The sequence below is a fragment of the Acinetobacter sp. YH12052 genome (assembly GCF_013419835.1).
GTDB classification, from domain to species: domain Bacteria; phylum Pseudomonadota; class Gammaproteobacteria; order Pseudomonadales; family Moraxellaceae; genus Acinetobacter; species Acinetobacter amyesii.
In genome coordinates, this window is sequence record NZ_VOZI01000005.1 from 115,344 (window position 1) to 173,014 (window position 57,671).

At 39.3% G+C, this 57,671-nt stretch carries 54 protein-coding genes, 1 tRNA gene and 3 pseudogenes (2 of these 58 cut by a window edge); 18 read left to right on the forward strand and 40 right to left on the reverse strand.

Annotated elements, in window-relative coordinates; translation table 11 throughout:
• The 4 genes from FTU06_RS05105 to FTU06_RS05120 all read right to left on the reverse strand — a co-directional run.
• Nucleotides 1-815, reverse strand: the 5' portion of a protein-coding gene (locus tag FTU06_RS05105; RefSeq protein WP_180145341.1) for a DNA cytosine methyltransferase. The gene continues 394 nt to the left of window position 1, outside the view; 815 of the gene's 1,209 nt are visible here — the first part of the coding sequence; it begins with the start codon at nucleotides 813-815; its stop codon lies off the left edge, out of view.
• Between the two features lie 32 nt (nucleotides 816-847).
• Nucleotides 848-1,087 carry a transcription factor gene (locus tag FTU06_RS16785; protein ID WP_180023086.1) on the reverse strand — a complete coding sequence of 80 codons (240 nt, stop codon included), beginning with the start codon at nucleotides 1,085-1,087 and terminating at the stop codon, nucleotides 848-850.
• Between the two features lie 101 nt (nucleotides 1,088-1,188).
• Nucleotides 1,189-1,680, reverse strand: a complete 492-nt coding sequence (locus FTU06_RS05115; protein ID WP_180145344.1) for a hypothetical protein — start codon at nucleotides 1,678-1,680, stop codon at nucleotides 1,189-1,191.
• Nucleotides 1,681-1,692: 12 nt separating this feature from the next.
• On the reverse strand, nucleotides 1,693-1,935 hold the full coding sequence (locus FTU06_RS05120) for a tellurium resistance protein TerC (RefSeq protein ID WP_180145347.1): 243 nt from the start codon (nucleotides 1,933-1,935) through the stop codon (nucleotides 1,693-1,695).
• 209 nt (nucleotides 1,936-2,144) lie between these two features.
• Between FTU06_RS05120 and FTU06_RS05125 the strand changes: the two genes are divergently transcribed.
• Complete coding sequence (locus tag FTU06_RS05125; protein ID WP_180145349.1) at nucleotides 2,145-2,489, forward strand: hypothetical protein; 345 nt, start codon at nucleotides 2,145-2,147, stop codon at nucleotides 2,487-2,489.
• Between the two features lie 561 nt (nucleotides 2,490-3,050).
• Here FTU06_RS05125 and FTU06_RS05130 read toward each other — a convergent pair.
• From FTU06_RS05130 to FTU06_RS05140, 3 genes are all read right to left on the reverse strand, one after another.
• Nucleotides 3,051-3,476 carry a hypothetical protein gene (locus FTU06_RS05130; RefSeq protein ID WP_168379835.1) on the reverse strand — a complete coding sequence of 142 codons (426 nt, stop codon included), beginning with the start codon at nucleotides 3,474-3,476 and terminating at the stop codon, nucleotides 3,051-3,053.
• A gap of 84 nt (nucleotides 3,477-3,560) precedes the next feature.
• Nucleotides 3,561-3,854, reverse strand: a complete 294-nt coding sequence (locus FTU06_RS05135) for a type II toxin-antitoxin system RelE/ParE family toxin (protein WP_074947749.1) — start codon at nucleotides 3,852-3,854, stop codon at nucleotides 3,561-3,563.
• Nucleotides 3,844-4,089: a type II toxin-antitoxin system RelB/DinJ family antitoxin gene (locus FTU06_RS05140; RefSeq protein ID WP_111885987.1), complete on the reverse strand. Its 246-nt coding sequence runs from the start codon at nucleotides 4,087-4,089 to the stop codon at nucleotides 3,844-3,846. Before FTU06_RS05140 ends, FTU06_RS05135 begins: the two co-directional genes overlap by 11 nt.
• A gap of 209 nt (nucleotides 4,090-4,298) precedes the next feature.
• On the opposite strand from FTU06_RS05140, the gene FTU06_RS05145 reads away from it, so the two are divergent.
• Entirely contained in the window at nucleotides 4,299-4,949 is a 651-nt protein-coding gene (locus FTU06_RS05145; protein WP_180145351.1) for a hypothetical protein, read from the forward strand.
• A 232-nt stretch (nucleotides 4,950-5,181) separates the two neighbouring features.
• Here the strand turns inward: FTU06_RS05145 and FTU06_RS05150 are convergent, their stop codons facing one another.
• From FTU06_RS05150 to FTU06_RS05165, 4 genes are all read right to left on the reverse strand, one after another.
• Entirely contained in the window at nucleotides 5,182-5,325 is a 144-nt protein-coding gene (locus tag FTU06_RS05150; RefSeq protein WP_180145355.1) for a hypothetical protein, read from the reverse strand.
• 12 nt (nucleotides 5,326-5,337) lie between these two features.
• Nucleotides 5,338-5,913, reverse strand: coding sequence for a plasmid replication DNA-binding protein (locus FTU06_RS05155; protein WP_180145358.1), 576 nt, complete (start codon nucleotides 5,911-5,913; stop codon nucleotides 5,338-5,340).
• On the reverse strand, nucleotides 5,906-6,859 hold the full coding sequence (repM, locus tag FTU06_RS05160) for a replication initiation protein RepM (protein ID WP_164543278.1): 954 nt from the start codon (nucleotides 6,857-6,859) through the stop codon (nucleotides 5,906-5,908). The genes FTU06_RS05155 and repM overlap by 8 nt, the downstream gene beginning before the upstream one ends.
• Nucleotides 6,860-7,429: 570 nt before the next feature.
• On the reverse strand, nucleotides 7,430-7,744 hold the full coding sequence (locus FTU06_RS05165) for a hypothetical protein (RefSeq protein WP_180090338.1): 315 nt from the start codon (nucleotides 7,742-7,744) through the stop codon (nucleotides 7,430-7,432).
• A 675-nt stretch (nucleotides 7,745-8,419) separates the two neighbouring features.
• Here FTU06_RS05165 and FTU06_RS05170 point away from each other — a divergent pair.
• The 4 genes and pseudogenes from FTU06_RS05170 to FTU06_RS05185 form a co-directional block, all read left to right on the forward strand.
• On the forward strand, nucleotides 8,420-8,896 hold the full coding sequence (locus tag FTU06_RS05170) for a hypothetical protein (protein WP_218954046.1): 477 nt from the start codon (nucleotides 8,420-8,422) through the stop codon (nucleotides 8,894-8,896).
• Between the two features lie 109 nt (nucleotides 8,897-9,005).
• Nucleotides 9,006-9,203, forward strand: a pseudogene (locus tag FTU06_RS05175) (SMI1/KNR4 family protein); the annotation flags it as partial.
• A 70-nt stretch (nucleotides 9,204-9,273) separates the two neighbouring features.
• Nucleotides 9,274-10,349, forward strand: a protein-coding gene (locus tag FTU06_RS05180; protein ID WP_087514472.1) for an IS3-like element ISAba20 family transposase whose coding sequence is annotated in 2 segments (ribosomal slippage) — nucleotides 9,274-9,526 and nucleotides 9,526-10,349 — 1,077 coding nt in all. Because the reading frame shifts where the segments join, the coding sequence is not laid out codon by codon here.
• 53 nt (nucleotides 10,350-10,402) lie between these two features.
• Nucleotides 10,403-11,866, forward strand: a pseudogene (locus FTU06_RS05185) (FMN-binding glutamate synthase family protein); the annotation flags it as partial.
• Nucleotides 11,867-12,316: 450 nt separating this feature from the next.
• Here FTU06_RS05185 and FTU06_RS05190 read toward each other — a convergent pair.
• Genes FTU06_RS05190 through FTU06_RS05205 form a run of 4 tightly spaced genes read right to left on the reverse strand, consistent with a single transcriptional unit; the run spans nucleotide 12,317 to nucleotide 16,081 of the window.
• Nucleotides 12,317-13,360 carry an alpha/beta hydrolase gene (locus FTU06_RS05190; RefSeq protein ID WP_180007903.1) on the reverse strand — a complete coding sequence of 348 codons (1,044 nt, stop codon included), beginning with the start codon at nucleotides 13,358-13,360 and terminating at the stop codon, nucleotides 12,317-12,319.
• On the reverse strand, nucleotides 13,360-14,499 hold the full coding sequence (locus FTU06_RS05195; protein WP_180007902.1) for a YdcF family protein: 1,140 nt from the start codon (nucleotides 14,497-14,499) through the stop codon (nucleotides 13,360-13,362). Before FTU06_RS05195 ends, FTU06_RS05190 begins: the two co-directional genes overlap by 1 nt.
• A gap of 22 nt (nucleotides 14,500-14,521) precedes the next feature.
• On the reverse strand, nucleotides 14,522-15,556 hold the full coding sequence (murB, locus tag FTU06_RS05200) for a UDP-N-acetylmuramate dehydrogenase (RefSeq protein WP_180022008.1): 1,035 nt from the start codon (nucleotides 15,554-15,556) through the stop codon (nucleotides 14,522-14,524).
• 9 nt (nucleotides 15,557-15,565) lie between these two features.
• Nucleotides 15,566-16,081, reverse strand: a complete 516-nt coding sequence (locus FTU06_RS05205) for a low molecular weight protein-tyrosine-phosphatase (protein ID WP_111884272.1) — start codon at nucleotides 16,079-16,081, stop codon at nucleotides 15,566-15,568.
• A 118-nt stretch (nucleotides 16,082-16,199) separates the two neighbouring features.
• Here FTU06_RS05205 and FTU06_RS05210 point away from each other — a divergent pair, with 118 nt between their 5' ends.
• Both FTU06_RS05210 and FTU06_RS05215 read left to right on the forward strand, forming a co-directional pair.
• Nucleotides 16,200-17,360, forward strand: a complete 1,161-nt coding sequence (locus tag FTU06_RS05210; RefSeq protein WP_180109233.1) for an iron-containing alcohol dehydrogenase — start codon at nucleotides 16,200-16,202, stop codon at nucleotides 17,358-17,360.
• Between the two features lie 36 nt (nucleotides 17,361-17,396).
• Entirely contained in the window at nucleotides 17,397-17,828 is a 432-nt protein-coding gene (locus FTU06_RS05215; protein ID WP_180007898.1) for a thioesterase family protein, read from the forward strand.
• Between the two features lie 21 nt (nucleotides 17,829-17,849).
• On the opposite strand, the gene dnaX is transcribed toward FTU06_RS05215, so the two are convergent.
• The 5 genes from dnaX to FTU06_RS05240 all read right to left on the reverse strand — a co-directional run bounded on the left by dnaX (nucleotide 17,850) and on the right by FTU06_RS05240 (nucleotide 24,515).
• The gene (gene dnaX / locus FTU06_RS05220) at nucleotides 17,850-20,069 is read right to left on the reverse strand and encodes a DNA polymerase III subunit gamma/tau (protein WP_180145363.1); all 2,220 of its coding nucleotides are present in this window, start codon (nucleotides 20,067-20,069) and stop codon (nucleotides 17,850-17,852) included.
• A 134-nt stretch (nucleotides 20,070-20,203) separates the two neighbouring features.
• Complete coding sequence (locus FTU06_RS05225; RefSeq protein ID WP_180007896.1) at nucleotides 20,204-20,653, reverse strand: copper resistance protein NlpE N-terminal domain-containing protein; 450 nt, start codon at nucleotides 20,651-20,653, stop codon at nucleotides 20,204-20,206.
• 84 nt (nucleotides 20,654-20,737) lie between these two features.
• A complete protein-coding gene (locus tag FTU06_RS05230) occupies nucleotides 20,738-22,024 on the reverse strand; it encodes a serine hydrolase (protein WP_180145366.1) in 1,287 nt (428 codons plus the stop codon).
• A 75-nt stretch (nucleotides 22,025-22,099) separates the two neighbouring features.
• On the reverse strand, nucleotides 22,100-22,954 hold the full coding sequence (locus FTU06_RS05235; protein ID WP_078188603.1) for a MaoC/PaaZ C-terminal domain-containing protein: 855 nt from the start codon (nucleotides 22,952-22,954) through the stop codon (nucleotides 22,100-22,102).
• A gap of 169 nt (nucleotides 22,955-23,123) precedes the next feature.
• Nucleotides 23,124-24,515: a 3-oxoacyl-ACP reductase gene (locus FTU06_RS05240; RefSeq protein ID WP_180133128.1), complete on the reverse strand. Its 1,392-nt coding sequence runs from the start codon at nucleotides 24,513-24,515 to the stop codon at nucleotides 23,124-23,126.
• Between the two features lie 241 nt (nucleotides 24,516-24,756).
• Between FTU06_RS05240 and FTU06_RS05245 the strand changes: the two genes are divergently transcribed.
• Nucleotides 24,757-26,277 (forward strand): acetyl-CoA C-acetyltransferase, encoded by a 1,521-nt coding sequence (locus FTU06_RS05245; protein ID WP_180145369.1) that lies wholly within the window; start codon nucleotides 24,757-24,759, stop codon nucleotides 26,275-26,277.
• Nucleotides 26,278-26,344: 67 nt separating this feature from the next.
• On the opposite strand, the gene FTU06_RS05250 is transcribed toward FTU06_RS05245, so the two are convergent.
• Complete coding sequence (locus FTU06_RS05250) at nucleotides 26,345-27,448, reverse strand: OmpW family protein (RefSeq protein WP_168377759.1); 1,104 nt, start codon at nucleotides 27,446-27,448, stop codon at nucleotides 26,345-26,347.
• Nucleotides 27,449-27,652: 204 nt separating this feature from the next.
• The gene (gene aceI, locus FTU06_RS05255; RefSeq protein ID WP_168377760.1) at nucleotides 27,653-28,078 is read right to left on the reverse strand and encodes a chlorhexidine efflux PACE transporter AceI; all 426 of its coding nucleotides are present in this window, start codon (nucleotides 28,076-28,078) and stop codon (nucleotides 27,653-27,655) included.
• Between the two features lie 118 nt (nucleotides 28,079-28,196).
• Between aceI and FTU06_RS05260 the strand changes: the two genes are divergently transcribed.
• The 4 genes from FTU06_RS05260 to FTU06_RS05275 all read left to right on the forward strand — a co-directional run bounded on the left by FTU06_RS05260 (nucleotide 28,197) and on the right by FTU06_RS05275 (nucleotide 32,314).
• Nucleotides 28,197-29,087, forward strand: coding sequence for a LysR family transcriptional regulator (locus tag FTU06_RS05260; protein ID WP_180116750.1), 891 nt, complete (start codon nucleotides 28,197-28,199; stop codon nucleotides 29,085-29,087).
• A gap of 89 nt (nucleotides 29,088-29,176) precedes the next feature.
• Nucleotides 29,177-30,166 (forward strand): transaldolase, encoded by a 990-nt coding sequence (gene tal, locus FTU06_RS05265; RefSeq protein ID WP_180145372.1) that lies wholly within the window; start codon nucleotides 29,177-29,179, stop codon nucleotides 30,164-30,166.
• 73 nt (nucleotides 30,167-30,239) lie between these two features.
• On the forward strand, nucleotides 30,240-30,890 hold the full coding sequence (gene leuE / locus FTU06_RS05270; RefSeq protein ID WP_180145376.1) for a leucine efflux protein LeuE: 651 nt from the start codon (nucleotides 30,240-30,242) through the stop codon (nucleotides 30,888-30,890).
• Nucleotides 30,891-31,144: 254 nt separating this feature from the next.
• Nucleotides 31,145-32,314 carry a benzoate/H(+) symporter BenE family transporter gene (locus FTU06_RS05275; RefSeq protein ID WP_180145378.1) on the forward strand — a complete coding sequence of 390 codons (1,170 nt, stop codon included), beginning with the start codon at nucleotides 31,145-31,147 and terminating at the stop codon, nucleotides 32,312-32,314.
• A gap of 330 nt (nucleotides 32,315-32,644) precedes the next feature.
• Here the strand turns inward: FTU06_RS05275 and FTU06_RS05280 are convergent, their stop codons facing one another.
• From FTU06_RS05280 to FTU06_RS05290, 3 genes are all read right to left on the reverse strand, one after another.
• Nucleotides 32,645-33,205: a TetR/AcrR family transcriptional regulator gene (locus tag FTU06_RS05280; protein WP_180060072.1), complete on the reverse strand. Its 561-nt coding sequence runs from the start codon at nucleotides 33,203-33,205 to the stop codon at nucleotides 32,645-32,647.
• A gap of 1 nt (nucleotide 33,206) precedes the next feature.
• Complete coding sequence (locus FTU06_RS05285) at nucleotides 33,207-33,551, reverse strand: SMR family transporter (RefSeq protein ID WP_180041147.1); 345 nt, start codon at nucleotides 33,549-33,551, stop codon at nucleotides 33,207-33,209.
• 81 nt (nucleotides 33,552-33,632) lie between these two features.
• Nucleotides 33,633-34,640, reverse strand: coding sequence for an alpha/beta hydrolase (locus FTU06_RS05290; RefSeq protein WP_180145380.1), 1,008 nt, complete (start codon nucleotides 34,638-34,640; stop codon nucleotides 33,633-33,635).
• A gap of 311 nt (nucleotides 34,641-34,951) precedes the next feature.
• Here FTU06_RS05290 and FTU06_RS05295 point away from each other — a divergent pair, with 311 nt between their 5' ends.
• Nucleotides 34,952-35,395, forward strand: a complete 444-nt coding sequence (locus FTU06_RS05295; RefSeq protein WP_078191806.1) for a universal stress protein — start codon at nucleotides 34,952-34,954, stop codon at nucleotides 35,393-35,395.
• Between the two features lie 141 nt (nucleotides 35,396-35,536).
• Entirely contained in the window at nucleotides 35,537-35,983 is a 447-nt protein-coding gene (locus FTU06_RS05300) for a universal stress protein (protein WP_078188616.1), read from the forward strand.
• A 49-nt stretch (nucleotides 35,984-36,032) separates the two neighbouring features.
• Here FTU06_RS05300 and FTU06_RS05305 read toward each other — a convergent pair whose 3' ends face one another.
• The 5 genes from FTU06_RS05305 to FTU06_RS05325 form a co-directional block, all read right to left on the reverse strand.
• Nucleotides 36,033-37,061, reverse strand: coding sequence for a DUF1311 domain-containing protein (locus FTU06_RS05305; protein ID WP_168377766.1), 1,029 nt, complete (start codon nucleotides 37,059-37,061; stop codon nucleotides 36,033-36,035).
• A 121-nt stretch (nucleotides 37,062-37,182) separates the two neighbouring features.
• A complete protein-coding gene (locus FTU06_RS05310; RefSeq protein WP_180145383.1) occupies nucleotides 37,183-38,658 on the reverse strand; it encodes an OmpA family protein in 1,476 nt (491 codons plus the stop codon).
• 210 nt (nucleotides 38,659-38,868) lie between these two features.
• Nucleotides 38,869-40,104, reverse strand: coding sequence for a dihydroorotase (locus FTU06_RS05315; protein WP_180145385.1), 1,236 nt, complete (start codon nucleotides 40,102-40,104; stop codon nucleotides 38,869-38,871).
• 9 nt (nucleotides 40,105-40,113) lie between these two features.
• Nucleotides 40,114-41,130, reverse strand: coding sequence for an aspartate carbamoyltransferase catalytic subunit (locus tag FTU06_RS05320; protein ID WP_078188620.1), 1,017 nt, complete (start codon nucleotides 41,128-41,130; stop codon nucleotides 40,114-40,116).
• A 369-nt stretch (nucleotides 41,131-41,499) separates the two neighbouring features.
• On the reverse strand, nucleotides 41,500-41,856 hold the full coding sequence (locus FTU06_RS05325) for a hypothetical protein (RefSeq protein WP_168377769.1): 357 nt from the start codon (nucleotides 41,854-41,856) through the stop codon (nucleotides 41,500-41,502).
• Nucleotides 41,857-42,077: 221 nt separating this feature from the next.
• On the opposite strand from FTU06_RS05325, the gene rlmKL reads away from it, so the two are divergent.
• Entirely contained in the window at nucleotides 42,078-44,282 is a 2,205-nt protein-coding gene (gene rlmKL / locus FTU06_RS05330) for a bifunctional 23S rRNA (guanine(2069)-N(7))-methyltransferase RlmK/23S rRNA (guanine(2445)-N(2))-methyltransferase RlmL (protein WP_078188622.1), read from the forward strand.
• 41 nt (nucleotides 44,283-44,323) lie between these two features.
• Here the strand turns inward: rlmKL and FTU06_RS05335 are convergent, their stop codons facing one another.
• The 8 genes from FTU06_RS05335 to crp form a co-directional block, all read right to left on the reverse strand.
• Nucleotides 44,324-44,791, reverse strand: coding sequence for a hypothetical protein (locus tag FTU06_RS05335; RefSeq protein WP_180145388.1), 468 nt, complete (start codon nucleotides 44,789-44,791; stop codon nucleotides 44,324-44,326).
• A 189-nt stretch (nucleotides 44,792-44,980) separates the two neighbouring features.
• On the reverse strand, nucleotides 44,981-46,282 hold the full coding sequence (locus FTU06_RS05340; RefSeq protein ID WP_180145391.1) for a DUF945 family protein: 1,302 nt from the start codon (nucleotides 46,280-46,282) through the stop codon (nucleotides 44,981-44,983).
• Between the two features lie 128 nt (nucleotides 46,283-46,410).
• A complete protein-coding gene (locus tag FTU06_RS05345; RefSeq protein ID WP_180145394.1) occupies nucleotides 46,411-47,577 on the reverse strand; it encodes a GNAT family N-acetyltransferase in 1,167 nt (388 codons plus the stop codon).
• Nucleotide 47,578: 1 nt separating this feature from the next.
• Nucleotides 47,579-49,129: a GH3 auxin-responsive promoter family protein gene (locus FTU06_RS05350; RefSeq protein WP_180145396.1), complete on the reverse strand. Its 1,551-nt coding sequence runs from the start codon at nucleotides 49,127-49,129 to the stop codon at nucleotides 47,579-47,581.
• Nucleotides 49,129-49,965 (reverse strand): hypothetical protein, encoded by an 837-nt coding sequence (locus FTU06_RS05355; protein WP_306669391.1) that lies wholly within the window; start codon nucleotides 49,963-49,965, stop codon nucleotides 49,129-49,131. The genes FTU06_RS05350 and FTU06_RS05355 overlap by 1 nt, the downstream gene beginning before the upstream one ends.
• A 225-nt stretch (nucleotides 49,966-50,190) precedes the next feature.
• The gene (gene clpB / locus FTU06_RS05360; RefSeq protein ID WP_180021988.1) at nucleotides 50,191-52,770 is read right to left on the reverse strand and encodes an ATP-dependent chaperone ClpB; all 2,580 of its coding nucleotides are present in this window, start codon (nucleotides 52,768-52,770) and stop codon (nucleotides 50,191-50,193) included.
• A gap of 347 nt (nucleotides 52,771-53,117) precedes the next feature.
• A complete protein-coding gene (locus tag FTU06_RS05365; RefSeq protein ID WP_180116760.1) occupies nucleotides 53,118-54,167 on the reverse strand; it encodes an NADP(H)-dependent aldo-keto reductase in 1,050 nt (349 codons plus the stop codon).
• A gap of 202 nt (nucleotides 54,168-54,369) precedes the next feature.
• Nucleotides 54,370-55,080: a cAMP-activated global transcriptional regulator CRP gene (crp, locus tag FTU06_RS05370; protein WP_180004890.1), complete on the reverse strand. Its 711-nt coding sequence runs from the start codon at nucleotides 55,078-55,080 to the stop codon at nucleotides 54,370-54,372.
• A 148-nt stretch (nucleotides 55,081-55,228) separates the two neighbouring features.
• On the opposite strand from crp, the gene FTU06_RS05375 reads away from it, so the two are divergent.
• Together FTU06_RS05375 and FTU06_RS05380 are read left to right on the forward strand one after the other, a co-directional pair.
• On the forward strand, nucleotides 55,229-55,657 hold the full coding sequence (locus tag FTU06_RS05375; protein WP_180116761.1) for an OsmC family protein: 429 nt from the start codon (nucleotides 55,229-55,231) through the stop codon (nucleotides 55,655-55,657).
• Between the two features lie 124 nt (nucleotides 55,658-55,781).
• Nucleotides 55,782-55,982 (forward strand): annotated as a pseudogene (locus FTU06_RS05380) (IS5/IS1182 family transposase); the annotation flags it as partial.
• Between the two features lie 86 nt (nucleotides 55,983-56,068).
• Here the strand turns inward: FTU06_RS05380 and FTU06_RS05385 are convergent.
• Both FTU06_RS05385 and FTU06_RS05390 read right to left on the reverse strand, forming a co-directional pair.
• Nucleotides 56,069-56,145 (reverse strand) — tRNA-Val (locus FTU06_RS05385).
• A gap of 32 nt (nucleotides 56,146-56,177) precedes the next feature.
• On the reverse strand, nucleotides 56,178-57,671 hold the 3' portion of the coding sequence (locus FTU06_RS05390) for a DUF3488 and transglutaminase-like domain-containing protein (RefSeq protein WP_180145399.1). The gene runs 519 nt beyond the window's last position; 1,494 of the gene's 2,013 nt are visible here — the last part of the coding sequence; the start codon falls outside the window, past its right edge; its stop codon occupies nucleotides 56,178-56,180.

Sequence of the window (57,671 nt, forward strand, 5' to 3'; positions counted from 1 at the left end):
TCTGGTAGATGTGCTAAAATTTGATTTAACGTGGCATAAGGCTTTAATCCATCCTCTAAGCCATGTGTCTTCGGTGGATATGGATACACCTCTGATTTGTCTTGTAACATCATTAAGCTTTCTAATACTTGTTGGTTAGCATGACGTTTAGAAATACCAATAAAAATAACTCGCTCTCTATTTTGAGCGACGCCATAATCCTTAGCATTTAAGACTTTAGCATCTAAGACAACATATCCATCATCAATATTACGGAAATCATTTTGGATAATTTCTTTTACATCTCCTAAGGTAACTAGACCTTTAACATTTTCAGCAATAAAGACTTTAGGTTTGGTCATCTCAACCACTTTTTTTAACCACAGATATAATTGACCACGTGTTGCTTCGGTCGGTTCATTGTAAACGACTCCATTATGATCTTTATGTGATTCAAACCCTTTTCTTTTACCTGCAAAGCTAAAGTCCTGACATGGAAATCCACCAGTCACAACATCAATATCATTAGGAAATGAAAATTCTTTGTTCTCAATATTATTGACAACATCGACAATACTTTCTAAGTGAAAAATATTTTCAGGCTCATTTACTCTAGTTTTGAAGAAATTACACCACGCTAGTTTCGCAAATGGCAAAATATCATTGGCAAAAACAGTTTCAAATCCTGTTTTCTTTAAGTGGACATAGTTTTCATCATGGTCTAAAACATGTGAGGCATATATATCACTATTTATGGAAGATTTATGAGCGAGAAATCCTCCCTCTAAACCTAGATCCATACCACCACAACCAGAAAACAAAGATAAAACTTTCAAAATAGACTCTTCTGTAAAAATATTAATAAAATTTAAAGTTTAGATACATCTAAACCAGCAGCTTTTAATCGCTCAGTTATGTTGCGCATTTTGCTAAATTCAGAGCCATACCCAATAGGAAGTTTTGTTTCTTCACAAAACTCTTTAGATGTAATTGTTTTTAGTTGATCTGCGTACTTAATCATTTGAATATGTAATTCCGCAGTTTGCTGATTACGAGGTGCGTTATTTACAGCACTAACTATTGAATTGAAAATTTCATCATGTGTCACAGATAGCTCCTTGATTATATAACTTATATAAAAAATATAATTTATATAAGTTATATAATCAAGCCTATCATTTGTTTTTTTAATTTTTATGCCTGTAGGAATTACTCAGTATCAGTATAGGAAACCACTAAATCCATAAGTTCTTCTGATGGCGTACTGCAAAACTCACGTATTCTTTCAGCCACCGTTTGAGCACTTGTAAACTCTTCATCAGCATAATTATTGAAGTCAAAAAGGACCTCAGCCATACCTATTGGAAGATCTAATCCTGCTTGTAAAGCATCATAAGAATCGATATCTGAGTCACCTTGCCATTTCACAATAGCCATAGTGTATGGCGTACTTAATGGGTTATTCAGATGCTCTTGTGTGATTGCTAAGGTGTCCATATAGAATCCTGCATACTCCCACTTTGGCAAAGTCACCGCCCATCCAATAGCACAAGCAACTGTCTTACAGTCAGTGAGAAGTTGTTCATCACTCACGAAGCCAACTGAGTCCTTAGACGGTCTTCTCCAAGTACGAATATCAAATCTATTGGGATCAAGTTTTTCTAAAAAATCAGCTAATTCTAAAAGTAGATCTGTGCGCATAATTTATTACCTTTAATTATTCTCAATGGGGTTGTTTGCATGTCTTCTTTTGACTTCATTGATGATTTCTTCCGGAGACAGGTCTGCTTTCTTTAAATGAGCTATCAGAGTCACTGTAATTGCTAAGTTCAGGGGAATAATGCCAGTACTTTTATAATTAGTAATGGAATTGGGATTCATACCAAGTAGCGTTGCAAGATCTTTAATTGATAAGCCCATTTCTAGCAATGTAATTTGAAGCTCTATGTAAGTCATACAGTGACTCCTACCCTTATTATTAGCAATATAACACACAAATAATGTGTTAACACATTATTTATGTGTTTGTTTTTAGGATTAAAAGAGAATTTCGTATAACCGCCATTATGTTAAATAGGAATAATTATTAAATTACGATTTTAATTACTAAGATAAAACAAATGCTAAAATTAAGTAGATGAAATAAATAAAAAATCGGGTATTCAATGAAAAACCTTCTACTTCTACTTCTACTTATATTATTAACTTCTAACGTTTATGCCAATTCATTAACCAAAGAAGAATTTAAGAAAGCCATGAGTTTCTTCAACAGTGAAATTATTCAAGCTTTAGATGAATCACAAAACTTTCATAGGCAAGGGCAAACCTACCTAATGAATATGAAATCTTGTGAAGTATTACAACTACATAAAGCAAAAATTAAAGTTGCAGAGGAAAACATACAGCACTATAAAACTGATTACGCATTTCAAAAAGAATTAAGTCAAGATAAAAGCTATATATCTGCTATGGGCAGTGCGTTAAAACAGGTCGGTTTAAATTGTGATTAACATAATACCCGTTATACGAAAGGCCCTATTTACGGGCCTTTTAATCATCTGATTAACATAAAATCTCTTATACGAAATCCAGATTCAAGACATAAAAAAGCCCGACATCCTGTCGGGCTTTTTCATATCGGGTTGCTAATCTTACTGATCTCGTGCTGCCCATTCCTTGCGCTATTTTCTTATTCTTGTTTTCTGGAAACATCCAGTTCCCTTATGTATTCATCATAGGGCTAATGCCTTTGATTACCAATCCGCAAAAACCTTAAATCTGCGTAAGTTTTAGCTTACAAAGTTGGCCTATTTTATCCCAAGAGTTGTCCGCAGAAATTGGGGATTATTTCTGAACTGTGACCCTTGAGAAATCAGGAAAAAATGCAAAAACGAATGTTTTTTGATCAATTTTATTGGCTAAAAGTTACAGTTTTGCTTAAAAAGAAACCGACTTGTTTCCAAGTCGGTTTTTTATGGTTTTTCAGGAGGATGGAAAATTTTTAACTATATGAAAAACAATGATATTTTAAAAAGCATTTCGTATAACCTCTATTATGTTAAATGAATCTTTTAATAAGGACTAAATTTATAGCCAAAATGATTTAGACATACCTTAATTCCATTAAGTGAATAGTCCATACATCCGTTATGAATACACTTATTTTCTGAAAAGCCTTCATGAGCTAAAACAACTAAGAATTGTTTAATACTGTTTATTCGGTTTTGGCTTAATACTTGGCTCATATCTGGAATTTTAATTCCAAAAATTGGGCCTGTTGGTGTTTCTGGATAACATTCAAAATACCAAGCTTGCTGACACTCGGTACAAACATAATAAAACTCACCATAATCAAATTCTGGTTTAGCTTCCTCACATGGAGGATCTTCAATGAAGTAGTGAGGAAACTTATACTTCATATTGTAGTTATGACTGAAAACATCTGAAAAACTAGTAGGACATACAAAAAAATTATCTACAGATTGGCATTCACACATATTTTTTTGTTCTTTAAAGTTTATCTAAAATTAACATAATACACGTTATGCGAAGTCAAAAATGGGAGCTCTAAGCTCCCATTTTTAGTCTTTAATGCGCTTTTTCGCTTCGTCATAAACTATGCTGTCAGCTCGTTTCCCAACCGTAATGAGCAAGATAACTACCTGATCATCTTTAACTTGATAAACTAGTCGGACTCCAGCCTTTAATAATTTAATTTTGTAGCAACCTGCAAGATCACCTCTAAGCATATTCTTTGGAATATGCGGCTGCTCTATGACCTTGGCAAGTTTTTTCTTAAATTGATCTCTAATAGCACTAGGAAGCTTTTCCCATTCAGCTGTGAAGTCCTTATGACGTAAAAGCTTATAAGTCATCTAAAGTAATTTCCTCAAACATTTCTTTAGGATCATTAATACGTTTACGAACAATCGCTAATAGCTCGGTATCCTCTTCTGAGAGTAAGGCTTTTTGTACAGGGAGTTTCCCAGTCGCTGCAATGTATTCAAGGACATTTGTAAAAAACTCAGTAGGTGCAATACCTTGTTCTCTTAGAACTGAATAAGATTTTTCTTTAAGGGCTTCATCGACCCTGAAGTTAACAGTAGCCATTATTTTTCCCATTTATTGAATGCATAGGAATATTGTAATGCAAGTTGCATTACATGGCTAGTTCGTATAATCGCCATTATGTTAAATGGGGTTATTAAAGTGATTTTTAAATTTTCAACTCACTTTTAGTTGGTATTTGATATTTCAATTAATTTTTATCTTAAATATAAGTGTATAATTTAGATGATATTATTCTACTAAATTCAATTATGAATCCAACAACTGACTCAATTATTGTTTGTATCGGACTATTATTCTTTTTCATTTATTACATTATTTGGATGTCATATGTTAAGAAGCTAAAACAATTAGATCCTATTGTTGAAAAATGTCGTAATAAGTCTGAGTTTTTTAGAAATGAATGTGATGTTCTTAAAAAAAAGCTCAAGGCTAAAATTGTTACAGAGTTGGTACTAAAGGACTTATTTTTAGATTCAACTAGCGTATTTGGAATTTTAAAAGGTATTTATAAGTATAAAACGAATGATGCGATACAAGAATTAGATGATTTAAGTGTAATTTTAAGCTATCCCGTTCATTTTGTTGAGACAGCTAAAGAAATGAATGGTGTAACCATTGTAGTATTTATTATGTGTGTTGTTGGAGCTATCTCCTTTGACTCTTATATTTTTCTTTTAGTTTCAGGTGTTTGGCTTATCGCTTCTGCTGTATTGGAAGGAGAAAAGAAGGAGAAAATGATCTATTTCAAAGATTCTAATTTGTTCATAAAACTTGAAATATGCGAATATGGGGATAGAAGACTTTATTATTTCAGTGAGAATGAACCTGTCTTGGTCGCTGAGGTAATTGTGAAATATGGATCTGAATTTTATTCTAATAGCTTTGAAAAAAATTTATAGCTAAATATTTTTTGATACCCTCTTATATTTCTAATCTTATGATTAATCAGGTTTTCTAAAATTAACATAATACACCTTATACGAAATGCTTTATAATTGTCTTTATTAATCAATGGTATATATCATTTTGATTGGCCCGTATCCTCCAGATCGGGCTTTTTTATGCATTTTTCACGTTCCACGCCTACTATTTAATCAATGTTTCACACTTTTAATTAGCCCAATTGAATAATCAGGATGCCTGGTCTTTTCCTTTTTGGCGTTCATCCAGCTCTTTTTTCATCTCCTTTTTATCTTGGTACGATGCGATCAGCATGATCGGGATCAACAGCGGGGCCACAATAATGCCTAGGGCAATGTCTTTCAGTTTCGGCATGATCTTTCTCCCTTAGTCATTATCAAAAACAGCATTCAGTACACGGCCAAATAAGCCACGTTTTTTGTGTTGTGGCACTGCCACATTTTGCAACGTGGCATGCTGTAGCGTTTGGGTGTGGTATGCCGTAGTTTCTTGCTGTGGCACTGCCACATTTTCTGCAACATTTAATTCATTATTCTTTTTATTATCATTGTCTTGTTGTGTTGTCGCATGCTGTGGCATGTCGGTGTCGCATGCCGTAGCATCTTGTTGTGGTGCTGCTGTGGCAGGTGCAACACTTTTTAGTTCAATGAGTGTTTGCATACGGTCAATTTGTTGCATTAACCGTTCTTCACGTTCTTGGTATTTTTTGACTTCATTTTCTAAATGGGCAATAAGTTTTTTTGTAGATTCATCACCTTCTTGCTTAGATGATTCAATTTTTTGAGGTGTTTGCTCAGGTTCTCCAAAGCATCGAATGACCTCTGCTAGATCGAATTGTCCATCATTGGAGCGTGATAAACGTCCATTACGTACAGCTCTGTAAATGGTTGATCTATCCACATGAAATTTTTTAGATACTTCACTTAGTGATAACTTAGCCATTTACGGTGTCCTTTTTATTTGATGGCATATATCCCACTTTTTTTAGGTATGGGTATAGTTCTTTTATTCGGTCAGGGTCTTGCAGCATCTCAGCAATACGAATAGCAAATTGCGGATAGCTTTCAGTTCCCTGGGAATAACGACCCATTTCAGGAAGTTCAGAAAGTTTATTGGCAAACATATGGCGTTGTGCATCAGTCATCTTTGTAAAGAAATCTAAAGTATTAGGATCTCTATCTACTAGAGGTGGAGAGTCCTTTTTTTTCTGTTTAAAGTTAAACGAAAAACCAGATATTGAGCGACCCCGTTTATGCTGCTCATACTTTACACAAATATCTGTATGTTCATTTATCTGCTTAATTGAAAGTTCTAGCACACGTTCTTTTAAGTGAGCCATCCGTAAATATTCATTATCAAGAACACCTAATTTTTTTCTGAACTCTTGTAGCTCGATAATTGGTGTTTTACCAGCACTTCGCCATTGAATTAGAAGCTCATATAAACGAATAGCATAAGCACTACTAAGGCTACTGACTTGTTGTAGTTCATATTTCGTAAATTGCTCTTCTAACCTGGTGATGAATGGAACGACAGCTGGAGCAAATATTAGGTCTACAGTCGCTTCATTGTCGTTATAAGCAATCTGAGAAACCCAGCGACTCATAACATTTCTGATATTCCCATTAGCCTTTTTTTCTTGATAACTAAACTGACGTGCAAAAAGATCTTTACAAGCATCTTTTAGAGCTTGATAGGCTGTATTGCGGTGTACGCCAAATTGATTGATATAACTATCAGCATGAACTTCTAATGGATCATTCGCATTAATACCTCTACCACTTTCACGTGCTTCAACAATGGCTAATAGTATTAAACGTTGTTCTACTAAATCTAAGTTATAGCTAGCATTTATTAAGGCATTATCTTTTACAACTAAATCTCTCATAGCCACTAATTTTTTATTGTGTATAAGTACACGTTAATATTATTTGTGGACTTATGCAAGGTAAACGTAGTCATATTGCAAGGTAAACGTGGACATATTGCAAGGTAAACGTGGACATATTGCAAGGTAAACGTGGACATATATCCTTTGAAAGTGTTGTAAATAAAGGCTTTCAGCATGTCTAAAAGCATTTAAAAACTTTAAAAATAATTAAAAGCCCAGGTAAGGAAAAATTGCCCTTGGTTTTCGCTACGCTCAAACTCTATTGAATCTCGCTTTCGCTCGATTCGTCGGGGCAATTTTTGGTTGATCTCGTTGTGACTTCAATAAAAAGCAAAAGCACGATGAATTCGCTTCGCTCATAAAGCTTTTTTACTCGCTACGCTCGATCTAGGCTCAATTTTCTGCATGTGATTTACGCTTATTTAGGCTTCACAGCCTAAAAAGCTGTTTTTCAGAGAGTCTAAGCGCGAATTTCAGCGATTTCACTCGTAGACACTCGTTCTGTATCTTTCTTTATTAATCGAGCTGTCATCGCATTTAAAGGCGTTTTAAAGAGCATATGGTTTTTTAAATAAAATCTTTTCCTGCTGTATGCGGATCATAAGAAAAAGAAGGGGTTTGATTCATCAACTTTTGTTGATCTTTTTCTTTATGAGTTTCATTTTTTGGAGCTTCAATGTTATGTATTTTCCCCTGGTGCGGCGTTTTTTCGCTAATGCCCATTTTCTGCAAATTTCTTAATACCGCACTGTAAGAAATATGGTTGGCGAGATCGGGTAAATCGGCATGTATTTCTTTAACGGTGAATCCCGCTTTTAACCGTTTTTCTATTTCAGGCAAAGCCGCTGTGATAAATTTTTTTGCGCCATGTCGAGTAACCATTCAGATCTCCTCATTTCTGTTTTTTATGCGATTAAGTGCAATTATATGCGATCAAGAGCTTTTATATGCAACTATGTGCTTTTAAGTGCGATTATAGGATTTTATAAGCTTTTCATCTTTTTTATGTGCGATTATATGCGATTAAGTGCGAAACATAGTTAGGGTGAAACAGGCAAGATGTGTAATGTTGACCAACATGCAAGCATGATCGGCCCACCATTACTCCCCTTATTCGCTTTTCAAGCTCAACGTGGAATCTTGTCCTACGGAGTTTCTGGCATAGCCAAAATTGATACGCCAAAAGATCATCAAAAAAGGTGTAATTTAAAAAAAAGGTGTATAGGTTTGAGCCTTATATAGTGGCGTTAGCCAGCCGTCCCCCCTGGTCTGTTCAATGACAGCTTATGTGTCGCAATCTCTTTCCTGGGCCATAGAACACTTCAGATCCTCAGCAGCAGCGGTTTCTAAAAAAAGTGTATGGTCTGATGCCTTGTATAGTGGCGTTAGCCAGCCGCACTTCGTATAAGAGATTTTATGTTAATCAGATGATTAAAAGGCCCGTAAATAGGGCCTTTCGTATAACGTGTATTATGTTAATTTTAGAAATACTAAAAATCTAATTTCAATAACAGTAAAAATATTCCAGGTGTAAAAGTGATACTTCAAAGTTCCCAAATGGATGCATTCTTTCTATCCAGATATGATGTCCAGCTTCCCTCAATTTTAGAACTTATGATACTAGAAGGCTTTTATGAGGATTCGGATGCTATTGTCTTTAATTTTTACAAAGATAGGTTAGAGCAGGTGAATTACGAAGCCATAGCTGATGTTTACGGAGATCTAACAGGGTTTGAAGCCTCCAGTAATAAGATTCATATCGAGGATTACGTGGATAATCAACAGTATGAAATGAATGAAATAATCAACATCGGATTCGCATTAGTTCAATTAGTTCAAAACTTATGGAATCAGCTAAGGGATGATGAGTGCACTATAATTTTATCATCTGATTTAGAAAGTGAATTTGGAAGTAATGCCACTCTTAGTTTTCATAAAAAAAGAATGAATGAAATTTTAATGGATAGCTTAGATGACTGCTCTCAAGCAGTATTCATTTGTAGAAACAATGACTTAATATCTGCAAATACTTAACATAAGGGCTGTTACACGAAGCAAAAAGCGTAGGAAAATGGCTCACGGTTTGTATAACTCGTATTATGTTAATTTTAGTAAAAGTTAAGGATTTTTAAGAGTTTAATAAATGAATAGTGTTCATGAAATTATAGAAAAAATACATAATGAATGGGAGATTGAGCCTAAGAAAGCTATTCATAGAGGTATGGAATGTCCCTTTCCTTTACAGTGTTCATTAAATCCAAAAAGCAAAATTTACCCACAAATACCCCAAGTACTTTTACCAAAAGTATTAGAGGATTTTTATACAGTATCTAATGGTGCGGTAATCCTCCCTAAAAATAATTGAGTTTAAAAGTAGAAAATCGAATAACCTTGATTTAAGGAGATTTTCTATGAAAACATCTAAGTATTCAGACAGCTTGATCATGAGTATCTTGAAGCAAGCTGAAGCAGGAACACCCATACCGAACTTGTGCCGCGAACATGGTATGAGCTCTGCTACATTCTACAAGTGGAAGTCCAAATATGGCGGCATGGATCTTTCAATGATGACGCGGCTTAAAGAACTTGAGGCTGAAAATGCCCGTTTAAAACGCATGTATGCTGATGAGCGGCTAAAGTCAGACATCTTGCAAGATGCACTTTTAAAAAAGTTTTAAGGCCTGTTCAGCGAAAGTCACTTGCTCAGCAAGCTACTGAGCAATTTAAGATTTCAATCAGCATGGCCTGCTTAATTTTTAAAGTCAGTCAAACGTGTTATCGCTATAAAGCTCGTTTAGATGAAGAGAATCAACAGATTGCCGAATGGTTGATTCAATTAACCAATGATCATAAAACATGGGGCTTCAAGCTTTGTTTCCTGTATTTGCGTAATGTTAAAAAATACAAATGGAACCACAAACGTGTCTATCGCATTTATAAGGAGCTTGAGCTTAATTTAAGAATCAAGCCTAATAAGCGGATTAAACGAGAACAGCCAGAAACCCTTGCAGTACCGACAGCTAAGAATGAATCATGGTCAATGGACTTTATGCATGATCAACTCAGTGATGGACGTAGTTATCGAGTTCACAACGTGATTGATGACTATAATCGCGAGTCATTGGATATATTGATTGACTTTTCATTGCCAGCAGAACGTGTACTGAGAGGACTTGATCAGCTCATTGAATGGCGAGGCAAACCTAAACGCATTAGAACCGACAACGGCCCAGAGTATATAAGTGAGCTGATGGAAAAGTGGTGTGATCAGCATGGTATTGAGCATGTATTTACTCAACCAGGCAATCCACAGCAAAATGCATATGTTGAGCGATTTAATCGTACAGTACGTTATGAGTGTCTAAATCAATATTTATTTCGAGATCTGAGCGAGGTGCAGGACTATACAACTGACTGGCAGTACTTTTATAATCATGAACGACCTCATATGTCAGTAAATGGTTGTCCACCTATTTTTAAACAATAACAAGGCTTTAGATTTTCTACCCATTAATTCAATTAAAAATGGGGGTATTACCATATGACGTCATACAAAATAAACATTCGATCTTAAAAAATTACCCTATCATGGGGCACTTTCGTTTTCTATTTGAAGAATTTCGACCTGAAATTCGCCAATATTTTATTGAATCTGATCAAGATGCATTGCCCTTTTCTCGTATGCAACGCAGCTTGGTCTATCAACGTGCAAAAAATCAAAATGCAGATAAACCATTTGGTTCAATTGTTGATGTTTACCAAAATGATTATCGCTTTATTAATCACTCTTTGTCACCTTGTATTCCTGCCATTCCTGAAACTTTCCGCATCAATATCGGCAATGAGCAATGTAAGCAACCGTATAGCGCATCGATATTAAACATCTCTGCGATGAGCTTTGGTAGCTTAAGTGCCAATGCCATTCGTGCCTTAAATTTAGGTGCAAAAATGGGTAATTTCTACCATGACACCGGTGAAGGCAGTATTAGTCCGTATCACTTGGAAAATGGTGGCGACATTGTTTGGGAACTCGGTAGTGGTTACTTTGGCTGCCGTACGATTGATGGTCAATTCGACCCTGTACGTTTTGCTGAACAAGCCAAGCACCCTCAAGTCAAAATGATTGAGATCAAATTATCTCAAGGTGCAAAACCAGGCCATGGTGGCATTTTACCTAAAGACAAAATTTCCGAAGAGATTGCTCAAATCCGTGGTGTCAGCCGTGAACATGACTGTATCTCTCCATCTAGCCATCCTGCCTTTAGCACCCCTATTGAAATGATGCAATTTATTCAGCAATTGCGCGAGCTTTCCGAAGGTAAACCTGTAGGCTTTAAACTGTGTATCGGGCAACCATGGCAATTTATGAGTATCGTAAAAGCCATGTTACATACAGGGATTACACCCGATTTTATCGTGGTTGATGGTTCTGAAGGTGGGACTGGCGCAGCGCCAATTGAATTGATCGATAATATGGGTACGCCACTGCGGGAAGGCCTACTCTTTGTCAATAACACCCTGATTGGTGCAGGTTTACGTTCAAAAATTAAAGTGGGTGCCAGTGGTAAAATTATTAGTGCTTTTGATATTGCCAGTACCATGGCAATTGGCGCAGATTGGGTCAATTCGGCTCGTGGCTTTATGTTTGCAGTCGGGTGTATTCAGGCTCAAAGCTGTCACACCAACCAATGTCCTGTTGGCGTTGCAACGCAGGACAAAGACCGTCAAAAAGCCATTCATGTCCCAACTAAAGCAGAGCGTGTTTTTAATTTCCACAAAAATACCTTGCATGGTTTATCTGAACTTATTGCCTCTGCGGGTTTACAACACCCGTCGGATATCCGTGCACACCATCTAGCACAGCGTATTAACAACCGTGAAATTAAAAACTATGCACAGCTACATTTTTGGTTAAAAGATGGGGAGTTACTCAGCTGTGAAAATAAAGATGAAGAAAACTTCTATTTCCGTATGTGGAATATGGCACATCTAGAAAAGTTCTGATTCCTACCCCATAAAAAAAGAGGCGACTACGCCTCTTTTTTTCGTCTAGATCCATCACACCGATTAAGGTAGGCTGTGCTCAATCGTCAATTAGTAACTGATGTTACGCGCGTAAAAGTAATTACGCATTTTTAAAATAATTTTTAAGCCTATTCGACGGAGTCTTACATCTAGGGCTTAAATAACGGGATTAGCCTTCGGCTGGAGGTACTCTTACGAAACGTTGTTTCTCATTTGGTAAAATGAGAAGCGTGCTTCGCAAGGAAACCATCTTGCGGTGCAATGCACCTCACCAACAAAACTCGTTCACTAGCGTCAAATTATTCAAAGTATTGCAAAAACATTTTTGATTAGGAGTAGTCCAGTCTCAAATACTTGCGGATGACCTTCCCGCGTATCGTACTTTTATTTGAATCAAATTACGCTCCTGATGTTAGTGCGTAACATCAGTTAGTAATAAGACTTACTATTCGATTGAGCATGCAAGAATGCAGGGATCAAACCTGTTAATGCAGCACGAATATCGGCACGTTCATTAATCAGCTGATGTGAACCTTCTTCAAGCATGAGAAGCGTCTGTAAACGGAATTTACGACGTATAAACTCAATGTTATAACGCCAATCCACCGTCTGATCCTGTGCGCCTTGAGCTAACCACACTGGAATACGACATGCAGGTCGCTCTTCCATTTCCTGCATCCATTTTGACATGGCCAAAATCCAGTCCATCCCCATCATTCGAGGTTGTAGAGGATCTTTTAAACGTACAAAACGCAAAAACTCAGGGTTATGATTATTCCGTCTAAAATGACGTGGCACTTCACGTTTAATACGACGAATAATGCCTAATCCAACCGAGTTATGCCACCATGCCGTTTTTGCAGGGCGAATCAGCGGAGATAATAATAAAACTCGTTCGACATAAGGGTTTTTGCGATGTTCAGCAAAATCTAACAGATGATGCAGCCAAATCGCCCCACCCGTACTCTGCCCAATCCCTAACCACGGTGTCGGTAATTGAGCTGCATGTTTCACATAACGATATACCGCTTCCAAAACTTGTTGGTAATGATCAAAGTTTTGAATACTGGCTGGCGATCCATTACTTAGACCATGCCCCGGTAAATCATAGGTCAAAACACTAAAACCTTGATCTAAGAGCTCACGAATAATCGGCTGATATATTCCACTATGCTCTAAATAACCATGCAATAAAAATACAGTGCCTTTAATGACATCCGTTTCAGTTTTCAGTTTCGGTTGAAATACTTGTACATGTAATTTGAACAAAGGCATTTCTACATAGCCTTGCCAATGTTCACAGTTCAAGGCATCTAAACCATAAAGTCGTCTATAAGACTGTATTTCAACACTAGGCTCAAAAGGTCGATTTAAATTTAGAGGTTCTAATACTTGTGGGGTTAATTCTCGACTTGGAATAGGAAGATCTAATTGTTTAAGGATTGAAGGATTAAGAAATGGGATATCTGACATTATGGGACCTCCCGACAGTCACTTGAGCCAAACCAAACGTCACGTAAGGTGGCTAATAATTCATAATTGGCACGACGACTATGGTCATAATTTTTTTCACTTGGTCGCCATGTGGTTAATGTCGTTGGCATAGGTGCAACAACAGGAATGGTTTCAATACCATTTAATGCAAATAAACGCCGTGTTCGAGGCATATGATATTGGTCGGTGATTAAAATAACCGTCGGTGCGCCGCCTTTTTTCTGTAAAAGTAACGAACTAAAGCGTGAATTTTCGCAAGTATTCATACTCCGGTTTTCAAGCAATTTCGCATCGACATCATATTGCTTTAACCAAGCTTGCATATACGGTGCTTCCACACCACTCAGTACAATCGGTAGCTTATGTGTGCGTTCGACATCGAGTGTTTTTTCCAGTCGAAGTCGTGTGTAGTCATTCACCACGATATCTTTATCATTTTTATCTAAAGTTAAGCCACCACCTAACACCACGATCGCATACGGATCTGCGGTTGGTTTCTTCAGGGTTTTATCTTTCATTTTGGCTAGATCAAGATAGGTTTCATCATCGATCGGTTCCGCTTCTGAAGCAGCTTGTTCAATTTCATGAGTTTTTAAGAACTCTGTATATTGCGTCATGAGTCCTTTATTTTCCGCACTATTGAGTTCGAGCAGCTCTTTCATTTTTTGAGCAGGATTTTCCGCCATTGCTTCAGAGGATGCCGCCTCGGATGCAGAAGGATTCAGCAAAGGAACTTTCGGTATGTCCTTTTGATTATCACTTATTTCTTTTTCATGTTCTTCTTCAATGAGCTGCTGTAAAGCCTTATAACGCGCTTGTATAAGGGTCAAGTCTTGAGGCTCATCGGACTGTATGGTTTGCTCCATGAGTTGTAAATACGCTTGGCGTGCAATCCATAAATCTGAACCCGGCTCATAGTTATCATCATCACTCAAAGCACCGAGTTTTTGACTTTGCGCTGCGAGCTGATTGACTTCTACAGGAACGAAATAATTTAAACTTTTAACAATTAATTTAGAATAAAACGGCGTATAGATAAAAATCATCAGACAGCCCAAAAGTACAAATAGCACTGCGGCAATTTGTACTAAGCGAACCATCCAATGTGTTTTATGCATAAATCTAAAACCTATGTTTTTATTAATCTGCGTGAGATCGAATCAAGCCATTTGTATCAAATAATACAGGCTCTGGATGTAGTTCAATATTAAATTTTTCAAAAACATCATGTTGTACAGCTTTGTAAGTTGTACGCACATCTTGCAGCGTGGCGTCTTGGTAATTGACCAATACCAAAGCTTGCTTATGAAACATTCCCACTGAACCCACAGATTTCCCTTTCCAACCCGCTTGGTCAATCAACCAGCCCGCTGCCAGTTTTACCGCATTATTCGGTTGTGGGTAATGGGGTAAATTTGGAAATTGCAGCGCAATTTGGTCAAAGGCTTGCTGGCTAATCACAGGATTTTTAAAGAAACTTCCGACATTTGGAAATTCTTTCGGATCTGGAAGTTTGGTTTGACGGATATGAATGACTTGTTGTTGTAGGTTTTCTGCACTTAAGTCTTCGCCTACCGCCTGCTTTAAATCACCATAATTTAATTTTAAATCGGCATGTTTTAAAAGTTTAAAAGTCACATGCGTAATAATAAAACGCTCTGGCTCATCTTTAAAAATACTATGGCGATATGAAAAATGACAATCGGCAGCGCTAATACTACTTTGCTGTTCTGTTACTCGGTCATAGACCTGCACAGATTCAATAAATTCACCCGCCTCAACACCATAAGCTCCAATATTTTGCACAGGTGAAGCACCGACTAAACCAGGTATCAGTGCCAAATTTTGTAAGCCATAAAACTGGTGTGTCGTCGTCCAAAGTACAAAGTCATGCCACACTTGCCCTGCACCCACTTTTAAAGTTTGAGTTGCGGCATCGTCTTGTACATATTCAATACCTTGAATATCCATGTGCATCACCAAAGCATGTATTTGCTCAGGCAACAGCATATTACTGCCTCCTGAAAGTACCAATACATTTAATTGCTCAGCTTTGGCAAAGTCGAGCGCTGCTTGGATATCTTCTACCGATTGAACACGTACATAATGAGATGCTACAGCATCGAGGCTTAATGTATTAAATGGCTTAAGCTGAACCTGTGTTTGAATTTGCATTCTTAAACCTTAATTTTTTTGCTGTGCTTGTAACTGAGTTTTTAAATAATTGACCCAAGCCTGACTGCTAGATTCGCATTGATCTAATACATGTTCAAACCCTGCATCACCACCATAGTACGGATCTGGTACTTCTTGTTGCGGATATTGGTGATCATGTTGACTCATCAAAGACACTTGTGCACGTAGTTGACCGAATTGTTGCTGCGCCTTTTGCATGAGGTTTTGAATATTGTCTAAATTTTCGTAGTCCATGGCCAAAATCAAATCAAATTCAATAAAATCATGAACCGTTAACTGACGTGCGCGTAATGCAGATAAGTTATAGCCTCGTAATTTTGCATGCTGTTGGCTACGAAGATCAGGCGCTTTGCCCGGATGATAATTGCTCGTACCCGCAGAGTCGACGTGAATATTGAGTTGCGCTTCATCACAAAAATGTCTGAGAACCACTTCAGCCGTAGGTGAACGGCAAATATTTCCTAAGCAAACACACAACACCTTATATGGCGTGCTGGATGACATAACAACCTCAAGACTACTTTTATTTCAAGCGTCTTATGTTAAGTTATTTACAGGATGAATCCTATATCAACACTCAAGAATAATGTTTATTTGGATATAAAAAATTAGGGATAAGCCAATGAGTCAATTTCAGTTTCAAACCGTCAGCAATATTATTTCAGGCTTAGGCTCTATTTCCCAACTGAGAGAGGTCCTAGGCGACTTTCAAGCCAAACGTGTCATGCTTGTGACCGACCCCGGTATGTTGCAACAACAATTACATTTACCCATTTTGGATATTTTAGAAAGTATCCATCAAGACTATGTAATTTATTCCAGTATTCAAGCTGACCCTGCAGAACATATAGTTTTGGATGCAGTTCAATTTGCCAAGAATGAAAAAGTAGATTTGATTATTGGTTTTGGCGGTGGCAGTTCAATGGATGTGGCTAAAATTATTGCGATTTTGGCTCATCCTAAGCAAACACAGCAGATCAGTGATTTATATGGTGTAGCTAATGCAAAACGACCACGCTTGCCACTCATTTTGATTCCGACAACGGCAGGGACCGGCTCTGAAGTCACACCAATCTCTATCGTCACTACAGGTGAAACCACCAAAACAGGTATCGTCTCCCCTGTACTGTATGCCGATGTCTGTATCCTCGATGCGAACTTTACATTAAATCTTCCCGCACACATTACCGCAGCAACCGGTATCGATGCCATGGTGCATGCCATTGAAGCCTATACGTCAAAAATTAAAAAAAATCCGTATGCGGATATGCTCGCCAAACAAGCTTTGCGTTTATTAAATAAAAACTTAGCACTGGTTTTACAAGATGGACATAACCTCGAAGCGCGTCAGCACATGCTAGTCGGTTCAATGCTTGCAGGTCAGGCCTTTGCTAATGCACCTGTTGCAGCGGTGCATGCACTCGCCTATCCACTCGGTGGACACTTTCATCTATCGCATGGTCATACCAATGCACTGGTTCTAGCCGAGGTGTTAAAGTTTAATGCACCTCAGGCCAAGCAGCATTATGCAGAACTCATGAGTTGGCTAGATCCATACAGTACGGGCTGTACCGATGGTTTATGTGATTTATTTATTGATCATATGCAAAATCATTTAGATCAGAGCGGTTTGGTGCTAAAACTCAGCCAACTGAATGTGCCTGAAAATATGCTCAATCGTTTAGCAGAAGACGCATTATTACAAACACGACTATTACAAAATAATCCGCGAGAACTGCAGTTTGAAGATGCACGCCAGATTTACCAATCAATTTATGCCTAAAGTTCACTCATTTTTGAAATAAAGAAAATACCAACGATGAAACCTGAAACTAAACGCCGCCAAAACTATCGATTTTTATTTCCAATCCAAACGCGTTGGGCAGACAACGATATGTATGGTCATGTCAATAATGTCACCTATTACAGCTATTTTGATACCGCTGCAAATGCGCTCTTGATTCAACATGCCGGTTTTGATTTGCGAAATACCCCGATCATTGGTTTAGTGGTCGATTCAGCCTGCAGCTTTTTACAAGAACTGTCCTATCCTGAAATCATTGAAGTTGGGGTTTCGATTGAAAAAATTGGCAATTCTTCACTGCGTTATGACTTAGCCATTTTTAAACAAGGACAAAATGAGGCTGCTGCCCAAGGACATTTCGTACATGTGTTTGTCGACCGCCAAACACGAAAAAGCACCTCGATACCCGATGATATGCGATATGCTTTAACTCAGTTTTTACTTTAATTTTTATATCCAGCTTAAAACTTATTTGAGCTGGATATTTTGCAACTCACCATCAAAGCTTTTGAGTAAGTCTTTCACAACAGGCTCTGCATGTAATAACTCATTTGCACGTGCAAACGCTTTTTCTTTGCGGACATGCTGTAAAGCATACGGTGTGGTTTCTTCGACATCTTCAAAGCTGATATGGAAACGACATTTTGACCATTGTGCATGAATGGCTTGTTCCAATACATGCTGTAATTGAGTCACTAAAGCTTCGTATCGCTTTGGAATATGGAAAGTCGATTCACCGTCAATCGTACCGCGCATAATGCCATGCTGCGCCAACTCTTGTACCGCAGGTGAAAGTTGACTATTTCGGAACCAATACTCCCACTTTTCGACCGTCCACTCACCTTCAAGGGTTTGAGGCTGTAAAGTCAAAATATCTTGTGGCATCAAGGTAGAAGATAAGCCCGTTTGAACAGCATCCGAAGAAACGGAACTTTGCGTAACTTGTGGTGATGCTAGATCAAAACCATTGTGGTCTTGAGCCCCCGAAACTGATTCATTCACCACATGCTTTGGTTCAACTACATCTGTCAAATGTGGCTGAGCCGTTTCAGGCTGTGTACTTGTTGGCTCTAAAGCTGTTGATTCTAAAGGTGCAATATCTTCAAAATTTATAGCGCTTACATCAACTTCTGTAGTTTCAGTGCTCGGCGTCGGATCTAAATCGAATAATGTATCTTCTGCCACGGCATCCATAACAAGCGTGTCATTTTGCTGTGTCGATACAGACTCAACCGGTGCAACCTCTTGCGTATCTAGAGTGCCATTTGCTGTAGATGCTGTAGAAGTTTGGCTTATTGCGTCTTCTTCAGGATCATCTAAAAAATCATCAGATGAAGGTTCGTCGGCTGCAGGTGCAGAAACATAGCCATCATCGTCATCATAATGTGAATCATCAAAATCATCGAAAGCTGGCGATGTGTCTACAGCGGGTACAGCTTCAGGCTGCTCAACAGTGGCAACCTGCGCAGCAGACTCAACAACGGTATTGGGTTGCTGCAAAGACTGTGTTTGAGTCGGCTGAACTGTTTCGGCCTGATTTTGAGCAAGCTGTGGCTGTGCGGCTGACTCTTGCTGTACGGCAGAGACCAACATTTCGTTTGGCTGTAATGGTCGGAATGCTAATAGACGCAGCACACACATCTCAAAACCTTGCTCTTGCGTGACTGCCAACTGCAAGTCTGCCCGACCTTTGCATGCGACTTGATAATACAACTGCAAATCTTGAGCTGAAATCAACTGCGACAATTGCATAATTTTTTGATTGATCTCAGCGCTATATTTCAACGCTAAGTCTGGCAAGTATTGTAATAATGCCAGTTCATGTAACGTTGAAATCAACTGATCTAATACCAGCGAAACATCCAACGCTTGTTGACGGAATTGCATGAGTAAAGCACTCACGCGTTCACGCTGATTTTGATGAATGGCTAAAATCAAATCATAAATGATCGTACGGTCAATTAGGCCCAACATGTCTTTAACATCTTGGTGCTGAATTGAACCCTGACCATAGGCAATCGCCTGATCAGTTAGTGACAATGCATCACGCAGTGAACCTTGAGCCGATTCAGCAATTTGCCAAATCGCATCTTGCTCCGCTTGAATTTGTTCTTTTTGTAAGATATCTGTCAAATGCGATGTGATTTCATCCACCGCTAAAGGACGCAAAGTAAATTGCAGACAACGTGAAATTACAGTAATCGGTAATTTTTGTGGATCTGTAGTAGCAAATAAGAACTTCACATGCTCTGGCGGTTCTTCTAGAGTCTTTAATAACGCATTAAATGAATGCGTAGAGAGCATATGCACTTCATCGATCAGATAAACCTTGAAGCGACCTTGGGTTGGTGCATAAGGAACGTTATCGAGTAGTTCTCGCGTATCTTCAACTTTGGTCCGTGATGCCGCATCGATTTCAATTAAATCAATAAAACGACCTTCATTTACTGCTTTACACGTTGGGCAGACTTCACACGGCGTTGAGGTTACACCTGTTTCACAGTTCAGACATTTTGCCAAAATACGGGCAATAGTGGTTTTACCCACACCTCGAGTACCTGTAAATAAATACGCATGATGTAACCGACCACGTTCTAAGGCACTGGTAAGTGCGCGTGACACATGGTTTTGTCCCACGAGTTCAATAAAATTTCGTGGACGGTATTTTCGTGCAAGTACTTGATACATGTATGCTCCTTTTTACAGGTGTAAGCATACTGTTTTTTTGTCTAATAGTGAAATAAATGGCAGAGTTTGGACAATAAAAATCCGATCTTGAGCTATCACAATGATCAGGCAAATTTAATATAAATTACGAATGCTTAAACTGCTTTATTTAAAAGGAAATCACTCTGCATTTGATAGCGTTTCGCCGTCTGGTCTTCCCGAATTTCAAGTAATTGCTGATCCAAATCAACATACAAAAGATTACGCGTTTGCACATTCATAAGTTCTAGCTGCTGCTTTGATTCATCTTTAAAACGAATTACACCTTTTAGCACTTCTACTTCGTTATGACCACTTAGACTTTCACGAGTAAGTGTATAGGTTTGGTCTTCATGTAGCTCAAGAGCCACAGCCATACCGGGACAATCTTCACAACGAGAAAGACAGCCCATACACGGCGTTGTACCTTTAAAATCACCCACCCATGCAGCTTGCTGTTTTTCGGCAGTAATCGCTTCTATCTCTTTTGCTTTCGTTGGAGTTGAATCCTGACAACCCAACATTGCCGACGTTGCGACTAAGGGAATCAAAACAACTTTTTTCATAGGGATATCACAGCAGTCTAAAACAGCGAGGGAAAATAGCATATTTTTCACATTTCCCCAATTTCTGTTCTATCCCGAAGTATCTTAAAGCCAGCCCTTGCGTCCTTTAAGTGCTTTGTCTGCACAGCGTAGCGTTTCTTGAGTTAAGCCCCATAAGCGATAATCGCCGGTAATTGAACCCGTCGCAAAGTTATGTGTATAAGCAAAACTTAAATCACGCTGCGGATCACACCAGGCCCCAGAACCATTAAAACCAATATGTCCAAAACCTTCACTAGATTTACCTAAAGTTAAAATTCGATGATATCCCAAACGCCAATTCATCGGTAAAGGCATAATACGATCACGTTTTTTATATTGAATTTTACTTAAAGATTCAAAAACTTGTGGTGTGATTAAGGTCTGTCCTCGCCACTGGCCATGATTGGCTAGCATTGCATAGATTTTCGCTAAACTATTAGCACTAAATACGCCTGTTGCCGCAGGAATAATGGCTTGCAAACCCTCATCACTAAAAAATGAAAACTTGCGCATTCCTTTTGGAATCATACCATCTTGAAAGTCTTGCAAATTTTGTCCTGAAATTTGCAGGAGCTGATCAAAGATTGACGGTTTTCGTGTCTCGGTCTTTTTTTTCGTTGTCTGCGCTTGGGTATTTTCTTGAACAGAAGCATCTATAGTGCGTTCTTCTTTTTTCTTTTTCGGAATCAAGCGTGCAACCTTACCAAGTTGATGCTCTGGTACGCCAAAAAAAGCATGATCCAATGCTAAAGGCTCAACCAAATAGTGTTGCATCAGTTCAGTAAGCGGTCGACCTGTGGCCTTTTCAAGTACACCACCTACTTGCCAGCCGAAGGTTAACGGTTGATATGCCGCATCAGTTGTCGGCCCAAAACGTGGTTTAGCTTGTTCAATGACGTTGAGCATATGCGGCCAATCTGCCATTTCGGATGCTGTTTCAATGATATTACGGATATCGTATAAACCACTTTGATGACTCAGTATGTGCCTTAATGTGATATCCGACTTACCATTTTGAGCAAACTCCGGCCAATATGTTGCAACGGGAGTATCGTAATCAAGAAAGCCTTCGCTCACTAAAATATGTGCTAGCGTTGCAAGTACGCCTTTACCCGTGGAATAACAGACCGAGGGGGTATTGGACTTCCAAGCTTCTTCGGCTGATTTTTTACCGGTCCAAATATCCACAACTTTTTGACCTTTAAAATACACCACTAAGGCAGCTCCGCCTAAGTGGGTTCGAGCATCCTGCATCCGGCTAAATTGCACCGCCAAATCCTGAAACGCCTCGTCGACTGTACCTTGATAATTATTCTTTTGTGCAAATAGATATTCTTTGAGCGCCTGCATCATCATTCCTTTGAATATGGATCGCTTGAGATTAAAACAAAAAAGCCTAAACCGATATCGATTTAGGCTTAAGTCTTAAAGTGCCTTTACACTTCCCGCTACATGCGGCTTTTTGTTCTTACTATTTCGAATGGCAAACTCTGTATCTTTACCTGTTTGCGCAGTTAGGAACTCAACTTGTGATGGGAGATACATCGGCAGTTTAAACCATACATCTGCTTCATACGCATCTGGCAAAGTTAAGCTCGACAAAGCTTTGGCTTTACTCCACATACCATGTGCAATGGCTTGTTTAAAACCAAACGCTTTAGCGGTTACAGCATGAATATGAATCAAGTTAAAGTCACCAGAAGTCAACGCATAACGGCGACCGGTATTTTCAGAAACATTCCATTCAGCTTGAACTTGCAACTCAGCTGACTTTGTTTCGGTAGATTTTGCCGCAGCTTTGTTCTCGGTTTTTTGACGTGCTAAATACGTGGTTAATGATTCTACAACCACTTCATCGCCCACTTTTGCAGTGGTAATAAAGTCAAATTGCACGCCTTTATCATGTGGCTGTAATTCACCAAATTTGCATGACAATGACAGTGTTTCATTTACACCAACTTTGCGATATTGCTTCACTTGGTTACGAATATGTACCAAACCTAAGATCGCAAATGGAAAAGCTTCCGTGGTCATCATATGCATTTGCAAACTTTGAGAAAGCACAGCCAAATAAATCGCTGGGATATAACCATTGTTTTTAAAGCCACACACTTCGTTATAGGCTTTTAAATGTTTTTGATCGACCTTAAATGAATCCACCACATATTCAACTTGCGGCAGCACTTTTTCAGCTTTAGGCTTTTTAAAAATCAAGCCTTGAATCACTTTTGGATAGGCTAAATAAGGTTTTGGAAGTTGACTAAAATGGCGAGTATTCATACTAAACCTTTGGAAGTTTTTATTTCAATGTTTTAAAAGCATCTTCTCTTGCGCCATATATGGCTCGAGGAGAAGGCTGGAATGAGGGCTAGCCCCATTCCATTTATAGCAATTATTTACCTCTCCCTAACCATATCCTTAAAGGAGAGGGAATTTTAAGAGGAAATTATTAAGCCCCTAACAAGCTTTGACCACACACACGTACCACGTTACCGTTCAAGCCAGTCGACGCAGTTGAAGCAAACATCGCAATCGTTTCTGCAACATCTACAGGTAAACCGCCTTGACTCATCGAGTTCATGCGACGACCTGCTTCACGGATTGCAAATGGAATCGCAGCAGTCATTTGCGTTTCAATAAAGCCTGGAGCAACCGCATTAATGGTTACACCATTTTTCAATAATGGAGCAGTAAATTTAACCACACCAATTACACCTGCTTTAGAAGCAGCATAGTTGGTTTGACCTAAGTTACCTGCAATACCTGAAATAGAAGATACGCAAACAATACGACCATTTGTATTGAAGCCATCATTTTCAAGAAGGTAATCATTTACACGCTCAATCGCAGACAAGTTAATGTTAATCACCAAATCCCAAAGCTCAGGCTTCATATTGGCCAAAGTTTTGTCACGGGTAATCCCTGCGTTGTGCACGATGATATCCAAACCACCTTGAGCAGCTGCAGCCGCTTTAATTTTTTCACCGGCATCGCTTGCAGTAATATCAATCGCTAGCGTAGAACCGCCAATTTCACCTGCAACACGGTCAAGGTCTGCTTGCTGCTGTGGAACGTCTAAACAAATGACATGCGCGCCATCACGTGACAATACATGTGCAATTGCTTCACCAATACCACGGCTTGCACCTGTTACTACAGCTGTTTTGCCTGCAAGCGGTTTATTCCAGTCAACATCCACAACATCTGCTTTCGAAACACGAATCACCTGACCCGATACATAAGCTGAACGTGGTGAAATCACAAAACGTAATGCAGATTCTAAGTTTGCTTCAGCACCTTCGTCCACATAAACTAATTGTGCTGCAATCCCTTTCTTAAACTCTTTACCCACTGATTTTACAAAACCTTCTAATGCACGTTGTGCAATGGCTTGTTTCACAGTTTTCGCAGTCTCTGGTGTTGTACCAACAACGACAACGCGACCAGACGCCTGAATTTGACGTGCGATTGGGTTAAAAAAGGCATATAAGGCATGCAATTGTTCTGAGTTTTGAATACCTGAAGCATCAAACACCACAACTTTAAACTTAGACTCTTTATCGCCTTCGTTGAATGCGCTTAAGTTTAGACCTGATTTTGCCGCAGCTTGTTGTAATTCAGCATTATTGCCTGCATAGCTATTGGCATGAATATTTGCCAAGACTTGTGCAATAGCACCAGATAATGTTGAAGCAGGCGCTGCACCGAATAAAACCGCACCTTTAACTACAGGTGTTGCAGACTCAAAACGCTCTAAAAAAGTCGGTGATGGTAAACCTAAATTTTTGATGACAAATTTACCAATAGGAGATTTTGCAAATGTTTGGTATTGATCAGTCATGTTTATTATCTCTCATACAGATTAATTTTTGATGGATCTGAAGATATCCCTTTAACTTCAAGATGATGTCAGATACTTATATTTCAATAGTTCCATCAGTTTCCATGGAATCATACTTGAGTTAAACCGCAGATGGCTTGACCTGAATGCTTTAGCGAATGTCATTTTAGTCAATTTACCCCTTTGTTGAATATGCTAATGTAGCCGTCAAGAAGATCATCAACATGCTTGGAAAAGCCTTATGAGCAAAACAACTCAAGAAAATCCAGCAGTCGAAAGTCCGACTACGGAAACTGTGTCAAATACATCAAAGAGTACGCCACGTACCGCTAAAAGTACGGGCACAGCAACCAAGTCTACAAGTGATGCCGCTAAAATAAGCCGTCCTCGTCGTGCATCTACACGTACTAAGACACCCGCTTCAAACCCTAAAACAGCTTCAAAATCAACAACTCAAACGTCTGTTCAACAGGATAATACCATGAGTCAAAACACAGTTCGCCGCGTTGCTATTATCGGTGGTAATCGTATTCCTTTCGCTCGTTCTAACGGCGCTTACTTCACTGCATCAAACAGCGATATGTTCACCGCTGCATTAAATGGTCTTGTTGAACGTTTCAATCTTCAAGGTCAACGCCTTGGTGAAGTTGTTGCTGGTGCCGTGTTAAAACATAGTCGTGACTTTAACATGACCCGTGAGTGTGTACTCAATACCGAACTTGCTCCTGAAACACCTGCTTACGATATTCAACAAGCATGTGGTACGGGTTTACAAGCTGCTTTCTTAGTTGCTAATAAAATTGCTTTGGGTCAAATCGAAGTGGGTGTTGCTGGCGGTGTAGATACAACCTCTGATGCACCGATCGCTTTTGGTGATGGCCTACGTAAAGCTTTACTTGAGTTGAACATTGCTAAAACGGGTAAAGACCGCCTGAAAGCATTAACTAAAATTAATGTTAAAGATTTGATGGATGCACCGAAGAACGGTGAACCACGTACAGGTCTTTCTATGGGTGACCATCAAGCAATTACGACACTTGAATGGGGTATCTCTCGTGAAGCGCAAGATGAACTTGCTGCATCTTCACATCAAAAAATGGCAGCTGCATATGAAGAAGGTTTCTTCGATGACCTTATTACGCCATTCCTAGGTTTAGAACGTGACAACAACTTACGTGCAGACTCTTCTGTAGAAAAACTTGCGAAGTTAAAACCAGCGTTTGGTAAAGGCGATGCACGTACGATGACTGCGGGTAACTCGACTCCACTAACTGATGGTGCGTCATGTGTCCTTCTTGCCTCTGAAGAATGGGCAAAAGCAAACGGTCACGAAGTTCTTGCTTATTTAACTTTCCAAGAAACAGCGGCGGTTGACTTTGTCGAGAAAAAAGAAGGCTTATTGATGGCGCCTGCTTATGCAGTGCCTCGTATGCTTGAACGTGCAGGTATTACGCTACAAGATTTCGATTACTATGAAATTCATGAAGCATTTGCATCTCAAGTATTGTCTACACTGAAAGCATGGGAAGATCCTAAATTCTGTAAAGAACGTTTAGGCTTAGATGCACCATTGGGTTCAATTGATCGTTCTAAATTGAACGTGAAAGGTTCATCTCTTGCTGCAGGTCACCCATTTGCTGCAACTGGCGGTCGTATTATCGCAACTGCTGCAAAACTATTGAACCAAAAAGGTTCAGGCCGTGTACTTGTATCGATCTGTGCTGCGGGTGGTCAAGGCGTAACAGCGATTATTGAAAAATAATCCTTTATGCTTTAAAGCAAAAAACCGCTCTTATGAGCGGTTTTTTATTTCAGAGATTTCATAATTTTTAGAAACGATAACCGACACCTAAATAAGTAATGATGGGATCAATATCGATCTTTGTCGTTGCATGAATTAACTGTTCACCGGTCGTTTGGTTAATCACATCGATCTTGGTCTTATTATTTAACTTTGCATAAGACACTGAAGCTGCTGTAAACCAATTTGGGGTGAAGTCATAGGTAAAACCGAGTGTGACAATTGGAGCAATCGCATCATCCGCATCGACATCGACCACCATTTTACCTGATGATTCTTTACCGTCTAATGCAGCACCTGCAAGATTATCCTTAATATTTTGAATCATATGCCCTGCAGCAATTAAGTCAGATTCAATACCTTTATTGAGTTCAATATCATTAAAATACGCATACATAATCCCTGCACCTACATAAGGTCTGAATTTATTCACGCCCGATTTTCCAAATTGATACTGAGCTTGAAATGCTGGCGTCCAAGCACGCGCTGTTGCTGCTTTACTATAAGCATCCAGATTGGTAATTGGTACATCATAATCCAAAGGTAAACCGTCCGGAAACAGCAAACCAGCAAGACCTCCCGGCATTGCATTGCCAGATAAAGGTGCCGTAATCATCCCTTTCCCTTGAATATCCACTTTGGGAGGAATACCGCCAATCATCTGTAAGGATACGTTGTCATTGATATAATAATTGACCATCAAACCTAAAGTATCAACATCCTCTGCTTCTAGACCAGTGCCTCCTGCTGACCAATTTTCCAATCCATATAATGTCGATGTCCCTGCAATATCTGGTTTGATATTGCCTTTGCCATCTGTCATGAGTCCATTAATAAAACTATCTTCTAATAATGTTCCTAAAGTCTCCTTTAAATTTACTGTGTTATCACCGTCTTGAATCGTTGCATTTGGGTCAATTGCTTGTAAAAAACCCTCTTCACTAATGCTTCCAACTTTGGCCTGTGTCCCATTTGCCACAGAAGTATTAATGTTAAAAGGATTCGCCTTTCCTTGCGGCATCACGTGTAACCAACCTGCAGATACAGAAAAGCGCTTAAAGTTACCATCTGCAAATGTAAATTGTGTAAGCCCAAGTAAAACAACAGGTGTGACAATTTTTATCAATTTCATATGCTAACTCCTTGTTTTTCATATTTTTTTAATTAATATATAAAAACATTCTTTGTTCTTATATTTAAAAGTTATGTAATTATTCTAACTTTTTATAGTTAGTTTATGTTTTTATATATTATTATTTGTTAAATATTGCACTATTTTGATGCAAAAAAGGCCTGTATTTATCAGTACAGGCCAATGTGATTTTCTTATTGAAATTTAACGATATTGTGGTTGGTAGCCCAAGTGCGCCTCGATCTGGTCATAGCACCATTGGAAAATAAATGTGTAGACTAAAATGCACATGGTCATACTAAAATCGAGCAAAATCGCCTGCCATAAGGTCATATGCATGGCATAAGCCACCATTGGGATGGTTGCAAGCATTAAGCCGCCCTCAAATCCAATCGCATGTAAAACACGTACACCAAAGGTTCTTTTTAACTTTCTTTTTGCTTCAAATTTTTCAAAATAATGATTAAAAATCATGTTCCAAATCACAGAAGTGACCGCCATTGCAATACCGAGCGTACCTGTCACCTCCATCGGAACTTTAAAAATAAAACTTAACGCAATAGCAATGATCACCAATAGGATGATCTCATAGCTTAGCGCATGAATAATCCTTCTCTTGGAAATCGTCATTTTGAAACACTCTATCATTTGTAAAAAACTTATTTTATTTTTATATTATTGATTAATCGAGTTAGGTTCTTTCAATATTATTGAAAGGTTGTATTCCTTTATTTTTTTATGTATGCACATGAATATTAATCAAGAACAACTGATGATTTTTAAAACAGTCATGGAAACAGGATCATTTTCCGCAGCTGCCAGGCAACTCGGCAAAGTGCCTTCGGCGGTCAGCATGTCCATTGCAAATTTCGAAATTGATCTCAACCTTAAACTGTTTGAGCGCGTTGGTCGTGAGCCTGTGCCCACCGCTCAAGCGCTTAACCTGTATGAAAAAACTGAACAATTATTGATAGAAATCAATCAGTGGAAACAGCATGCGATTGCGCTGAGTCATGGTTTAGAGTCTTCACTGAATATCGTGGTGGTATCAGAACTGCTTCATACGCAGTGGACCGACTATATCTCTTTGCTAGAAACTCATTTTCCATCTTTGCAAATCAATATTTTTTCTGCGCCTCAAGAAGATGCCCAAAAGATGTTATTACTAGGTCAAGCACAGCTTGCTCTAATGTTTGAACGTGAACAGCTTGAGAGTTATGAACAATTTGTCGAATTGAAACGTGAAGCATTGGTTCCTGTTGCTGCGACAAAACATGGCCTGTCGAAATTTAAGCAAGTCAGTTTTGAGCAAATTTTGCAAAGTCGGCAAATCGTGGTTGCAAGTCGTGATAAAAGTATCAAACCAGAGTTGTTATTTTCCAAACACAGTTGGCGTACAGATAACCACCACTCTGCCTGTTCGATGATTATTCAAGGTCTGGGTTGGGGTGTGCTTCCATTAGAGATGTTTAATGAAAATCCGACACTCAAAGATCAACTCAAAATCTTAAGCTTTCAAGATTTCACACCCAAATTTGAATATTTCGTCGACTTGGTCTGGAACCGTGAAAAACCTCTCGGCTCGGCTGCTCATTTTTTGATTAATCACATCCGAAATTCACGAAAAACTACGATTTAGACCGCCTAATTGGGCGGTTTTTGGTTGGGTTCTAAACAGATTGTGTTATAAAAGTATGTACACCAAGAACATTAAGAACTAGATTTCAAATGACTCAAAATGCGTTAAACCAATTAAAAAGCCTAACAACGATTGTTGCTGACAGCAGTGATTTAGCTGCGATTAATACATTCCGTCCATTGGATGCGACCACAAATCCATCTTTAATTACAGCAGCGGCAAATCAACCTGAAAATAAAGAACTGATTGAAAGTGCTTTTGAACAAGCGCGTAAAGAAGGTTATCAAAACGATGAGCTGGTTGAGCGCACCATCGATATTCTTACGGTCAAATTTGGTGTAGAAATTTTAAAATTGATCGAAGGACGTGTATCTACAGAAGTCGATGCAGCCTTGTCTTATGATACCGATGCCACCATTGCAAAAGCCAAAGAGTTACTGGCTTTATATGCACAGTATGGTATCGATCAAAACCGTATCTTAATTAAAATTGCCTCAACATGGGAAGGCATTCAAGCCGCTAAAGCCCTTGAAGCCGAAGGCATTCACTGTAATCTGACGCTATTGTTTGGCTTACATCAAGCTCAAGCCTGTGCAGATGCTCAAGTCACGCTGATTTCGCCATTTGTTGGTCGTATTTTAGATTGGTACAAAAAAGCTGAAAATGTGGATAGCTACCCGATTGAGAAAGATCCGGGCGTGTTATCAGTGAAGCAGATTTACCACTACTACAAACAACATGACATCAAAACTGAAATTATGGGTGCTAGCTTCCGTAGTATTGATCAAGTGCTTGGTTTAGCAGGTTGTGATTTATTGACGGTTTCACCGAATTTATTGGCAGAATTGGAAAAAGATCAGCGTACCGTTGAAGTGCAATTGTCTAATCATCATGCGCATGCACACTGTCAACACGACATACAAGTGCTCGACAAGCAAACTTTCAAAGCTGAAGTTGAAAAAGACTTAATGTCTTTCCAACTATTACAAGGCGGTATTGATGGTTTTATTAAAGCTCGTGAGCAATTAAGTAGCTTACTGCGTCAAACTTTTGGCTTAGATGCTGAAATAAAAGCTTAAATTAGAAATTTTCAGTTTCCTCTAGAACCGAAGTTGTATACTACAGCTTCGGTTTTTTATTTGAGTGTCTTCAGTGTTTGGAATCACAGACTTAACGACCTTTATTATTGGTACGATATTAATTGTGATTTTACCCGGGCCAAATTCACTTTATGTCATGTCTGTTGCTTCTCGCTATGGCATTAAGGTCGGCTATTTAGGTGCTTTTGGCGTTTATACTGGCGATTTGATCTTAATCTTACTCACTGCTCTCGGCGCTGCATCCTTACTTCATGCCTTCCCTTGGTTATTCTTATTATTAAAAATTGTGGGTGCGCTGTATTTAAGTTATTTAGGTATCAAACTTTTCAAGGCTGCCTACCAAACTTGGAATGCCGTTCAAACGCCAGAACAACTCGACACCAAACAACTGAGTTTGAGCGAACTGAAACCGTTTAAGACTGCATTAACCATCAGTATTTTAAACCCTAAAGCCATTCTTTTTTACTTATCGTTCTTTGTACAATTCGTCGATCCTGCATATCCATATCCTGCGATTACATTTACCGCACTCGCGATCGTGCTGCAAATTATCAGTATGAGCTATTTAACGATTTTGATCTTTTCGGGTGCAAAACTGGCTACCTATTTTAGCCATCGTTATAAATTTACGGCATGCTGCGTGACAGCGGTTGGTCTTCTATTTTGTGGATTCGGTCTAAAGCTTGCGACATCTACCATGTAACTGACATGGGCAAAGTAGTACTGTTTTTTCTTAGGAAATTCCATATCCCTTTAAAGTTTTGAATGGATAAAACATCCTCAATGTGGGTTGTCGATTCGTTCTATTAAAGTGCCTTTTGTTAAAGTGTCGTTTGTGAATAAATAAAGTATTTCCATAATATCTCGATGAGCACTTTTACTGTACAGGACTTGAGCGTATCATCCTGAAAAATGTCATCTTAAATCTGCGCCAACAATACTCATAGCTCGATCATTATGCAAAAACTACTCCAAGACTTTTCCATTCCAGCCGCTTTTGCAGGTTTTATTACATTCTTAGTCGGGATCAGTGTCTCGGCTGTTTTGGTGATCCAATCCGCACAATTGCTCGGTGCCAACACTGCAGAAATCACCTCTTGGTTTTGGGCTCTAGGTTTGGGTATCGGCTTAAGCGGGCTGATTCTGTCTTGGAAATTTAAATATCCCGTTGCGACTTCATGGTCCACTGCAGGACTGGCACTGATTTTAGCGACTGCAAATGGTTACAGCATGAATGCCGCCCTAGGTGCTTTCTTGGTCTGTGGCTTATTGACAGCAATACTTGGATTTTTAGGCATTTTTGAAAAAATATTGCGCTATATCCCGCAATGTCTAACTAGTGCAATGTTGGCGGGTGTACTCCTTAAATTTGGTATTGAGCTATTTGTCAGTTTACAAAATGAATGGGCATTCGTTCTTGGTTTACTCGCGGCTTACGTCCTCAGTAAACGACTGTTACCACGTTATAGCATTGTCATTACGGTGATCATTGGCATCATGCTTTGTCCATTATTACTTGGCTTTCAATTACCGGCGCTTAATTTAGAACTCGCACAGCCGGTTTGGGTCACACCTGAATTTTCGATCTCAGCAATACTGGGTTTGGCGTTACCACTCTTTGTAATCAATATGGCCTCTCAGTATTTACCGGGTTTAGCCATGATTAAAAGTTATGGTTATCAACCCCACGTCAATCAACTGATTGGTTGGACTGGTACAGCCCAAACGCTACTCGCGCCATTTGGATGTTTTAGTGTCAATATTGCTGCGATTAGTGCGGCCATCAGTCTAGATGACCAAGCCCACCCCGATGAGAAAAAGCGCTATATCGCAGGTATGACTTGTGGCTTCTTTTATATTTTGATGGGCCTGTTTGCAGCCACTTTGGTGAGTTTCTTAACTGCTTTTCCATTGGTATTTATTACCGCTTTAGCAGGAATTGCCCTACTAGGCACCATTGGACACAACATCGTCATTGCTTTCCAAGAAGCGAGTGAACGTGACGCTGCTCTACTCACCTTCTTATTTAGTGCATCGGGCGTACAATTTTTTGGTATTGGTTCCGCGTTTTGGGGGTTGGTCTTTGGTTTAGTCGTACATACTATTTTCAAATATAAAAGAAATTAAGCCCTCGGTTAAATAATTTGCTTCAAATAAAAGAATGATACGCGGTAACGTCATCCGCAAGTGTTTGAGATAGGACTATTTCTAATCAAAAATGTTTTTGCGATACTTTGAATAATTAGACACTAGTGAACAAGTTTTGCGGTGAGGAGCAATGCTCCGCAAGATGGCTTCCTTACGAAGCACGCTTCTCATTTTACCTAAACAAAAGCACCTCCAACCGAAGGCTAATCCCTTTATTTAATCCCTAGATGTAAGCCTCCGTCGAATAGACTTAAAAATCATTTTAAAAATGCGTAATTACTTTTACGTGTGTAACATCAGTTATTTAATCTATTTCGCTCGATACGTTCGGGCGATAAGTTCTTGTTTTAATAATTCGGTTTCGCTTTCGTCTTCCACTTCTGTAAAAGCGGTGAGCCAAATACCATCGGCTGCATAACGAACAATTTTGAGTTCTATATCTGAATCGGTCTGATGATGTCGCTCTAAACGTGAGTTCATCCATTCAATCCAATATTCATTAAAAGTTTTATCGGTCAGCATGGTCATCGAAATCGCGGACCATGACTGTTGCAAACCCATGATTTGTTTTTCTAAGGTAATTTCAATATAGGCTCGGGTAAAACGACCGTATGGCTCAGGGTCTTCGTCAATCAATCGGTCAACAACCTCGTCTAATTGAGCTAAAAGCATGACGATCATGGACTCTAAGAGCTTTTGCTTATTTGAGAAATGATGAAATACACCACCTTTTGTGACCCCAACTAAATCCGCAACGGCTTGAATCGACACCCCGTTGACACCTTTATCTGCAGCAAGACGGATTGCATGCTGCAAAATACTTTGGCGTATCAGTTGAGGTTCTTTCTTGCGCTGATGCGGATTATCCATACTAGTGTCCAGCAGAAGTTGAAAACAGGTTAATTACGACCACACCTGAAACAATCAGGCCTATCCCTAACATGGCTGGGAGGTCTAAACTTTGACGAAAGATAAAGTAGCCAATTAGTGCAGTTAAAACAATACCAACACCCGCCCAAATGGCATAAGCAATACCAAGTGGTATGACTTTAATCACCTGAGACAATAAATAAAATGCCAAACAGAATAAAACTGCGACAGCCAATGAAGGCGCAAGTTTGGTAAACCCTTCTGACTTCACCAAAAATATCGAACCAATTACTTCTGAGATAATCGCCAATGACAGTAAGCCATAGGCCAATGTTACCGAATTCATTAATCATTCCAAAATAAACATACCAACTGGTAGGTATGTTATTAAGTTAGAGATTATTCTGCAAGCATTTTAAGCCTATTTTTAATTTTTAACGGACTGTACGTGTTGTTGCAAAAATTCTAAAGTGCGATCAAAGGTCTGCTGGCTAGCCTTTTTACTCATCATAAATTGATATTCATGTACCAAATATTCTTTCGAATCTGGATAAAATACCGCCGTCACAGGTACATTATTTGCCTTCAATTTTTCTACAAAAGGCTCAGATTGCGTTTTGGTTAAAAAATCTTTATTGCCACCGCTGATAAATACTGGCGGATAATTTGCATTAATATTTGAGGCCGTTGAAATACGCGTTAAAAACTCGGCATCATCTTTTTTGTCTCCGGTATACGCCTGAACCAAGTTATAGACGGCCCACTCGATCAGTCCAATCTCGTCGGGTGCAGTATTTACAAAGCTGTTTAAATCATAAATACCACAATGTAAAATCAGCCCTTTAAGCTGTGAAGGCTTTAATACAGGTTGAATCTTTGACGCTTGCGCAAAATCTGGATTTGTAACCAAAGTTGCATAATGACTAGCCATATTTGCACCTGCAGAATCCCCTGCCAAATACATATTTTGCGAATCAATGCCATATTGTGCCGCATGTAGATTCAAAAACGTCAGTGCTGCATCTATTTGGTTGAGCTGTGTGGGATAAATGGCTTCAGGTGCAAACTGATATTGAACAGAAACCACATTATAACCTTGGGCTGCGAGCCGTTTAAAATATCCACCTGCATGCTCTTTTGAACCTGAGACCCAACCGCCACCGTGGATCCAAACAATCGTTGCTCTTGGTGCAATCGCCATACTTGTTTCAGGTTGATAGATATCCAAGTTTAAATTTGGATTTTGTAGATATTGAATATTTGACTGCACAATAACATTGTCAGGAGCATGTAGGTTGATGAAGGTCTTTTGAACTTGTGTCGATAAGTTAAATGCGCCTGCAATCACTTTGGTACTGCTTTGCGTGTTTTGACAACCAGACAAATGCAACACTGAACACATGCTGAGTACAACCAACCCTGCTTTATATGACATATCAAACTATCCAATCACATCAATTCTGTTATAAATCTTAGATTTAAAACTGTATATAGTTTAGGCTTATTTTCATAAAGTTCAAATTGATCTTTTAAGCTCAAAATCCGAGAAAATTGGTCGATTTTATTTTAATATTTTTTGAGCAAAGTCCGAGTTTTTCGCTCAGATTTATTTGACGACTTATCGACATTAATTTATGTAATTTTATGAATTTACAATATTTTTTAGATTAATAAATTGAACCATTCACGACAATGTGTTATCAATAATCTATAGGGTTTAAAAGCAAAATTACAGGAGATTGTTCCATGTCATATCAAAACATTTTAGTACCTGTCGATGGTTCAGAAATCTCGTTTTCTGCAGTTAAAAAAGCTGCAATTATTGCCAAGGCGTTTAACAGCCAACTCACTTTAATCAGCCTTGTTGCTGAAGACCCATTTACCGATGCAGACTTCTATTATTCTTCATCAATCATGAAAGAATATTTCGTACAAGCTTACGCAAATGCAGAATCTGCATTAAAAGAAGCTGTGCAAATTACAACTGAAGTGGGTGTAGAAGCACAAAGTAAGATTATTAAAGGCCAAGTTTCTGCTGAAGGTGTAGTAGAAGCAGCCAATGAAGTGAAAGCCGATTTGATCGTGATGGGTTCACATGGTCGCAAAGGATTTAAGAAAATGCTACTCGGTAGTTTCGCACAAGATGTACTCAGCAATACTGAATTACCCGTGTTGGTTGTAAAAGCTTAAGATGACTAAGCCCACATGATGTGGGCTTTTTTGTATTCAGCACACCCTTCACTAATAAGCTTACCCTTTTGTCTAATTCATACAATATCGTGAATAGAGCAAGATTAGATTGATAACATTTAAAATATTAAGGAAGCAGATATGAGTCAATATCAACAAATTTTAGTCCCTGTGGATGAATCTCCAATTTCATATTCTGCTGTTGAACATGCCCTCAGCTTGGCTAAAAGTCAAAATGCACAAGTGACCATTGTCAGTGTTGTTGCTGTTGATCCATTCGTTGGTGTCGATTTCTATGCTGTGGCACCTGCAATCACTGAATATTTTATGCAAGCTGAAAAAAGTGCTCAGCTGCGTTTAGAAGATATCAAACAAACCTTTGTACGTGATGGTATCGAAGTTAAAACTCGTTTGATTCATGGTGTATCGCCAACTGAAGGGATTTTACAAGTGGCTGATGAAATCTCTGCAGATTTAATCATCATGGGTTCGCATGGACGCACAGGTTTGAAAAAAGCCATGCTGGGCAGCGTAGCACAAAATATTTTAACGCAGTGCCCAATTCCTGTTTTGATCATCAAGCAGTAAACTAAGATTCAAAGAAAAGCCCTCAATTGAGGGCTTTTCTTCTTTTAGATCAATTAAAAACGTTGTTTAAATACACAATTCGTTCTGTAGTTTTTTGATTAAAGCATTTGGTATATTGCAACTCTTGGTTTTGCGTACTCATCGCCTCATCCCAGTATTGCGAATGCTTTTGATAAGTCTCTTTTTCACTTTCATTTAATGAATAAACACTTTTTTGTGCAAGCACTTTACAGTCGATATCACGCTTTTCAAACCAGTCTGCTTGATCTTGCTGTAACTGCGCCTTTTGTTCATCACTAAAACGATCCCAAGTCTGATTGAGACGGTCCACCACTTTGCCATTATCCTGATCTAGCTCTTTCTTACGAATATCCATCGCCTTTTGTGCAAGGCTCATTTGTTGAGATTGACTCTCCATCCCTTGCTGATAGGATTCTTCGTCTCGCTTATTTTGAGCACTATATGCCGCATATAGCACCGCATGACGTGTCACTGTGACAACGCTATCAATTACGTCATTTTGACTCGGTACACTTAGGCTCAAACCATCTTTGTCCGTTTTAGTGATGCTATAGCTAAAGTTCCCTTTAAGCTGATCATTGTCCATGCTTAAGCCTGACTCACCATCTTCGAGTGAATCATTCAAAGTATAATTACCACGTTCTTCACAGCCTTCGTCACATGGTCGTTCAGCAAAGGCGTTTTCAGCACGCTTTTGTAATCCTTTCGGGAAAACCACCAACAGTTGACTGCTACATTCCAATGTTTTGGCTTTATTCGGGTCTTCAGTTAAAGTCGTGACATTTTGAATTTTAAATTTTAGATTTTTTACAATCAGATCCATGAGTTGCTGATCGGCTTCATAATCGGACTGACGTATTTCTTTGTTTAATTCTTTGAGATATTCGTTTTTTAAGTGATCTTGCAATTGGTCGATATTGGCTTGTGCAGTACAACTCCAATCTTCCAAAGCAGGCGCTTCCGTTTTGGCTTCAGCATCTTTTTTATTTTTAAAATTATCACAGCCGGATATCAATGCCGCAGACAACATGAGGCTCGTGATGACTATTTTTTTCATTGTATAAGTACCATTATGATTTTATTCTTCGCGCGTATTTTACTCAAAATTACAGCGCTTTGACGAGAAAAATCCCCGCATGTGCAGGGATTTTTTACATCTCATTTAATTTAGTATGGTTTTAATTGGTCTTTTCAGTCACACCTTCACTGGTGACATCTCGTACTTTGCCATTCTCCGTATTTAAAACTTCAAACTCAATACGACGGTTTTTGAATTGACCTTCTTTGGTGCTGTTATCCGCTACGGGTTTTTCTTGACCATAGCCCACCGCTTGAAGCTGTGCAGGATCAACGCCTTTCGACACCAAATAATCCACCACAGATTGCGCACGCTCTTGCGATAAAGTTTTATTCGCTTCTGCATTACCCACAGCATCGGTATGACCTTGTACAGTCAGATGTACCTGTGTTGCACGCTGCATTAACGCTGCCGCCTGATCTAAAATCGATTTATTCACATCAGGAATATCAGATGAACCTGTCGCAAAATTAATAATTTGTAAATTCAGCGCAGTCGCAACATCTAGGGCACGAACTTGTTCAGGGTTAATGCTCGCTAGTGCTTTTTGTGCATCGGTAATACTGTTATCTACAGCAGTTTGTTCACTCACACCTTCTTGAACCAATACCGTCATATTTTTTGCTAAAGGCTTAATTTGATTGGCAAGGTTTTGAGCATCAGCAGGATTTTGCGACAAAATTGATAACTGATTTTCTGTCCAGGTTAAAGTGGTATTTGGCACACCTTTAAGTTTTTGCAGAACCGTTGGAATGGTATCTTGATCAATAAATTGCGTATGGTAACTGGCATCAGATGAAGCACCACAGCCCGTATTAAAGTTAAAGATCTGTTTGACTTGTTGCTGCAAAATTTCAAGATAATTTGAATCACCTGTTTGAATTTGACAGTTGGTTAACTGCCCATCCGCACCGGTACTAAATTGCAAATGTGCTGGCTGAGATGCAGCAGGCTGTGCAACTGTTGTTGCAGAGGTGGTTGGTTCTTCTTTATTAGTACAAGACTTAAACCAAAATGCGATCAGACCCAATAATATAAGCAGCGCAATAATTGGTAATAACCAATTCGAGCGTTTTTCTTCAACGATAACAGGTGTTGGTTCAACAACAGGCGCTTGGTGTAATGTACGGCCAGCTGCAGTGTTTACCCCTAAACCTGCGAGTAAAGGCACTGCCCATTGTGGTAGTGCCGCCAAAATGCTATCTGCATGATTATCAAGTAAATGCGTGATTGCGACGGGATCAGATGAACCCGCTTCATTTTCAAGTGCCCCTATGGTTGGGGCGATCGAATGATTCAAGGTCTGCTCTATTTCTGACGCTGGAGCAGCACCGCCACCAAGATGTTGCAGAAATTGATCTTTTAATGTGGGATTCGCCGAGAAAATATCACTAATTCGTGGATTTAACTGTTTTTGGAACGCATCAATAAATTCAGGTTTGGATCGAAAAATATTCAACAGGACTGGAACAAACTGGCTAATGGCTGAATTTTTTTCAGTTAAGTGTTGTGTATCACCGTCCAGCACAATCGAGGAGACGTGCTGCTTAATCAGCGCTAATAAATCTATACTCATATTTGTACTCCATGCAGTTGTCATTATTTTCATGTGTACTTCAGTTTATATGCTTATTTTTTGATCAAATGTAATAATTTGTTCGGACTTGTCAACGCTTTAATTTCTTCTTTTATTTTCAATCAATATTAAAAAAAGCCAGCCGAAGCTGACTTTTAGATGGTAAATCAAAATGGTAAAACTCAATAAATTTCCATGTTGAGCTTCAGCTTAAACGGCATAAAAAGCTTGCAACACTTTACCTTTGACCGTTTGCTGAATTAATGGTGTGTTCTTACCATTTGACACAATCGTGTCTTTATTAATGGTCCACTCAAGTTCTGGATCAACAAGCACCCAACCCGCTTCATCTGCCCAACGTTGTTGCATATTGGCTACTTTAGCAGGTGCGAGTGTGACTTTCTCAACCCATTCCAGTGGGCTTAATAGACCTTCTTGAATCAGTTGAATACCAAAAGGTACATAGGTATCAAATGCGGTAAAACCAGGCTGTGTTTCAGCAAAAGGCGCCATTTTCGCAGAGCTGCTCAGTGGCTCATGATGTGTACAGATCGCGTCAATTACACCGTCTTTCACCGCTTGGCGGAGCAAGTCTTTATCTTGCTCAGAACGCAGCGGCGGACGCACATGTGCAAGTGAATTAAAGCCGTCAATCAACTGATCCGTTAAATGCAATTGGTGCATGGCTACATCGCAAGTCACCGGCAAGCCTTTCTCTTTGGCATGTTTAATCAATTCAACAGATGCACCTGATGACAACAAACCAAAGTGTGCACGGACTTTAGTGGCTTCAATCATCAGTAAGTATTTTGCAATGGCTACGGTTTCCGCCAATGCAGGAATCATCGGCAAACCTTGACGAGATGCAACAAAACCTTCATGCACACAGCCATCTTTGGCAATTTGCGGTTCTTCGGCATAGAACACAACGGTCATGTTCAGACCCGCTGCATATTCCAAGGTACGAATCACCACATCATCGTCCATAAATGGCGCATTGGCATTTGATACTGCTGTACAGCCGCCTTTTTTCAAACCTGCCATATTCGCAGGCTGCTTGCCTAACAAGCCTTGAGTCTGCGCGCCAATCACCTGCAGATAAATGCCGCCATCTAGCATGGCTTTTTCCACCAGACCATGAATCAATGCGCCATTGTCCTGCACAATCGGTTTTGAGTCAGGCGGGGTAAACACATGCAAAATACCATTCGCACGCGCAGCCTTACCTTCTGACTTTAAAGTGCCGTGCTGCTGTTGACCCGGTTCACGCAACCGCGCGCAAAGGTCAACCATACTTGGCATTAGCCATTTGCCTTGTCCATCAATGGTTTCAGCGGCATTGCTTTCGGCAACCAATCGGCCATTTTCAATATAAACCGTCTGTACGCTGTCAGTTTGATTGATTGGATCTAAGACACGTACATTTTCAACTTTAACAATACTCATGACTATCCCTTAAACCGCAATCGCTTCAATTAAACCTTTTTCTTGCAACTGACCTTGCATTGCCAAAGCCAGTACCGCCATACGCACCGCAATACCGTTGGTCACCTGATGTAAAATCACCGACTGAGCACCATCGGCAATACTCGAGTCAATTTCAACACCACGGTTCATTGGTCCCGGATGCATCACGATGCAGTCAGGTTTTGCCAAAGCCAAACGCTCTTTATTCAAACCGTACATTTTGTAGAATTCGGCTTGAGATGACAGCGCAGGAGAATCAATACGTTCATTTTGAATACGTAAAGTAATAATCACGTCGCAGTCTTGAATGCCGGCTTCCATATTGTTGAACAGACGAATGCCTTCGCCATAATCATCAAAACCGTAAGGCAGCAAAGTATTTGGCGCAATGACACGAATGTCTTTACAGCCCAACGTTTGCAATGCAGCGACATCTGAGCGGGCAACACGTGAATGCTTAATATCGCCAATAATGGCAATGGAAATATCTTCAAAATTCTTTTTGGTTTCACGGCGAATCGTCAACATATCCAACATGGCTTGCGTAGGATGCGCATGACGGCCATCGCCTGCATTGATGATTGCCACATGTGGACAAACATCTTTGGCAATAAAGTGCGGCGCGCCTGACGATGAATGACGAACCACAAAAATGTCGGTCGCCATCGCTTCTAAATTCCACAAGGTATCACGCAGTGTCTCGCCTTTTGATGTACTTGAACGTGCAATATCAATGTTCAATACGTTTGCAGACAGACGTTTTGCTGCCGCTTCAAAAGTGGTTCGGGTACGTGTTGAATTTTCAAAAAACAGGTTCATCACCGTACGACCTTCTAAAAGGTTATTGGTAATCAGCTGATTTTGGTCATTAAAAAAGGACTGCGCAGTGTCCAATATTTTTGTGAGAGTTTCTTTAGAAAGGCCTTCGATGGTGAGGAAATGTTTTAAGTTACCATCTTGGTTGAGTTGAATCTGGCTCGGTGTATGCAATGCCGCCAAGTGCATGAGAGATTCCTTATCGTTAAGTTAACGCATTATACAGAGAATCTTGGCAAATGGCAGTTGAAGTTTTCAACGTTCAATGCAAACGCATGATGTTATTCAAAATGAATTTTCAAATTCCTATCTATCATTTCAATTAGATAAATTAAACGGTTTAAATTAAACTTCACCTTTCCCCTTTCAAAAAGCCTTCAAACAGGACTTCTATCTGTCCTTATTTTTGATTGAATTGAATACTTTCAAACAGATAAAGTTCAGCTATGAACAACCGCCTTCTGCACAGTTAAATAACTTGTGAAATAAAGAAAGAGAGTTGATACGTCAGGCTGCGTGCAGCAGGAAATTTATGCTGCTGCTCACAGCGGGATTGAATTAACGCAATGCGCCGATATAACGATGTGCAACCTGCGCTTTATAAATATCTTCCGCAGTCGGTTCGCTCATTAAAATTTCTGCCGTTTCAGGCTGTACTGAACTGTCCGTCAGTTCCTCTGCTTCAGAAACGGCAGCTTCATGCAAATTCAACTCGCTGTAAAGCCGCGCAACCAAACGAGATAATTCAGGATCAGCCGTTGCCAAAGCCAAGTTAGAAACAAAGCGTGCATATTCGACATTTTCAACCACATATAATGCGTCAATAACCCGTCCTGACACACGACGTAAGCGCGCGTAGATTAAAGTGGCGATTGAAAATGCGTTTGATTGACTATTGATTGCCAGCCCTGTCATAAATACCCCTAATGATATCAATATTATAAAGATCGAAATTTGATCAGGGTTATAGCAATTTTTGTACCATTAAGTGATATTTCTCACAATGTACACAGAATAAATTTGATAAAGTCATTCAAATCTACCGATATTTCTCCCGTTTCAGCGCAATATCGTCCGCCCAAATCCACGAAAATACGTTAAAATATGCGATTGCTTTTTTGCCTTTGGAAATTTACATGAATTCGAAACCGCGTCTTTCTACATATTGGGTTACCTGTGCAGATGGACTGGAAACCTTACTCCGCGAGGAAATTGAAGGTTTAGGTGTTCAAAATATTGAACAATTCCCGGGTCGTCTTGTATTCAAAGGCACACTTGAAGATGCATACCGTATTTGCATGTGGTCACGTTTGGCTTCTCGTGTACTCACCCCGATTCATACACATGAATTAGAGTTCACGCATGATGCACGTGATGTAGCGGAAGAGCTCTATGAAGGTGCAATAAACTTTGACTGGTCACTTATTTTTGCACCACAAAGTACATTTGCTGTTCGTTTACACATCGAACGTGACATTAAAGTCAATTCTCAGTTCGCAACTTTACGTGTCAAAGATGGTGTGGTCGATTCCTTTATGGAAGCTGTGGGCAAACGTCCTAGCATTGACATTAAGCAACCTGAAATTACGTTGTATGTATTAGCTGGCAAAACTGAACATACTTATTGCTTAGATTTATCAGGTGATTCTCTGCATAAACGCGGCTACCGTCGCTACATGACAGATGCACCGATTAAAGAAAACTTAGCGGCTGCCATCTTACAGAAAGCAAAACTTAAACAGCATCAACCCGATATTATCTTGGACCCAATGTGTGGTTCAGGGACATTTATCATTGAATCTTTAATGATTTTGACTGACCGCGCGCCAGGCCTTGTTCGTCGTTTTGGTTTTAATGGTTGGAATGGTCATGACCATGAACTTTGGATGTCGATCAAAGGCGAAGCTGCTGAACGTCATAAAGCCGCACTTGAAAACCCTCTGCCACAATTCTATGCATTTGATGCAGACTGGGAAGCGGTAAAAGCAACCAAACAAAATATTATCGCGGCAGGTTTCGAATCTGTACTTGATCAAATTAAGATTGAAGAACGTACACTTGCAGACTGGCCAGATTTCCAAGCAACAGGTAAGAAAAGCTTTGTTGTCACCAACCCGCCATACGGTGAGCGTTTAGGTGATAAAGCCTCTAACCGTGCTCTGTATTTAGGTTTATCGGCACTATTACAAAAGAACTTCCCGAACCAGCCTGCTGCGATTATTGCAGCACAAGTTGAACAGGCCGATGTCCTTGCCTTTAATGATCCGCAAATTTTGCGTTTGATGAATGGTAAGCTGCCAATTTACGTCCGTTTTGGTACAGTCAAACCTGCGGCAGTTCAAAAGCCTTTCCTCGAGCATTGGGAACCTCAACAATTTGAAAAAATTGAAGGTGCAGAAGACTTTACTAACCGTCTGCAAAAAAACATGCAGAATCTTAAAAAATGGGCAGTTAAAGAAAATATTTTCTGCCTACGTTTATATGATGCCGATTTGCCAGACTTTAATGTCGCGGTAGATTTATATGGTGATCGTTTACACGTACAAGAATACGCACCACCGAAAAAAATTGACCCTGAAAAAGCCAAAAAACGCTTTAACTTAGCACTGCAAGCGATTCGTGCAGTGACAGGCTTAGGTCGTGATGCGATTTTCATTAAAACACGTGCCCGCCAAGAAGGTAAAAATCAGTACACCAAACAAAGTACTGCGTCTAAACGTTTTATCGTTCAAGAAGGCAAAGCAAAGATTTTGGTGAACTTAACAGACTACCTCGATACAGGTCTGTTCCTTGACCATCGTCAAATGCGTCTACGGATTGCCAAAGAAGCCAAAGGTAAACACTTCCTGAACTTATACAGCTATACCTCTACAGCGAGCTTACATGCAGCGCTTGGCGGTGCAGCAAGTACGACCAGTGTCGATTTGTCAAATACCTACCTAAACTGGTCTAAAGAGAACTTTGTACTGAATGGTTTGACAGTAGATCATGCAGATGAACAACATCAGTTCTTCTCTAGCGACTGTTTTGAATGGTTAAAAGAAGGTCACGAGCAATATGACCTGATCTTTATTGACCCACCAACATTCTCTAACTCTAAAAAGTTCTATGGTACGTTTGATGTCCAACGCGACCATATGTCTTTGCTTAAACGTGCCATGAACCGTTTAACCACTGACGGTACGCTTTACTTCTCAAACAACTACCGTGGTTTTGAGATGGATGATGTAATCATGGCAATGTTTGACGTTGAAGAAATCAGCAATGAAACCATTGGTCTAGATTTTAAACGTAATACCAAAATTCACCGTGCATGGAAAATCACTCATCCACAAATCTAAGGTTTGACTTTAGAAATTCCTGATCTATGAAATGAAGCACGTCAGTGCTTCATTTCAACCACGACTCCATCTGGATACGTTACTCGAATATTTTCATGTCGCTCTTGCAGCACAATACGGTTAATCGGTGCAACTTCTGGAGATTGTATTAACCCGACCTGATCCGCTGCCCTTTTCTTTTGAAGCAAATAATCACTCATGGTTGAGCCTTCAAGCTGGGTTTCTTGAATGATCTTATTATTACGATTAGATTTATGATTTGAATTTTTCTGCTGCTCTTCTTTGGGTTTAGCTGCTTCACTCTCAATAATATCTAAGGTTTCTTCACTAAACTGTTTTTTACCTTGCGTTTCATTCGACAAACGTTGATCTGAAATTGAAGTACCCGCAAAAGCTATAGACTGAACAGCGATTAAAAAAATGCTACTAACAAGACTGTGTTTTACCCAAGAACATTTAGGCATGGATGAATGAACAAGTTTCCGTCTAAAAAAATAATCGTGTGACATGGTGTCTTTCCTATTGTTGTTTTCATTGGCTAGTTGCCCATTGACGCTAGCAACTTTTCAACTGTTCAACAATGGCTAGGCCGCTGTGTTCCGATAAACTGAAAATCATAATTCTGTAGCCAAAAATACAAAACCGCCAATCTATGACGGTTTTATATTTTTTAAACTTAACTACTCACTACTGGTTGCTTATTTTTTTTGTATGGCTTGACCAAAAAGCTTTTGACCAAACTTATATTGCATACTCATGACCATGTTATTGCCATCGCGCTTGCCTTGCCCTGATGTTTCAAAACCAGCAAACATGGCTTCAGCTTCCTGTCCTGACAAACTTTTGCCCTGTAATTGCAAAAAGTTATTCATGATTGCAGTCATCATATTTTTATCAAAACTTAAGTCTGCTTGAAAATCGAGTAAGCTCGGCACCATTTTAATAAAAGACTCCATTGAAGCATGGTGACCCGGCATGACTTTCCCCACGACATTTGCAGAAGCTTTACCTCCACCAATGCTGATCGAGTTATCTTTAGACTCAAAATCAAAACCTTGGCTTGCGATAGCTAAGAAAGCTTGAGTCATTTCTTCACTTGATTCACCCACTGCATCGCATGAATTTTCCACCTGATGCAAAAGTTCACTAAATGCACGAACTTTATCCAGATTAACTTTATGCAATGCCAAATTCAGTGCGAAATCTTTGGTGACCGGTGATCCTGGGAAATCCATCTCATCAGCTTTTAAGTAGCCTTCAAAGTCCACATCATGTTTATTTAGTTCGGTCTCCCAACGCAGTTGCATACCACGCATGCCGCCTGAGAACTTTTGATCTAAACGTTTAATAGAACCCGCTTGGATTTCAACAAAGCCATTTTCAAGATTTTTCTGATTTAGACCTTGATTGGTCTTCATCGAAAAATTTTGCACCATGGTTTGCATTGGACCTTCACTCAACCGAACCACAGGTAAATGGATTGAAAGCTCAGAGACCTTAGTGGCCTGCCCCGGTAAACTACTGATCCGAATTTGCAATTGGCTGGCATCAGCTTGTACTGTTGCACCTTGTGCAGTCGTTTTAAATGCAGGAATCTGTAAATCTGTTTTACTTTGACCAATCCAATTGACCAACGTTTTTGCCGTTAAGTCGGTGCCAAAAAGCTTGGCATATTCGGACGTACTTTGTTGTTGAACAATCTTAAAGTTCGAGTTGATGTTATAACCTTTCAACCCACGTTGAATCTGATCGGTACCCTTCAACACGATCACTTCTTTGGGTTTACACGGGTCTGTTTTCAGGGTTAATACCCAATCGACCGTTCCCCCCATCAAACCCATTTGATAATTGCTGTACTTCACATCAACATCTTGTACAGCTGCTGACCAATTATTCTGTGTATAAAATTGGGCAAGAGATTTATCTGCATATAAATTTCCTCCCACCACAGCTGCTGAAAGCACCGCTAAACTGCCAATTCCCCATATCAATTTTGACATGTCTTTCTCATTCTGATTATTCTTTGCGCAGTATACTGAATAACTCAGTTACATAAGTACACAATTAGAATGATATTAAATGATTGATTTGGCAGTTTTAATTGATTTTTTGATGGCTATCACTTCAACTATATACGCCCAGCTTCAAAATAACTTATTCGTTTACGATCAAAAGCTGCATATGGATTGCCTTTAAAACTATGAAAATAGTGCTTGGCTTTTAACACGTGAGAGGTTGTATTTTTCATCCATCCTATACGTGGGTCCTTCTCTGCCAAAGTGATGCAATAGGTTTCTTTGCCACGTCGCTTGGTCTGTTGCTTGGCATGAAAAATCAAACTTGCAAATACATCTAGATGTTCAGGATGACATAGTGGACTGTGCAGCATTAAATAATCGAAAGTTCCCTGAATTTGTGGCAGTGATAACACACCACGCACACTGGCATAGGCATTATAAAAAGGTTTCATCAACTTTAATGACCTTGAATAATCGATCACTCGAGTTTGTTTAAAACTTTTTTGATTCCATAAGCCATAAAGTCCAACCAACTGATTGTGCTGATCGTAAATCAAATAGAAGTCATCTAGATTTAAGCATGCCCAAAATGGATTTTGACCATCTACCAAAGCATTAAAATCATAGCTAGGTAAAAAATTATAATGGTCTTTCATTTTTAAAATGAAATCATTCGCTTCATCTACACGTTCAGCAGTCAGGGTTTTAAATTGATATTGATTGAAAGTTTTTGGTTTCACTGCCTGTGAAACGGTAAAGGTTCGAATTTCATCATAAAAATATGGCAGCGGAAATCCAGATCTTTCATGATGTAAAATACTGGCAGCGACAATATTGTCGTTTAAAACCACACTTTCAAAAATCGTGTCTTGTGGTATTTCATCATGGAGATAGTCCATCAATAAGCGCATGACTTTAGCACCACGATACGCTGGATTCATTCTTAAATCGGCGACATAACGCATCAGGTCAGGCTGACCATTGATATAACAATAACGCCATCCCAAATTCATCATCGCAATCACGATAGATGGATCTTCCACAGGGACAACCACTTTTAAATCTGGACGATTATACTGTGCGTGGCTGGCATCAAAATAACTGGGGTGACGCGCATAAGATAATGTGACGCCATTGCTTGGCATAGTCTCTGCACTAATTTTCATTAGTTGCACATCATCTTCTACCGTCGCGTTTCGAACCGCAAACTTAGTCTCGTTCTTTGAATGATATAGCACCGTTTCGTCGAACGGTGCATCTAACACATCGATATCCATATTAATACTCAATTATTTTTGTTTTCATTTTTTTAAGTGGTTCAGGCTTAATATTCCCTTCAATCATGCCATTATTCATGGCTAATGTTTTGTAGTAATCCCATGCATCTTGCACATGAACCACTTCTGGTTCATCAAGTTGTCCCAAATCCCGTGCCAATTCATAATGAAAATTATGTTTTAGTAACCGATCTAGCGCTTGAGCAGACGGTTGTTTGTCTACATTGCCTTCACTGAGTAAAACATAATGCGGTTTTTTAACCGAACATTGTTCGATACCCAAGATACTAATTGGTAAATAATCCACTTGTTTAAACTCTGCAAGGACTTTAACTGCTGCATTGTGGTCGAGCTTTTCTCCGACCAAATCAACCGTCATTTTTCGACCTAAAAATTTAAAACATGGCACTTGCTGATAAAAGTCGGTGACTTCTAATTCATCATCAATCACATAACGAATTAATCCTGAACCTGTAGTAATCACAGGACTAACGATATCGCCTATTTTCAGTTGCCAAGATGGCACCACTTTTTGGCTGTCTTGCAAAATAAATTCATAAAAATGTGACTGATAACTTAAGGTAAAACGGTTTGCAAATGGAATCGTCACTACGCCTTCAGTTGCCCATAAACCTTTACCCTCAAATGCCACCCCTGCAATTCGTTGCTGTAGCTGTACTGCCCATTGCTCTGCGCTCGCTGTATCCCAACTCGAAACCAGACTGAGTTTAGGCCACAGTTTTTTCCACGCCGTTGCTTGGGTTAAATCCAAGTCTTGTAAGCGATAGCATTGTTGACAAGATTTAGGAACTTGCAGAAAACTCAAACCATCACGTTGCCATTGTCCAGTTTTTAAGACCTGTACAATTTCAGCTTGATGTTCTTGAATAATATCCAGCAATTGCAATGCAAATGTAGGACTCCATACCGAAATCATGCCTAAATGCTTATCTGCAACGAGATACACCGCGGTTGCAAACATGGCATCTTCGGCTGAATTTGCCATCGCAATTTCAGTCGGTACCGATTGAGTAATTTTACTCAACACTCGCTTCGACAGATTAAGCAGCGCACTGTCATCATTTAAATTACTATTTTCTAAAAGCTTTCGCTGGCTTTCAGGCAACCATGAAACCGACCAATAATGCGTTGAATTTTTAAGTTGTGGGTGTGTCCGATATAAATTAGTCAGCCATAAACCAATAGCCTCATCCAGTTCATCTAAAAAAGCCTGAGTATAGGGAATGAATTTAATTGCTTCACTCGACCCACTGGTCGGTTGAAAACGGACAATTTTTTCAGGCCCCAAACTATTTTTGCCACTTTGTCTGGATTGTTCAATTTGGCTTTTCCAATTGCTATAACGAGAAAGCGGATACTTTTTGGCAAATTGCTCATAGCTTAAATTTTGCGAAATGTGCTGCTTTAAAAAATGGCTTAATTTTTTACGTTGCACATTTTCTAGCTGATTTGCCTGCTGTGTATAGCGTTGAAACTCTTTGCGGCAGGCAATATTCAAAACTTGATGTGCAGTGGTGAGAAGCAATCCCATTAGGCCACCTTCGAGTCAGAACCTGTCGCAATATGTAATGTACGTGACTTATAACGTAACTTGCTATCATGTTTGCTCACACTGGTGGTCTTGGTTAAGAATCGATTCACATAACGGTATAAATCGCTCCAGCGTAATTCACCAATGCACGGAAGTTCTGTTCCATCGACCCAAGTTGGGTTCTTATCTTCAAAGAAAGCTATCTTGGTATTATTTTCGCGCATTTCATGGGTGATGGGCGCAACATCTGCTTTGAGTGGTTGATAGTCTTCGCCAAAATTCAGCAGACCCGTTTCGTGGTTATAATATTCTGAGAAGTATTCTTTACAGTACGATTCAACAAAGTCTTTGAGATGAGCATTTTTCTCACCATAGTGTGGATAGTAGCTGTAGTAGTTATTGGCTAAGAGCAGATAAGTTTTAAAGCCTTTAGAGATTAAAATCCAATATATAGGTGTTCTTGGATGACGAAATTTAAAACTAATAATATAACGGAACATTGCTCTAGTTAATGCACGATTTCCCCAATACTCTTTCTCAATAATGGTATCTCCACTGAAAAAAGCATGTCGGGCTTTACCATCAACAACAAAGTCACGTTCCATAACCGTCGAAAATCCGACAATTTGATTATTTTTCGGTTCAATAATAAAAAAAACACCGGTTTTTTCTAAGAAGTCGCGTTCAAAAATTTCATAACGGGTATTGGCATAATACTTTTGATAAATACCATACATGCGTTTGAGTTCTTGAACAGTGATGTCACCAGTATGTTTATATAAACTATAAGGTTCTTTTTTGATCTGCCTAAGCAGTTTAAATTCCATCATAATCATAATTTCCTGTTGCCATTCATTCTTGATGAACGCGCGATATTGTTTTTGTTTTACAGAACACAGTCATCTCGTTGGATGCGTGCGGACGTCATATTAGTGGGTGAAAATGATGAAATGCAATCAACTTTACGTATTTAAACGAAAATCACGAAAAGCGTAAAATAAAAAAACCCGGCCTAAACCGGGTTTCTGTTTTTACAACTGAACGTGGCTAATTTGTACCTTTTAATTGAGTTTCATCTTGTCAAAACTTAGGTGATCTCCTTCCGCTTGAACAACAATCGTATCGCCCGGTTGGAACGCGCCTGACAAGATTTTCTGTGCCAGTGTATTTTCAACTTGTTGTTGGATGGCACGTTTTAGAGGACGTGCACCATATACAGGGTCAAAACCAGCATCGATAAGTAACTCAAAGGCACTATCTTCAACTGCCAAACTCATGTCTTTGTCAGCCAAACGTGAACGTAAACGATCCAACTGAATATCTGCAATGCCACGAATTTGCGCTTTTTGTAAAGAATGGAAAACCACCAGCTCATCAATACGGTTCACAAATTCAGGACGGAAATGTTCAGATACAGCAGCCATGACCACAGCACGAACTTCGTCTTTCGACGGGTTTTCACCTAATTCACGAACATCGGTTGAACCTAAGTTCGAGGTCATCACGATTACGGTGTTTTTGAAATCAATCACACGACCTTGTGAGTCAGTTAATCGACCATCATCTAACACTTGAAGCAAGATGTTAAAGACGTCTGGATGGGCTTTTTCAACCTCATCAAACAACACCACACTATAAGGTTTACGACGTACAGCCTCAGTTAATACACCGCCTTCTTCATAGCCCACATAGCCCGGAGGAGCACCCACTAAACGGCTCACCGAATGCTTTTCCATAAACTCTGACATGTCGATACGAATAATCGCATCATCACTGTCAAATAAGAAGTTACCTAGAGCTTTGGTTAACTCAGTTTTACCTACACCTGTTGGCCCAAGGAATAAGAATGAACCACTTGGGCGGTTTGGATCGGATAATCCTGCACGAGAACGACGCACCGCATTCGACACTGCTACGACAGCTTCATCTTGACCAACTACACGGTTATGTAAGAACTCCTCCATGTGTAAGAGTTTTTCACGTTCACCTTGCAGCATTTTCGCAACAGGAATACCTGTAGCCGCACTTACCACTTCAGCGATTTCATTTTCAGTGACTTTGGTACGAATCAGTTTCGGTTCTTCATTCACCTCGGCAACTTCTTCTTCATTCAAGCGTTTTTGCAACTCAGGAATAACACCATATTGCAAACGGCTAGCTTCTGCTAAATCACCTTCACGTTGTGCTTTTTCAAAGGCAGTACGTGCTTTATCTAGCTCGATTTGAGCCTGATTCGTGCCGTCAACCAGACGTTTTTCCGCAATCCAAACTTCTTCCAAATCACTATATTCTTTTTGAACTTCAGCAATTTGTTTCTCTAGGTGCTCAACTTCAGCTTTTGAGACTGAATCTGCATCTTTTTTCACCGCTTCAAGTTGCATTTTTAACTGAATTAAACGGCGATCTAAACGGTCAAGTGGCTCAGGTTTTGAGTCAATTTCCATTTTGATACGTGATGCAGCTTCATCAATCAAATCAATGGCTTTGTCTGGCAACTGACGGTCTGTGATGTAACGATGCGACATTTTTGCCGCAGCAATAATCGCAGAGTCTAAAATTTGCACACCATGATGGGTTGCATATTTGTCTTTTAGACCACGTAAAATCGCAATGGTGTCTTCCACACTCGGTTCATCAACGATCACTTTTTGGAAACGACGCTCTAATGCCGCATCCTTTTCAATATATTGGCGGTACTCATCTAAGGTGGTTGCACCTACACAGCGTAGCTCACCACGCGCTAATGCAGGTTTAAGCATGTTACCAGCATCCATTGCACCATCGCCTTTACCTGCGCCAACAAGCGTATGTAATTCGTCAATGAAAAGAATAATCTCGCCATCATATTTGGCTAAATCTTTTAGAACTGCTTTAAGACGTTCTTCAAATTCACCGCGGTATTTTGCACCTGCAAGCAATGAACCAAGGTCGAGTGAAAGTACACGTTTACCTTTCAGACTTTCAGGAACTTCGCCATTGACGATACGCTGTGCTAAGCCCTCAACGATTGCTGTTTTACCCACACCCGGCTCACCAATCAGTACGGGGTTGTTTTTGCTACGACGTGATAAAACCTGAATGGTACGGCGAATCTCTTCGTCACGACCAATAACTGGATCTAACTTGCCTTCTAATGCACGTGCATTGAGGTCTAAGGTATATTTGTTGAGTGAATCACGTTGATCTTCGTGGTTATTACTCATGACTTGTTCACCGCCTCGTATTTGTTCAATTGCACTACGTAATTTATCTGTCGTTACGCCTACACTATTTAATAAGGTTTTGGTTTTACCCGTTTCAGCTAAACCGAGAATCACCCAATCTGTAGAAAGAAACTCATCTCCAGCTTTTTGCGCAAAACTATCGGCTAAATTTAGCGCTTTGACTGCTTCAGGATTTAGGTTGATGTCCCCTGTCGGCGTAGCAATGGTGGCGGTATCCTGTAGGGCTTGCTGAAGTTTGGTTTTTAACTCAGGAAGATTAGCACCTGCCTGTTGTAACAAGCTTTGGTTCGAAGGCTCTTCAAGCAATGTCGAAAGAATATGGATTCCTTCAATGGCTGTATGGTCTTTCCCCATTGCTAAAGATTGGGCATCGGATAATGCTTGCTGCAAACGGTTTGTGAATTTTTCGAATCGCATTCTTGTTATTCCTCACAACAAATTCTGTACTTGAAGCATATATGGGAGTCATATTTAAAATTTCAAATACATTTTTTAAATATTTTTCAATGAGTTAATTTTAAGATAAAGATAAATCTCAATTATAATATTGGTATAAATAGAATACTTTTCAAGTCATTTATTGAAGAATTTAGTACTTTATTATATTGTTTAAATACATATGTATTTTTAGGCAATTTTCTTGTCAACTCAACTAACTTTCTGACAATAAAATTCAATGATTTTCCATTTGCTTAAATAATACAAATGTCAAAAAAGCCCACATTTACATGCAGGCTTTTGCTTAATCCACTAAAAAGTTCAGCTTAAGGTGCAGGATTTGGCTGTTGGCGATGAATAGCTTCAATCTTTTTTAAAATGTCTTCTGATAAATTCACCTCAAAAGCATCAATATTTTCTTTCAACTGATCTAGATTTGTCGCACCAATAATTGTACTGGTGACAAAAAATTGCTGCTTAATAAATGCTAGTGCTAACTGTGTCAACGTTAAACCATGCTGTTCAGCCAATTGTGCATATTGTTCTGTTGCCCATTCACTCTCCGCATTTGAATAGCGGCTGAAGCGTGAAAATAGTGTCACTCGAGCATTGGCAGGACGTGCACCATGACGGAATTTACCTGTTAGATAACCAAATGCTAAAGGTGAATATGCCAATAAGCCCACGCCTTCGTAGTGTGCAATTTCAGATAAACCGATTTCATAAGTACGATTCAACAAACTATATGGATTTTGCACACTGACAATTTTTTCTAAACCATGCTTTTCTGCAAGTTGTAGGAATTTTAACGTTCCCCATGGCGTTTCATTAGATAGTCCAATTGAGCGAATTCGACCTTTTTTCACCTCATGACTTAAAGCAACTAATGTTTCTTCTAAATTGGTAATAGTTTGCGTACTGTTTGCTTCGGCATTGCCATAACCCAATTTACCGAAAAAGTTGGTTGGACGTTGCGGCCAATGCAACTGGTATAAGTCAAGATAATCTGTTTGTAAGCGCTGAAGAGAATGATCCAGTGCAGACTCAATTTCCGAAGCAATAAATTTAGTTTGCCCGTCACGAATATGACTACCGCCTTGTGACGGCCCTGCAATTTTTGAAGCTAAGATTAATTTATCACGTCCACCGCGAGCTGCAATCCAGTTACCAATAATAGTTTCAGTTGAACCTTGGGTTTCAGGTTTCGGTGGGACAGGATACATTTCTGCAGTATCCCAAAAGTTAAGACCACGCTCTAAAGCATAATCCAGTTGCTCGAAAGCTTCTGCTTGGGTGTTTTGTTCACCAAACGTCATAGTGCCTAAACAAATTTCTGGAACTAAAATTCCGCTATGTGCCAATGGTTTAAATTGCATGCCACAAATTCCCTCTTTATTTTAAATATCAATATATAAGTCACGAAGTAGCTTACCTAAGATATCGGCTTTGTTTAAATCATAATTTTCTGTTTATTTGTCAAAAAATGTGAGAAAAGCTTGTTCAGATATAATAGTGAGAAATGAATAGACATAAAAAAAGCAAACCCCTGAGTTTGCTTTTTTTTATTTAGAAGAATGATTATTCTTCGTCGTCAAATTCGTCAGAAGCCAATTGACTTTTATCTTCAAGCGATGCATCAAAAATTAGAATCGCTTTACCATCAGTTTCAATCATGCCTTGCTCTTCAAGTGTTTTTAGAACACGACCAACCATTTCACGGGAACAACCCACGATACGACCAATCTCTTGACGAGTAATACGAATCTGACGACCATTCGGCAAAATCATTGCTTCAGGTTGTGAAGATAAATCAATTAAGCAACGTGCAATTCGACCTGACACGTCAATAAACGCAAGGTCAGTTACTTTACGCGTCGTATTTTTAAGACGGCGTACAAGCTGTGCAAATACCGCATAACTTAAGTCTGGGTATTGTTTACTTAATTCATGAAAGTTTTCATAGGTAATCTCAGCAATTTCACATACATCTCGCGTACGCACTTCTGCAGTACGCTGTGCATTTGCTTCGAATAGACCCATTTCCCCAAAAAAGTCACCCGCATTTAAGTACGCAACCACAATTTCACGCTCATCATCTTCGCGTAAAATGATAGATACTGAACCCTTAAGAATTAAATACAAAGATTTAGATTCTGAGCCCGCATCAATGATTGTTGTACGTTTTGGGTAACGATTAATATATGCACGTTTTAATAATGCCTTCACCGACTCAGGTAACTGCCCCGGAGATAGCGCATCTGTGCTAAGTTGTGAAAAGTTTGAAGTCATGCTAACAGTTTCCGAATATGGATAATTTATAGATCGCACAAGACCTAAAGTGAACTTGTCACACGTAAGAGTTGAAATTCCTTATCAACTCAATTTATGTTAGTGTACAGGTACTGCGTAAATTTATAGCTTTTTTTAGGGACTTGCAATGCAAACTAGTGTTCATTGGCTAGAGAATGTTGCTTTTGAAGCAAAAACTCAAAGTGGTCACACTGTTATGATGGATGGATCACAAGAATATGGCGGTGAAAACCGTGGTCCGCGCCCAATGGAACTGATTTTAACAGGACTTGGTGGTTGTGCATCTTTCGATATTGTGACGATTTTAAAGAAAGCACGCCAAGGCATTACCGATGTTCGTTGTGAATTAAATGCAGAACGTGCCGACACTATTCCTGCTGTATTCACTAAAATTCATTTGCACTTTGTAGTCACTGGTCATGGCGTGAAGGAAAAGCAAGTTGCAAAAGCGGTTGAACTTTCTGCTGAAAAATACTGTTCTGCTAGTAAAATGCTGATGGATGGTGGTGTAGAAATTACCCATGACTTCGAAATTTTAGAAACTGAAGATGCATAATTTATTTGTTCAATTAAGAGCCGCATAGAATGCGGCTTTTTTGTTTCAAATAATCCGCTATAGCATACATTGTATAAAGCACTGCTATATAGTCATAAACGCAGAAATATGAGCCAAAGAAGTAGCGAATATACCAAGGAAAACGAATAGCCAATCGAACAATGACCATATGGACTGGTATTTATATAAAATCAGGCATTTAGTTGAAAATATGTTTTGTAGATTAAAGCAATTTAGAGGAATAGCTACTCGATATGACAAGCTCAAAAGGAATTATCAAAGTTCTGTTGCTTTAGCCTGTATATTTTTATGGCTACCTTTATAGGGTTAATTATGAACAGTAAATGTCAACAGACCCTAATAATTTCAGATAAAAAAAAGCAGAATCATTTTGATTCTGCTTTTTGAATTTGGTAGGTTTAACCAGATTCGAACTGGTGACCTCTACGATGTCAACGTAGCGCTCTAACCAACTGAGCTATAAACCTAGAATGCGTAGAATCATATTCATTTTTATTTTTTATGACAAGCCCTTTTCTGACTTTTTTAAACTTTGCGTACAAGTTTTAAGCAAAGCCTTAAAATATTGAATATCATGAGAACTTAGCGCGGTACCTACATAAATTTCCTGCTCAAATAACGTAATAACTTGTTCAAATGCCGCCCTTTCCTGTTCAGGTACATTTTCAGCCAAACGTTGTAACCAATGCCGAAAACTTTCAGAAGCCACTTTTTGCTGGCTCAAGGGTAAATTCTTAGCAAACTTGGCAATTTCTCTTTCAAGAGAGCTTAGGCTTTTTCTTTTTTTCCACAAAATCCATATAAAATATAATGCTACAATGCCACCAATACTCAAAATAAGAATTAAAACACCTGCATAAGCAGAATTTGTACCGAGCTTTTTAAACCATTGTTGCTGTGATTCTGCATTGTAACCCACTACTTTACTCTGCCATTGGTAACTCGCATAATCACTCCATACACGGACTTTTTTCAACATCGAAAATTGTTGATAGGCCCAAGTCGACTGCTGTCTCCCAAAAATTGTCCGATCTTGTTCCATATAATCCTGCATCCCACCATCGATACGCTGAGGTGCGATCATGGCTGTAGGATCAATTCGACGCCAATGTTGATTGACATAAACCTCTGTCCACGCATGTGCATCGAGCTGACGAACCTCCCAACTTTTTCCATCTGGTGCTAATTGACCACCTTGATATCCCACAACAATACGCGATGGAACACCCACATAGCGCATCAACATTGCAAAACTCGATGCAAAATGTTCGCAAAACCCCTTTCTTGATCCAAATAAAAAATCATCTATCCGATTTTGCCCCAATACACCTGGGCTTAAGGTATATGCAAAGCGATTTTGTTTATACCATTGCAAAACTTCGGCAATATAACGCTCAGGATTTTGACGACTTCGCTGCCATAAAGTTTGGGCCAATTGTTGTGATTGAACATCCAAGTTTTCAACATAGCGAGTGTTTAATTTTTCAAGTAAAGCTACATTTTTTATTTGAGGAGGTTCTGCACTTCCTAACCATTTCAGTTGAATCGGCTCTGTACGTGCTGTTAATCGGTAGGGTGTAATTCGACCATCTTGACCTAATGCAAAACGTGCTTCATTGGGAACGGATTGCTCCAACGACATAATCCACATCACACTTGGGTCGGCAGCCAAATATTGATAATTCAATGTCCGCTTGGGTTTTAAATCAGCTGGATTCAGCTGTATAACGTTCTGGTTAAAAAAATGACTAGTCCATTTAGAACCATCATATTCATCTAATGCCATCGCCCGCCAATACAGCTCTGTACGTGTTGGCAAGGCTTGAATATCACCAATTATACGAAAAGCCAAACTACTCGACTGTGATAACTCAGCAATATCGCCCGGAGACATGTTGTCACTGATTCCCGTTGTGGCTTTATTTTCAGGAATAGGAATATGCCATAGCGGCGGCAGGCGTGGAAAAAAGAGAAACAGCAAGATAAAGAATGG

Excerpts from the sequence above, each read along its gene's own strand:
- FTU06_RS05115 (WP_180145344.1), bottom strand. The coding sequence starts at position 1,680 with ATGCGCACAGATCTACTTTTAGAATTAGCTGATTTTTTAGAAAAACTT.
- FTU06_RS05120 (WP_180145347.1), bottom strand. The coding sequence starts at position 1,935 with ATGACTTACATAGAGCTTCAAATTACATTGCTAGAAATGGGCTTATCA.
- FTU06_RS05125 (WP_180145349.1), top strand. The coding sequence starts at position 2,145 with ATGAAAAACCTTCTACTTCTACTTCTACTTATATTATTAACTTCTAAC.
- FTU06_RS05130 (WP_168379835.1), bottom strand. The coding sequence starts at position 3,476 with ATGTGTGAATGCCAATCTGTAGATAATTTTTTTGTATGTCCTACTAGT.
- FTU06_RS05135 (WP_074947749.1), bottom strand. The coding sequence starts at position 3,854 with ATGACTTATAAGCTTTTACGTCATAAGGACTTCACAGCTGAATGGGAA.
- FTU06_RS05140 (WP_111885987.1), bottom strand. The coding sequence starts at position 4,089 with ATGGCTACTGTTAACTTCAGGGTCGATGAAGCCCTTAAAGAAAAATCT.
- FTU06_RS05145 (WP_180145351.1), top strand. The coding sequence starts at position 4,299 with ATGAATCCAACAACTGACTCAATTATTGTTTGTATCGGACTATTATTC.
- FTU06_RS05150 (WP_180145355.1), bottom strand. The coding sequence starts at position 5,325 with ATGCCGAAACTGAAAGACATTGCCCTAGGCATTATTGTGGCCCCGCTG.
- FTU06_RS05155 (WP_180145358.1), bottom strand. The coding sequence starts at position 5,913 with ATGGCTAAGTTATCACTAAGTGAAGTATCTAAAAAATTTCATGTGGAT.
- repM (WP_164543278.1), bottom strand. The coding sequence starts at position 6,859 with ATGAGAGATTTAGTTGTAAAAGATAATGCCTTAATAAATGCTAGCTAT.
- FTU06_RS05165 (WP_180090338.1), bottom strand. The coding sequence starts at position 7,744 with ATGGTTACTCGACATGGCGCAAAAAAATTTATCACAGCGGCTTTGCCT.
- FTU06_RS05170 (WP_218954046.1), top strand. The coding sequence starts at position 8,420 with ATGGATGCATTCTTTCTATCCAGATATGATGTCCAGCTTCCCTCAATT.
- FTU06_RS05190 (WP_180007903.1), bottom strand. The coding sequence starts at position 13,360 with ATGTCAGATATCCCATTTCTTAATCCTTCAATCCTTAAACAATTAGAT.
- FTU06_RS05195 (WP_180007902.1), bottom strand. The coding sequence starts at position 14,499 with ATGCATAAAACACATTGGATGGTTCGCTTAGTACAAATTGCCGCAGTG.
- murB (WP_180022008.1), bottom strand. The coding sequence starts at position 15,556 with ATGCAAATTCAAACACAGGTTCAGCTTAAGCCATTTAATACATTAAGC.
- FTU06_RS05205 (WP_111884272.1), bottom strand. The coding sequence starts at position 16,081 with ATGTCATCCAGCACGCCATATAAGGTGTTGTGTGTTTGCTTAGGAAAT.
- FTU06_RS05210 (WP_180109233.1), top strand. The coding sequence starts at position 16,200 with ATGAGTCAATTTCAGTTTCAAACCGTCAGCAATATTATTTCAGGCTTA.
- FTU06_RS05215 (WP_180007898.1), top strand. The coding sequence starts at position 17,397 with ATGAAACCTGAAACTAAACGCCGCCAAAACTATCGATTTTTATTTCCA.
- dnaX (WP_180145363.1), bottom strand. The coding sequence starts at position 20,069 with ATGTATCAAGTACTTGCACGAAAATACCGTCCACGAAATTTTATTGAA.
- FTU06_RS05225 (WP_180007896.1), bottom strand. The coding sequence starts at position 20,653 with ATGAAAAAAGTTGTTTTGATTCCCTTAGTCGCAACGTCGGCAATGTTG.
- FTU06_RS05230 (WP_180145366.1), bottom strand. The coding sequence starts at position 22,024 with ATGCAGGCGCTCAAAGAATATCTATTTGCACAAAAGAATAATTATCAA.
- FTU06_RS05235 (WP_078188603.1), bottom strand. The coding sequence starts at position 22,954 with ATGAATACTCGCCATTTTAGTCAACTTCCAAAACCTTATTTAGCCTAT.
- FTU06_RS05240 (WP_180133128.1), bottom strand. The coding sequence starts at position 24,515 with ATGACTGATCAATACCAAACATTTGCAAAATCTCCTATTGGTAAATTT.
- FTU06_RS05245 (WP_180145369.1), top strand. The coding sequence starts at position 24,757 with ATGAGCAAAACAACTCAAGAAAATCCAGCAGTCGAAAGTCCGACTACG.
- FTU06_RS05250 (WP_168377759.1), bottom strand. The coding sequence starts at position 27,448 with ATGAAATTGATAAAAATTGTCACACCTGTTGTTTTACTTGGGCTTACA.
- aceI (WP_168377760.1), bottom strand. The coding sequence starts at position 28,078 with ATGACGATTTCCAAGAGAAGGATTATTCATGCGCTAAGCTATGAGATC.
- FTU06_RS05260 (WP_180116750.1), top strand. The coding sequence starts at position 28,197 with ATGAATATTAATCAAGAACAACTGATGATTTTTAAAACAGTCATGGAA.
- tal (WP_180145372.1), top strand. The coding sequence starts at position 29,177 with ATGACTCAAAATGCGTTAAACCAATTAAAAAGCCTAACAACGATTGTT.
- FTU06_RS05275 (WP_180145378.1), top strand. The coding sequence starts at position 31,145 with ATGCAAAAACTACTCCAAGACTTTTCCATTCCAGCCGCTTTTGCAGGT.
- FTU06_RS05280 (WP_180060072.1), bottom strand. The coding sequence starts at position 33,205 with ATGGATAATCCGCATCAGCGCAAGAAAGAACCTCAACTGATACGCCAA.
- FTU06_RS05285 (WP_180041147.1), bottom strand. The coding sequence starts at position 33,551 with ATGAATTCGGTAACATTGGCCTATGGCTTACTGTCATTGGCGATTATC.
- FTU06_RS05290 (WP_180145380.1), bottom strand. The coding sequence starts at position 34,640 with ATGTCATATAAAGCAGGGTTGGTTGTACTCAGCATGTGTTCAGTGTTG.
- FTU06_RS05295 (WP_078191806.1), top strand. The coding sequence starts at position 34,952 with ATGTCATATCAAAACATTTTAGTACCTGTCGATGGTTCAGAAATCTCG.
- FTU06_RS05300 (WP_078188616.1), top strand. The coding sequence starts at position 35,537 with ATGAGTCAATATCAACAAATTTTAGTCCCTGTGGATGAATCTCCAATT.
- FTU06_RS05305 (WP_168377766.1), bottom strand. The coding sequence starts at position 37,061 with ATGAAAAAAATAGTCATCACGAGCCTCATGTTGTCTGCGGCATTGATA.
- FTU06_RS05310 (WP_180145383.1), bottom strand. The coding sequence starts at position 38,658 with ATGAGTATAGATTTATTAGCGCTGATTAAGCAGCACGTCTCCTCGATT.
- FTU06_RS05315 (WP_180145385.1), bottom strand. The coding sequence starts at position 40,104 with ATGAGTATTGTTAAAGTTGAAAATGTACGTGTCTTAGATCCAATCAAT.
- FTU06_RS05320 (WP_078188620.1), bottom strand. The coding sequence starts at position 41,130 with ATGCACTTGGCGGCATTGCATACACCGAGCCAGATTCAACTCAACCAA.
- FTU06_RS05325 (WP_168377769.1), bottom strand. The coding sequence starts at position 41,856 with ATGACAGGGCTGGCAATCAATAGTCAATCAAACGCATTTTCAATCGCC.
- rlmKL (WP_078188622.1), top strand. The coding sequence starts at position 42,078 with ATGAATTCGAAACCGCGTCTTTCTACATATTGGGTTACCTGTGCAGAT.
- FTU06_RS05335 (WP_180145388.1), bottom strand. The coding sequence starts at position 44,791 with ATGTCACACGATTATTTTTTTAGACGGAAACTTGTTCATTCATCCATG.
- FTU06_RS05340 (WP_180145391.1), bottom strand. The coding sequence starts at position 46,282 with ATGTCAAAATTGATATGGGGAATTGGCAGTTTAGCGGTGCTTTCAGCA.
- FTU06_RS05345 (WP_180145394.1), bottom strand. The coding sequence starts at position 47,577 with ATGGATATCGATGTGTTAGATGCACCGTTCGACGAAACGGTGCTATAT.
- FTU06_RS05350 (WP_180145396.1), bottom strand. The coding sequence starts at position 49,129 with ATGGGATTGCTTCTCACCACTGCACATCAAGTTTTGAATATTGCCTGC.
- FTU06_RS05355 (WP_306669391.1), bottom strand. The coding sequence starts at position 49,965 with ATGATTATGATGGAATTTAAACTGCTTAGGCAGATCAAAAAAGAACCT.
- clpB (WP_180021988.1), bottom strand. The coding sequence starts at position 52,770 with ATGCGATTCGAAAAATTCACAAACCGTTTGCAGCAAGCATTATCCGAT.
- FTU06_RS05365 (WP_180116760.1), bottom strand. The coding sequence starts at position 54,167 with ATGCAATTTAAACCATTGGCACATAGCGGAATTTTAGTTCCAGAAATT.
- crp (WP_180004890.1), bottom strand. The coding sequence starts at position 55,080 with ATGACTTCAAACTTTTCACAACTTAGCACAGATGCGCTATCTCCGGGG.
- FTU06_RS05375 (WP_180116761.1), top strand. The coding sequence starts at position 55,229 with ATGCAAACTAGTGTTCATTGGCTAGAGAATGTTGCTTTTGAAGCAAAA.